Below are 55,441 nucleotides of genomic sequence, written 5' to 3'. Positions count from 1 at the left end.
CGTCTCCACCAGCACGGCTCCGGCCAGGAGCTGCGCCGTCTGAAGGCCGATCAGCGTGACGATGGGCAGCAAGGCGTTGCGCAGTGCGTGCTTCAGCACGACCACGCGCTCCGGCAATCTCTTAGCCCGCGCCGTGCGGATGTAGTCGGCGCCCAGCACGTCAAGCATGCTGGTCCGGCTCTGCCGGCTGTACTGGGCGATATAGACGAGCGCGAGGGTCGTGGCCGGCAGCACCAGGTGATGCGCGACATCGATCACGTAGTCCAAACCAGTCAGAGGCCGCGTGACGTCGGTCATGCCGGTGATGGGAAACAGCGGAATCACCGACGCAAAGAGCAGCAGGAGCAGCAGCCCACTCCAGAACACCGGCGCGGCGTATCCCATCAGCGAGAACATCGTGACCAGCATGCTGAACACCCCGCGCGGCTTCCGTGCCGAGAGGACGCCGAGCAGGGTGCCGATCACCGCCGCGACGGTGAGCGCGGTGACCATGAGGAGAATGGTCGCCGGTAGCCGGTCGAGAATCAGCTCCGCGACCGGCCGGTTGAAGTAGAAGGAGTAGCCAAGATCGCCCTGCACGGCCCGGCCGATGTAGCGGCCGAACTGAACCGGAAGCGGCTGATCCAACCCGTACTCCGCGCGGATCGTCGCGAGCACCTCCGGTGAGGCGCCGCCCATCTCGCCGGCGATCACCTGCGCCGGATCGCCCGGCGCAAGCTGGATCAGCATGAAGTTCATGGACACTACCGCGAGGAGCAGCAGCGCCGCATTGGCGAGTTTTCCACCCAGCCCGATCGCGAGGGCAGTCATGCCGGCGGCGTCTGCCAGTAGAGCTCGTCGAGCGGCGACATGGCGCCCCAGATGCTCCGCGGAAGATTCGCGAGGCCCTTGTTCGCCACTGTGTTGTAGGGGGCTTCATTGATGAAGAAGATCGGCACGTCGTTGACGACGCGACGCTGGAAGTCGTGATACAGGGCCGTCCGCCGCGCGGGGTCCTGCGTGCGTCCCGCTTCGTCGAGCAGCCGGTCGACCTCCGGGTTGCTGTAGCTCTGGGTGTTCGTCCAGATCACGCCGCGGCGGATGTTGCTCGACAGATAGGTGCGGTGCACGCCGATCACCGGATCACCCCAGTTGTAGACGTTGTCTATCGTCATGTCGAAATCTTGGTTGCTGATGCGCTGCGCCCAGGTCGGAAAATCCGGTGCGACGCGGACCTGTGCGGCGATGCCGACCCGGCGAAGCTGCGCGCGCAGGAACTCGGCGACATTGCGCGCCTGCTCGGGCGATCCGGACGGCGAGTCGATCGTGATCGAGAAGCGCGTGCCATCGGCGCCACGCCGATGACCGGCTTCGTCCAGCAGCGCATTGGCCCGGTCCGGATTGTAGGCATAGCGTTCGACATCGGGCGCGGCGAAGGGGGAGGAGCCGACGATGGGCCCGTAGGAGGGTTTCGCCTTTCCGCCCATGACACGGCGAATGATGGCATCGCGGTCGGCGGCGTAGGCAATGGCTTGGCGCACCCTGGCATCGTTGAGCGGCGCGCGCTGCGTGTTGAAGGCCAGCCAGGTCAGAGCGCCCGCGCCGTCATAGCCCTGGTCGGTGACGGTCAGGTTCGCCGCCCGTTCGGCCCGGATCACGTCGCGCGAACCGGCCACGAACGCCACCATGTGGATCTCGTTGCGCTCCAGGCCGAGCATATAGACACTCGGATCCGAGATGACGCGAGCAACGATGCGATCGAGATAGGGGCGTTCGGAGATGAAGAAGCGGTCGAAGCGTTCAAGCGCCCAATAGTCACCCGGCTTGTATTCCTGGAAGCGGAAGGGGCCGGAGCCGATCGGGTTCAGATTGGCCGGATGCGTCTGGATGTTCTGCCCGTCGCCATACACATGCTTCGGCAGGATCGGCATCAGGCCCGGCGACATCGCGAGCAACAGCGCGGGGTGCGGGTGGCGCAGCCGGATGATGGCGGTGTGGGCGTCGGGCGTCTCCACCCGCTCGACCGGTTCCAGCATGGTCTTGAAGGGATGATTCTTCTGGATCACGTCGATCGAGAAGGCCACATCCTCCGACGTCACCGGCTTGCCGTCATGGAAGACGGCATTGCGCACCAGGTTCAGGGTGACGGCGAGCCCGTCATCGGACACCGACCAGGATTGCGCGAGGTAGGGCTGCGGCTTCCATTCCGCGTCGAAGCGCAGCGGGCTCGCGAAGATCTGGCTGGACGGAATGTTGGTCGCGATGCCCGATTGGATCGCACCGTTGAAGTGCCGCAGGCTGAGCGAGCCCGCCATGACCAGCGTACCACCGCGCCGCGGCGTACCAGTCGCGCCAGCCATCCCGGGAAGCAACCCGGACGCCAGCATGGCCGATCCCATGGCGATGGTCGCACGGCGACTCAACGGAATCTTCGTTCCTGTCATGACACTGCTCCACTGTTGACGTTCTGCTCTCCAGCCGGCGCGAGCAGCGCGCGAAGCGCCCGCTCGTCAGGCAATTCCGGCGTGCCGATGAGAATGAGAGTCTCGGCCGGCGCCTCACCGGACCACGGCTCGATGGTCGCCCGGCGGCCGGCACGCTGCACCAGGTGCCAACCGCCATTCGGTGCCAGCCGGCAGAAGCCCTTCACGCGCAGCACGCTGTCGGGCAGCGCGTCCAGCGCGGCCAGCAGTTGATCGTGATTCCATGCAGCGGGCGGCGTCCATGACATCCGCCGGAAGCCGTGATCGACCGGCATGTCGGCAAGGAAGCGTGACGGGGGCTCCGGATGCGCGGCCAGCATCAGGACCGGCAGCCCATCCTCGGGCATCAGCGCGACAGGAAGGTCCGGCCGAAGGTCGCGCAACGCAGCCCGCGTCGCATCGATCTCGGCCAGGCTTGCAACATCGCCATGGGTCAGAAGGACCAGGTCGGCGCGCGCGACCTGGCGCGCCAGCGTATCCGTCAGCCAGCGATCGGCGAGCAATGCGGGAAACCGTGCCGCATCGGCGAGGACCATCACGGCATCGAGCGTGACGCCATCCTCGAGCCGCGCCAGTTGCGCGATCCGCCAAGGGTCGGAAACGCCGCTCGCCTCGACGATGATGTGTTCCGGCCGCGGCTCAAGCGCGACCAGGCGGGCGATTGCCTCGCCGAGATCCGGTCCGAGCGCGCAGCAGACACAGCCGTTGGCCAGCGAGACGAAGCCACCCTGCCGCGCCGAGATCAATGCGGCGTCGATGTTCACCGCACCGAAGTCGTTCACCAGCACGGCGATCCGACGCGTTGCACGCCGCAGCAGGCCGTTCAGCGCGGTGGTCTTCCCCGCACCGAGGAAGCCTCCGAGGATGGTGAGCGGGATGCTCATGGTCCGGAGGACGAAGCAAAGACCGTGCCCCCGAGCACGGTTGCATGCACCGCGATGTCCTTGAGCTTCACAGGATCGACGGCAAGCGGATCCTCGTCCAGCACGGCAAAGTCGGCGAACTTTCCGACCTCGATGCTGCCGACCAGGTGGTCCAGCTTCAGCGTGAAGGCAGCACCCAGCGTGATGGCATGCAGCGCGGCTGCGACAGGGATGCGCTCACCTTCCCCGAGGCAGCGCCCCTTGGCCGTCTCGCGCATCACCGCGCACCAGGCGGTGAAGAGCGGCCCCAGCGGCGTGACCGGCGCGTCGGAATGGATCGAGAAGGGAATGCCGAGCCGCAACGCCGTGCCGCAGGCGTCGATCCGCTCGGCGCGCGAGAGGCCCATGGTCTGCGCGATGTGCTGCTCGCCCCAGTAGAAGATGTGATTGGCGAAGATGTTGCAGCACAGGCCAAGCGCCTTGATGCGGCGGTACAGCGCCGGGTCCGGCATCTGGCAATGCTGCAGCGTATGGCGATGGTCGGGGCGCGGATGCGCGGTCAGCGCGCGTTCCAGCATCTCGACGGCGACCTCGCTCGCCTCGTCGCCGTTGGTGTGGATGTGCAGCAGGGCGCCCGCCCGGTGCCAGGCCTCGACGATGGTGCCGAGTTCCGACGGCGCGATGTACCACAGGCCGTTCGGCGCGCCATTGTGGTATCCAGGCCAACGCAGGCGCGCGGTAAAGCCTTGGATCGAGCCATCCACGATCAGCTTCACCAGCTTGAAGTGCAGCTTGTCGTTCGAGGCACTCTGCAGCGACCGGAACAGCGCGATGCCGTCGTCCTGAGCATGGTAGCGCGCGCCGAGCGCGGGAACGAGGCGCAAGGGGTAGTCGGGCTGCGCGACGGCCGCGCGATAGGCGGCGATGACGGATGGCGTCATTTCGCTGTGGAGATCCGTCGCCGTAGTCACGCCGGCGCGGCGGGCAAGCTGGCCGAAGCGCTCCAGCGCACCTTCATCGAGCGTGCGGGAGTTGCTGTCCGCCAGGACGATGCGCCGCACGCGGCCCATCAGCTCCGGCCCCTGGATCTCCCCCGTGGGGCGGCCCTGCGGGTCGCGCACCAGGCCGTCAAGGTCGTTGGCGCGGTCGAACCCGGACATCGCCATGGCGACGCTGTTGATGTTCATGATGTGGCCGGAGGCGTGCGTCACCACGACCGGGCGATCGGCGGCGACGCGATCCAGTTCCGCCGTGGTCATGCGCGGGCCATCGAAGTAGAGCGGATCGAGGCCCCAGGCGGTGAGCGGACCTTCAGGGCGCTCGACTGCCGCTTCGATCAGGCGGCGGACCACCGCTTCCATGTCCTTGAGCCCGGGCCAGACCTTTCCCGCCGGATCGCGCCGGTCGAAATAGCCCAGGTATGGGTCGCGCCACTGCGCGCCTTCCATCAGGTGGCTGTGGCCCTCGACGAAGCCCGGAAGGATGGTCTTCCCCGCAAAACGCTCATCGACGGTGGCCGGACCGATGTCCGCCATCTCGGCCGCCCCGCCCACGGCAAGGATCCGGCCATCGCGCACGGCAACATGGGTCGCCGCGGGCAGGGAGGGGTTCATCGTCAGGATGCGACGTGCGGTGAAGACGGTGACAAGCGAGCTCATCGGACAAGTCCTTCAGAGGAGGTCATCGAAGCCCGTCGAGCACGGCGCGCGCTGCGATCAGCACAGCGCTCAGACCGAGCAGGAGCAGGGCGGCACGTCGGTATTGCGCGTCGGCGGCCCGACGGAAGAGCGCCTCGCCATGGCGCGAACCCAGCCACACGGCCGGAAGACCCAGGGCGGCGGCCATCACCACCGGCCAGCCCAGGAGCCCGCCGATGGTGAGCGGCAGCAGGGCGGCAAGCGAGGTGAGCAAGAACAGCACGATCATGGAGGCACGAGCCCGCACCGTGCTGATTGGCGAAGCCAGGTAGAATGCGATGGCCGGTGGGCCGGGAATGCCAGCGAGCCCGTTGAACAGGCCCGACATGCAGCCGAGCGCAAAAGCCGTCAGGCTGCCTGGCCGCGCGGCCAGGCGATGGCCCGTCGCCAGCACCGCCACGGCGCTGATGACCACCGCCGCGATGATGATCCGCACCGGTCCGGGCGGCAGCGCCATGAGGCCCGCGAGACCCAGCGGTGTCGCGATGACCGCGCCGAGGCCCAGCCTCCAGAGGGAACCATGATCCGCTTCCCGCCAGGCGGGGCTGAGGCCGCTGAAGCTGATCAGGAGTTGCAGCAGCAACACCACGGGTACGATTTCCGCCGGCGGACGGATCATGCTCAGCAGAGGCACGGCCGCGATGCTGAAGCCGAAGCCGCTGAAGCCGCGGATCAGCCCGGCGAGATAGACCATGGCCCAGGCCAGCAGGCCGAGCGTCACGGCTTCCGATGTCATGGGCATGGCCCGCCATCACGTCCCCGCGCTGACGGCGGCGGGTGCATCGGGTGCCTCGTCGCGGCGATGATAGAGGTGATAGAGCATGCGCTGGCCAAGCCGCCGGAAGGGCGCGAAGACGTGGCCAGGCAAGGCATCGCGAAACAGAGGCACCTCCTGCGGCAGCGGCCGGCCGGCCGCCAGCGCCGCCAGCCTCCTTCCCGCCTGTGCCGAATAGCTGACGCCATTGCCGCCATAGCCGAGCGCATAGAACAGCGGCGCACCTGCTTCCGGCTGCACGATGCGCGGCATCATGTCATGGCTGACATCCACCCAACCCCACCAGGAGTAGTCGAGCGCGATGCCGGCCAGCGCCGGGAACTTCCGCGCGATGCCGTCGGTCAGCACGGACAAATGGTTGGGGTTCGCGGCGTCGGCACCCGTGATGGCCGCGCGGCTGCCGATCTGCAGTCGGTTGCCGGGCAGCAGGCGATAGTAATATCGCAACGTGCGCGTGTCGGTGATGAACTGATGCGTGCGGAAACCCGTCGCGTCGAGTTCGGCTTCCGTCAGGGGCCGTGTCACTGCCGAGTTCGACAGGATCGGCATGATCTTCGAGCGCAGGGAGGGATGCAGCGTCTGGCTCGTGTAGCCGCCGGTCGCGATCGCCACGGCGCGCGCGCGTACCGTGCCCCCGGGCGTCCGGATGCTGAAGCCCTTTCCCGTCCGGCTGATCGCGAGCGCGGGGCTCCCTGTATGAACCACGGCCCCCGCGGCGCGCGCCGCGCGCAAATACCCGAATGCCAGCTTCGCAGGATGCACACCGATGCCGAGCGGTTCGTGCACAGCGCCGACGGTCTCGGCTTCCTTGACCCAGTCGCGGTGAACCTCCTCCCGCGACATGACGCGCGTGCCGTATCCGAATACGCGATTCGCGACCTCGGATTCCGCGCGAAGGATAGCCAGGTTGCGATGCCGGTGCGCGAGATAGAGGTGCCCGCCAAGCGTCGCATCGCAGTCGATCTCGCTGGTCAGCGAGGCGAACAGCTCATAGCCCTCCAGGATCTCCGCATGCAGCGCGCGGGCGGTCTCCTCGCCCCAGCGCGAGATCCACTGACGGCGGCTGAGCCGGCCGGCAGCGTTCTGCCCCTGGCCGCCATTGCGCGTGCTGCAGCCGAACGCCACGGCATTCGCTTCCAGCACGGTGGCGCGGATGCCGTGATCGCGAGCGAGGAACAAGGCGCAGCTCAGGCCCGTGTAGCCGGACCCGATGATCGCCACATCGGTCTCCAGATCGGCGGAGACCGGCCCGTCATCCTCCGGTGGCGGCCCGGCTGTCGCGATCCAGTAGGTGGGCGCGTAGTCGCGCCCCTGGCCAGGATGCGGCGCTACGAGCGGGTCATAGAGGGGATCGTAGGGCGCCCTCTGGCGCGCATCGATCGTGGCGGGCAGCGGCGCGTCCATCACGCGGCGGCCAGAACGGGCCTGTCCTTGCGAAACGCGCTCTTCGTCGCGATGCGGTCGCCGCGGAAGGTAAAGAGGTCGAGGCCCTCGGCTTCCACCCGGCCGCCCTGCGCATTGGTGCCGGCGAACAGCCATTCGCTCACCGCGCGATCGCCGAACACGGCATGGCGACGCACGGTCCAGGAGACGTCGGGCATCGCGGTCCACACGGCGACGAACGCAGCGCGCACGGCTTCCTGGCCATGGATGCGCCGGCCGACCGCCTCCGGGCCGGCGGCCGCATCGAAAACGATGTCATCGGTGAAGCAGGCCATCACGGCATCGGCGTCGTGACGGTTGAACGCCGCGAAGAGGGTTTCGAGCAGGCTGTGGCGGGCGTCAGTGGACATGCGTCGGTTCCGGGGCTGCGTGATCGCGATGCGATGCACGAAGCCTACGGAACCAAGACGACGGCGTGACAGAACCAGTTGCCTACAGAATGGTGTACCAGTTGCGCCGGCACGCGTTCTGCACGAATTCGGTCCTGGAGCGCCTAGATTTTAGCCACGGCCTGCCCGAGCCGCGACAGCCCTTCCTCGATGCGTTCCGTCCGGATGGCCGTGAAGCCGAGGCGGAAGCTGGAGCCGCCGCTCATGGGATCGTCGAAGAACACGTGACCCGGTTCAATCAGCACGCCTTGCGCGCGAACAGCCTCTGACAAGGCCCGGGCGTCGAGGCGGTCGGGCCCAGTAACCCAGACGCTGCTGGCACCGACCCCGCGTTGCCAGCGACAGCCGGGAAGATGGCGCGACAGCAGCGTGTCGATCAGCTTGGCTCGCTCCGCCAGGATCTCCGCCACGCGCCGCAGATGGCCGCGGTAATGGCCCTGGGCGATGAAGGTCGCCATCGCTCGCTGATTGTTGGCCGGCGGGTGTCGCAGGACCAGCCGGCGTAGCGCGCGAAGTTCGTTGATCACCGGCGGCGGCGCGACGATGAAGCCGAGCCGCAGGCCCGGCGCGAATGCCTTGGAGAGCGAGCCCACATAGATGACGCGCCCGTCCGAATCGAGGCTCTTGAGCGGCGGCGCCGCCTCACCCTCGGCGAAGAGGTCGGAGTCGTAGTCGTCCTCGACGACAAGGATGTCCTTCTCGCGCGCGAGGCGCAGGATCTCCCGTCGCCGGTGCGGTGGCATCGCCGCGGATGTCGGGCATTGATGCCCCGGCGTGAGCACTACGACACGGCACCCGGCCATGTTGTCATCCGGGACCGCACCTTCGTCATCCACGCGGAGCGGGCGAACCTCAGCTCCGTGCAGCCGGGCCATGTGGCGCAGGTCGGGATAGCCGGGTTCCTCAACCCCGATGGCGTCCTGCGGTTTCAGCAGCAGCCGCGTGACCAGGTAGAGCGCCTGCTGCGCGCCGAGCGTTATGATCACCTCCGCCGGCGTTGCCCAGACGGCGCGGCGTGGCAGCACTTGGCGGCAGAGCTGTTCGATCAGCGCAGGGTCATCGCCGTCGATCATGTCAGCCATCCAGCTCTGGATGGCCGAGATGCTGGCGCTGCCCTTGGTCGCTTCGCGCCATTGCGCCACCGGGAATAGGGCGGGATCAAGCTGGCCGAAGAGGAACGGGTATGGATAGCGCTGCCAGTCCTGCGGCTTCGAGATATGCACGAAGCGTGCGGGACGAAGTGCGAAGTGCCGGTCCCAGTAATCGCTTGGAGGCGTCGAGCCCGCCGCCGCGTCGCGGCCCGGCATATGGGAAGCGACGAAGACCCCGCTGCGGTCGCGGGAGGCGAGGTAGCCAGCTTCGATAAGCTGCTCGAAGACACCGATGATCGTCGTGCGCGCAACGCCGAGCAGATTTGCGAGGCGGCGGCTCGATGGAAGCCGCGTTCCTGGCTGCAACTGGTGTGCCTCGATCGCCTGGACGAGGCGGCGGCGCATCTCGACCCCAATGCCCGCGTCACCCTGGTCGAGCGAATCGAACAGCAGGACCCAGCCGGCGTCCTCGGGCGTCGTCCGATCCTCCATTTCGGTGCCCCGACTCATCTCGGCAGGTGTCTCCAATCCACGGAAGGCCAGCGCATGCTCTTCGTCACGCAGCAAGTCTGGCAAAGGATCTGTGGCGGCGAAAGTTCGGCCGGCCTGTGCCGGGATCGGAGCGAAGCTGCCGAGGAGCGCTTTCGCCTCTCGGACTTCACGATTGCCGGACGCCACGTCGCCGCGAGTGCCGCTGGCCTTCAGGCCTCTGGATCACTGTGGGTAGGCATGGAAGAAGAATCCGCGGAGGGACGGCCGGTAGCGACACCGGGACCACTATTGAGACCTCTGCGAAGCGCCTCGCTGAGGTGGCCGACTGATGATGCGCCGGGGCCTCCAATGCGCGATCGATTGCGCGTTTGGCTCCAACTCCTGAGCAAGCTCCTGCGGCGCTCCTCCCGATCGGGCCAATTCCACCGCCTGTCGCCGAAGGTCAGGCGGATGGGCGTCCTCGATCTCGGCAGCTCGGACACCCCACCTCAAGCTCCGGGGGCCTACAGAACCGGGGAAACTCCAATATGATTGGAACCCGCACGGGGTGGGTTGCAATCCCGGAGGACCATGGTAAAAGCCCGCCGCCGCACGGAGCGCGGGCGTAGCTCAGGGGTAGAGCACGACCTTGCCAAGGTCGGGGTCGAGGGTTCGAATCCCTTCGCCCGCTCCATTCTTTTCTCTCAAAACCTGCCTCTCCCTTACGTTGGACCGTGCCGAGGCGCAGGTTTGTGCGCGGACCTTGATGGTCCGAAGGCACGACCGCCACCGAAGTCCGGTCGTGTAGCGCAGCGAGTCTCCGAACCTTGTGGGGAGGCCGATTGTCTCCCTGCGCTTAGCCTATTGATTATAGGCCTAATTTTTCCACACCCGCTGCCGAAATGCCGTAATCCGATTGCCCGAGCAGTGTTTCGTTGCCGCGTATCGTTGATCGACCACTCAAGGTTCCTTGCTGCGCCAAAGTTCCGCCTCCGCCCGTCGATCCGCTGGGCGTCCCACGCGTTGCAGGCATTGGCATGCTCGTCGCTGACGAGGCCCTGCTTGACCAGCGACTTCGCCACCGCCTGCCGCGCTGCGGCCGGCAGGTGCTCAGGCGGCACCGGCGGGTGGTCTTCCGGCTGGCTGGCCTGGCTGAGGACGATGGGCTTGGTGTCGGAAAGCTTCGTTATCATCGGCCTGCGATTCCGCGCCCGATCATCCAGGTGCTGCCAGCCAGGGCCCCGCGGATTGTGCCTCCGCGGAGCGGCGCGGCGGTCTCCGCGCCTCTGACCATTCGCCCTGAATCACCGCGCAGCCGACCGAAAGGGACGCTCATCCTGCTACCTTCTTCACCAAAATAGCCGCGCTTCCCGACGCGCGAGCGACGTCGCCGTGGATTTCTGCGGTCGCGCCGGCGCCTCACCTCGCGCCAAACGACGCCAGCGATGGAACAGGCTCGAGCAGACCACATGCCGCTGCGGTCCCGGCCTTTTGCTCACGCGGGATCGAGAGGATCTGCTCCTCTTGGCCCTCGAATCCGTGATCCGCGCGTCACTCCGTTGGGCCCGGCTCTGGCCATTTCCGGACGAGTTCCTGGAGCGCGGGTCAGGCGCGCCAAGGGCGCAACCGCCTTGACCGCGACGGGACCGGGTCTAGCGTGCCGGGCCATGACCACGCACCGCTTCCGCCCAACCCGCTACTTCAATGCCATCGGCACCGCCGAACCTGTCCTGCGCGTTGCCGATGGCGACACTGTGGTGACCGACACGATCGACGCCTCCGGCCTCGATGCACGGGAAGTCGCAGTGGCTCCGCGCCCCAACCCGATGACCGGCCCCTTCTTCATCGAGGGCGCCGAACCGGGCGACACGCTCGCCGTGCGCATCGACCGGCTGACGCCGTCCCGCGCCACGGGTTGGACCTATTCGCCGCTGGCGCTGACGGTGCTCGACCCGGCGGCGATCCTCGACCGGCCGCCGCCGCAGCGTTCGGTCTGGACGATCGACCGCGACGCCGGGACGGTGCGGTTGCAGGATCCGATGAAGGGCCTTGAAGGCTTCGCCCCGCCGATCCAACCCATGATCGGCTGCTTCGGCGTGGCACCCGCCGGCGGGCAGGCGCTGTCGACGGCGACCAGCGCGCAGAATGGCGGCAACATGGATTATCGCCTGTTCGCTCCTGGCACGACGGCTTGGTTTCCGGTCTCGGTTGCCGGCGCACTGTTCTATCTGGGCGACGGCCATGCCTGCCAGGGCGATGGGGAGATCGTGGGCACCGGCATCGAGACCTCTTTCGAGATGGAGATCACCTTCCGCGTGCTGAAGCGGACCATCACCTGGCCACGGGGCGAGACGGCGGAAGACATCTTCACCATCGGTAACGCGCGCCCGCTCGATCAGGCCTTGCAACATGCGACGACCGAGATGATGCGCTGGCTTGGGGAGGACCACGGCCTCGACACCCGCGCGGCGAGCCACCTGATGGGCCAGGTGGTGCGCTACGACGTCGGCAACGTGTTCAACCCGGCCTATACGGTCGCCTGCCGCATCGCAAAGTCCTGGCTGACGCGGCAGTGAAACGGCGGCTGCTGCTCGGCGGCGGCGCGGCACTCGCCGGCTGCGCGGCGGCCGCGCCGGCGCGGCCCGGCGGCGAGGGGCGGCTCGCGCGACTGGTTGCAGCCTATCCGGATCAGCTGGCTTCACTGCAAGGCGATACGCTGGTCTGGCGCGACGGCACACGAATGCCGGTCGGTGCGAACCAGCCGGCACGGGACTTCGAGACGATGCTGCGTTCCGCCACAATCGCAGACCAGTTGCGGCAGGACTACGTGACCGGCCCGATGCGGGGCCCGCCGCCCCGCGACCACAGCCCCGGCCGCCTGCGCAACGCCGCCTTCTTCGAACGGATGTATGGCGATTGCCGCCGCGGCGGGACGACGCCGCATCTACGTCCCGTCACGTGGATGTCGCGCACGCGCCCGCAGGCGCTGCCGATGACGATGGTGAACGATATCGCGACGCGGCTTGAGCGCGTGATCGCCGTGCTGGAGGCGCTGCCCGACCGCTTCAAGGCCTACCTGGTGCCCGCGGCAGGGACCTTCGCCTGCCGCGCGGTGGCGGATACGGGCATGCCAAGCGTCCACGCCTATGGCGCGGCGATCGACATCGCCGTGCGGCAGTCCGACTACTGGGTGTGGTCACGCGCGCGCGGCGACATTCCCTACCGCAACCGCATCCCCTTCGAGATCGTCGAGCCCTTTGAGGCCGAACGCTTCATCTGGGGCGGCAAGTGGTACCACTACGACACGATGCATTTCGAATACCGGCCCGAGCTGTTCGCCTAGCCCGGAGGCGGGCGCCTCGCCGCGAGCAGCAGGATGAAGCCCGGGCGATCATAGGGTGCGGGCAGCACCCGGCCGGTCCGGTCGGCCGGGAAGCGGCGCAGCGCCACCGTATCCTGCACGTTGCCGCCGATCGCCTCGATCGTCCCCGGCATGGTGCGTACCACGACATCGCAATGCATTGGGCGCGGCCTGCCGCGCTCGGCGAGCCGCTCCGTCCAATGCGACAGCCGAACCCAGGCGCGGTCGGCGCACAGCAGGTCGCCCGGAACCGGCGGCTGGTCCTCCGGCGCACGGGGCGTGAAGGGCGCATGCTCCGGGTCGGCCATGGCGCGGTCGAGGATCGCATCGACGTAGCGCGAATGTCGCGAGGCCGAGGGCAGATCCTCCTCCGGTATCCCGGCCAGCCGCGCGACGGCCGAGATGAAGGCCGCCGACCAGGCGGGGTTCGCGTAGTAGGCCAAGTCGTCGATATTCGCCTGCGGCGTCGGCCGCGCCTCGTTCTCCTCACCGGCTTCGGCGGTGAGCCGCGCCTCAAGCGCCACGATACCCAGGCGCAGGTCTTGATGCTGCAGCGCGATACGCCAGCCACCTGGTATGGATGACCAGTATTCGGCGAGGCGCGCGAAGCGGCCGGGCGTCGCGGCCGTATCGCGCGGACGCTGATCCGGCCAGCCCTCGATGACGGTACGCCCCCAGATGCGCCATTCCTCGACGGCGGCGCGCGCCAGCGGGTTGGTCGGGTTCGGATCGGGCAGCCGCGCCGGGCGGCGCGTCGCGCAGGCAGCGAGGGCGAGTATCAGCAGGAACGGAAGCATAGGACGCATTGCTGCGCAGTATTGCCGAGCCGGATGCCGGATGCACCCCGCCTTCGGGGCTCCGCCTGGCGGACCCAGACCGCGATCGTCGCGGCGGAGGGCTCGAATTCGTGGGCGAGGTCGCGGACCAATCCGCCCGCGCGGTGCAACTCCACGACCTGCGCCGGAACGCCGGCGAACCGGAGCGACTTCACCTCCACTTGGTGGCCAGTGCTTTCTCCTCTCACGGCCGGGTCTGTGGATGGTTGGCATGGCCTCCGCGCCGACGGTAGCGGGGCTCCTATTCCTTGCTGCCGTGCTCGAAATCCAGTCGCGGTGCGCTATCGGATGAACCATGGCTGACGAACTGCGCACGCCGCCGGTGCCCGCAGAAGCGCGTCAAGTTCGCTGCCAGCGCCAGCGCCAGGACAACCCCGCCCGCGCATCCTGGCCAGCCCGCAATCTCGAAAGCCTGGCCGAGGAGGGCGCTGCCCGCGAGGCCGCCCAGGAAGTAGCAGCCGAGATACAGACCGCTTGCCCCGGCTCGGTCATGTCCTGCCGTCTGGCTGATGAAGGCCGTCGTCGTCGCCTGGGCGAGGAAGGTGCCGATGCCGACCAGCGCCAGGCCGCCCAGCACGGCCACAAGGTTCGCCGACAGCGTGAGGCCGACGCCGAGTATCGCGACGCCAAGCCCGCCGCGCATCGTGTGCTGCACGCCAAGGCGCTGCACCAGCCGACCCGTCAGCGGCGTCGAGGCGATCGACGGCAGGAACACCAGATAAACCAGGGCGAGCTGCATCGGCATCAGTTCGAACCTCGGCCCCACCAACAGGAAGTTCACGTAGGTGAAAGTGCCGATGAAGGCGAAGAGGATGCAGAAGCCGATGCCGAATGCCGCGCGCAGTGACGGTGAACGAAGATGCGCCACCCAGGACGGGCCCGCCGACGGGACCATATCCTGCATCATCGCCCGCATCTTCGGCACGTGGTCGATGGCGAGGAAGCCCAGCACGGCTCCAGACAGGTTCAGCACGGCAAAGCCATAGAAGTTGCCAGCCAGCCCGACATGATCCGCCAGCCAACCGGAGATGACGCGCCCGATCAGGTTGCTCGCGACATTCCCCGTCACATAGGCGGCGAAGGCCCCACTTGCGTCAGCAGCGCTGCACCGCTCGCCGAGATGCGCCAGGGTTAGCGTGAAGGCTGTCGCCATGAAGAGGCCCTGCACGACACGCAGCGCGGCAAAAGCGCCAAGGCTGGGTGCCGTTGCCAGCAAGGCGGTTGGCACGGCGAGCAGCAGCAGGCTCGCGACGATGCCGGCGCGCCGGTCGATCCGATGACCGAGAAAGGCTACGCCGAGGCTCGCGACCGCCATGCCGAAGGTGGTGGCGTTCACCGCAGCGCCCATAGCGGCGGGGCTAACCTGGTAGGCTGCGGCAAGCGTCGGCAGGATGGCCTGTGTCGCAAAGAGATCCACGACCGTCAGGAAGGCCATCAGCGCGATCAGGGCGCTGCGCAACGCCACACGCCGCGTGGCCGGATGCCGGCCCTCGGCCGCGCTCCGCAATGACATCCCGGACATGTCTCACCTTGCTCCGAGGAGGTGTCGACCGGCGGCTACGCCGCTTCCGCGACTGCAAGCCGGCGACGAAGGGTGCGCACGCCTCGAAACACCGCGATCTTGAGCGCCCCGACGGCCATGCCGCTGCGGGCGCTGGCCTCGAGAAGGGGCATCTCCTCGAGCTTCGTCAGCTCCAGCGCGGTGCGCTGTGCCCGCGGTAGTGCCGCGACCATCGCCTGCACCTCCCCGCGCAGCACCGTTCGTTCCGCGTTCACGTCGGTGCCCGGCGCGGCCACATCGTACTCAGGTCCGGTGAACGGCACTTCACCGCCCGCGTGCCGGCGATGCCAGCGCAGCCGATCAATGCAGCGCCGCTCGCACAGCGCAGCGATCCAGGGCCGCAGCGGGCGCGCCGGATCGTAGGTATGCCGCAGCGTGTGCAGGGTCAGCAGAGTGTCCTGCACCGCGTCCTCGACACCGAGGTGACCAGGCAAGCGGCGACGTGCGATGGCCCGCAGCAACGGCAGCGCGGCGCGGAGCAAACGATCATAGGCGGAAGCGTCGCCCCGTTGCGCCGCGGCCATCAGCTCCTCCCATTCGCCGTCCGCGGATACGGCGTGCCTGGGCCGGGATCTGTCGAACGTGGTGGGCATGACACCTGCCTCCTTCTGAAAGCGGATCGCCGTTCAGCCTGCAGGAGGAATGTCGCTCAGGCAGAAGGTGCTGCGCCAAGGCCGGTGACGCATCGGTTCGATGCCGCCGGCGTATCGCGGGGATCAGCCCCCGTGCGCTGCAGCCGCGCCTTCCTCGGCGCGGCCCGGGGCTTCCGCGGCGTCCTCGATCGTCGGCCATTCATAGCGCCGGATCGCCTTGACGAAGCTTGCCAGCGGCGCGGACCAGCGCCGCCCCGCGACAGTGACGACGCTGACCTCGCGAACCACCTCGGGATCCTCCACCCGCCGGACCACGAGGCCGGGATGGGTCGCCGAGAACTCCGGCACGAAACAAACCCCCATGCCGGCGGCGACCATGGTCTGGATCCAGTCTTCCCGCTCGCTGCGGTACGAGCGGAGGATCTGGGCGCCGGCAGACTCGCACCGTTCGCGAAGCTCGTCACGGAACTCGCAGTTGATGCGCTGAAGGTAGACCTGCCCATCCATATCGCGCATCGCGATGATGTTGCGCCGCGCGAAGGGGTGCCCCGCCGGACAGGCCAGCACGAAGCGCTCGCGATAGAGTGCCTCGGGCCGCAGCTTCTCGTCGTATGCATCCGGTTGCGCCATGACCGCGACGTCGATGTCGCCGCGCAGCAATGCTTCGACCAGCCGTGGTGGCACCGCTTCCGTCAGGGTCAGCTCGATGCCTGGATGATCCGCCCTGAACCGATTGAGGAAGCCGACGAATCGCATCGGGCTGATGGTGCACATCACTCCGACACGGACATGCGCGCTCTCGAGCCGGAGGAAGCGCGACGCGGTCTCGCGAGCGGCTTGCGTGCGTGTCATCACCTCCTCGAGGTGCGGCTGCATCAGCCGGCCGAGCTCGGTCAAATGCGTGTTGCTGCGCTCGCGCGAGAAAAGCAGGCCGCCGAGCTCGCCCTCGATCTTCTGGATGGCGCGGGTCAATGCGGGCTGGCTGACGTTGCACTGCTCTGCCGCCTTGGTGAAGTTCAGCGTGCGGCAGACGGCCAGGAAGTAGCGGATCTCATGGATCTCCATGCCTGTACTCCCCCGCCCCATCCACGAAGACGGGCGCATGCGCTCCTGGTTTCGATGGCGGACCATAGCATTCCGCCCGGCCGAAGCCTCATAACCAAACACCATCAAAACCCTGCCGAGCCGGCATTGGCAGCCGGCACCCACGCCGTTCCAGCCTTGGCCAACGGCACGACCGCGTATCCCCCGTGGCCGCGCCGGCGAATTCACCAAGCGAGCGAACGGAGCGTCCCATGAACACGATCATGACCGCCGGCGGCCTGGCGGAGACCAGCGCCATGCCGCGCGAGCTGGAGGGTAGGGTCGCGCTTGTCACCGGATCGACGAGCGGCATCGGCCTTGCGATCGCTGAGGCGCTCGCGGCCCGCGGTGCGGCCGTGCAGCTCAATGGCTTCGGTCCGACGGCTGAGATCGAGGCCGCCTGCCGGCGAATCAGCGACAGGCACGCGGTGCCGGCTGGCCATGATCCGGCGGACGTGTCGAAGCCCACCCAGGTGGTGGAAATGATCGAGCGGACCTGCCGCGCCTTCGGGTCCGTCGACATCCTGATCAACAACGCTGGCATCCAACACGTCGCGCCGCTCGAGGACTTTCCGCCCGAGAAGTGGGACGCGATCGTCTCGGTCAACCTTTCCGCCGTGTTCCACGCGACGCGGGCCGCGCTGGGCGCGATGAAGCAGAGCGGTTGGGGTCGCATCGTGAATGTCGCCTCCGCACACGGCCTGATCGCCTCCCCCTTCAAGAGCGCCTATGTGGCGGCCAAGCACGGCGTGATCGGCCTGACCAAGGTCACGGCGCTCGAGGCGGCGGAAAGCGGCGTCACCTGCAATGCCGTGTGCCCGGGCTATGTCTGGACGCCGTTGGTCGCCGGCCAAGTGGCCGCCCAGGCCGCGGCGCACGGGCTCTCCGAACGGGAGGTGATCCGCCAGGTCTTTCTGGCCGAGCAGCCGACCCGGCGCTTTGCGACCGTGGAGGAGATTGGGGCGACCGTCGCCTTCCTCTGCGGCGGTGGCGCCAGTTCCATCACGGGCGTGGCGCTGCCGGTGGACGGCGGCTGGACGGCGCACTGATGGACCGCCTTCATGAGGACATGCACGGCATGCCCGGCGCCGCCGCCGATGCGCTGATGCTCGCTGGCGATGCCCCCCGTTCCCGCGCACGGCCCGGTGCGCGGCGCATCCGGACCGTGAACCTTGCCTTGCAGGGCGGCGGCGCGCATGGCGCCTTCACCTGGGGCGTGCTCGATCGCCTGCTGGAAGACGAGCACATCGACCTCGAGGGTATCAGTGCCACTTCGGCCGGTGCGATGAACGCGGCCTGCCTGGCCTATGGCCTCGCGATCGGCGGCCGCGACGGCGCGCGCAGGACGCTCGAGACCTTCTGGACGCGCGTGAGCGAGGCCGCCGCGCTCGGGCCACTGCAGCCGAGCTGGGTTGACCGCATCCAGGCCAATTGGGGGCTTGAATGGTCACCCTCGTTCACCGCCTTCGACCTGGTGACGCGTCTCTACAGCCCCTACGAGTTCAACCCGCTCAACATGAACCCGCTGCGGACGGTGCTTGAGCGCACCATCGACTTCGCGGTGCTGCGCGGGGATGCGACGCCGGTAAAGCTCTTCATCTCGGCGACCAATGTCCGCACGGGGCGGGTGAAGGTCTTCGAGCGGCACGAGCTCTGCGCGGATGCCGTACTCGCTTCCGCCTGCCTGCCCTTCCTGTTCCACGCCGTCGAAATCGAGGGCGAGGCGTACTGGGACGGCGGCTACATGGGCAACCCGGCGCTCTTCCCGCTCATCTATGGCTGCACGAGCCCGGACGTCGTGATCGTGCACATCAACCCGGTCATCCGGCCCGAGGTGCCGCGCGCCGCACGCGACATCCTGAATCGCGTCAACGAGATCAGCTTCAACTCCTCCCTGATGAGGGAGATGCGGGCGATCGAGTTCGTCACCAACCTGATCGATCGGGGGCAGATGGAGGCGAGCAGCCTCAAACGCATGTTCATCCACGCCATCGCGGCGGAGGAGGTGATGGGCCGGCTCGGCGTCAACTCGAAGATGAACGCCGATCAGACCTTCCTCAAATACCTGCGCGACGCCGGCCGCCGTACGGCGGATCTGTGGCTGGAGGGCAACCATGATGCGATCGGCGAGCGATCGACGGTGGATATCCGGGCTGAGTATCTCTAGGGCGCGCGACGTGGCCGCGCGACTGCGCGGCCTCCTCGGCTTCTCCGCCATGGACGCGGCCCTCCCGCGGCGCGTCCAGGCGCTGGTGGCACGCCAGCAGGAGACGGCCGAGATCATCATCGGCCTGGCGCAGGTGGCGGCCATCGTCACCTTCGCCCTGCTCTACGCCATCGCACGGACCGCCAATCCGCCGCCGATGGCCATCGAGCCGGTGCCGATCGCCCTCGCGCTCTATGCGGTCTTCACCGGCTTCCGGCTGGTGCTGGCAGTGCGGCGCCGCCTGACGCCGCGGCTGCTGACCTTCTCCGTGGTGCTGGACATCGCGGTGCTGTTCAGCCTGATCTGGGCCTTCCACCTGCAGTACATGGCGCCGCTCGCGGTCGTGCTGAAGGCGCCGACCATGATGTACGCCTTCATCCTCATCGCGCTCCGCGCGCTCCGCTTCGAGGCCCGCTATGTGTTGATTGCCGGGGCAACCGCGATGGTCGGCTGGGTCGCCATCGTCGGCACGGCCCTTCTTGGCGGCGCAACCGTGACCCGCAGCTTCCTTGACTACGTCACGACACCTTCGGTGCTGATCGGCGCCGAGTTCGACAAGCTGGTCGCCCTCGGCATGGTCACGCTGCTGTTGGTGCTGGTGGTTTCCCGTGGTCGCGCCCTGCTCGTGGAAGCAGCGCGGGAGCGCATTGCGTCCGACGGACTGTCCCGCTTCTTCGTGCCTGAGGTCGCGCACCAGATCCGCGGCGCGGAGGAGGAGATCATGGCCGGCATGGCCGAACGCCGCCAGGCGACCATCCTGATGACCGACCTGCGAGGCTTTACGCGCCTCTCGCAGGAGATGGCACCGGAAGCCCTGCTCGCCCTGCTGGCCGCCTATCAGGAAATCGTGGTCCGCGCGGTGCGGCGGAACGGTGGCAGCATCGACAAGTATCTCGGCGACGGAATCCTCGTGAGCTTCGGGGCCGTGAAGGCAAGCGACACGCACGCCGCGGCGGCCCTGCGCACCGTGCACGACATCCAGGCTGCGCTATCCGCATGGACACCGCCCGACCAGGCCATGCCCTCCATCTCCGTCGGCATGGCGGTAGCGACGGGCGAGGTGCTGTTCGGCACGGTCGGCGCGGAAGGGCGCCTCGAATACACCGTCATCGGGGACCCGGTGAATCTCGCCGCCAAGCTGGAGAAGCACAACAAGGCCGAGGGCAGCGAGGCACTGACGCATCGCGAGGCCTATGAACTGGCGCTGCGCCAGGGCTACGTCCCGACGGGGCGCGAGGAGACACGCTTCGACCGCGTGGTCGCCGGTGCGCCGCGGCCATTCGATCTGGTGTTGCTGCGCGGCCCGTAAGCCGTGCGGCCGCCTTGGTCACATCCCTTCGCCGGGGACGCCGGTGATCAGGCGCGCGCCACGCTTGAAGCTCACATACGCCCAGAGCCAGTCGAGCAACACGACGGCGCGGTTGCGGAATCCGATCAGGAAGGCGATGTGCACCACGCCCCAGAGCAGCCAGGCCAGGCGCCCCGACAGCCGGATGCGGCCGAAATCGGCAACGGCGTGACCACGCCCGATGGTGGCGAGATTGCCGATATGCCTGTAGCGGAAGGCTCCGCCGGATCTGCCCTTCAGGCGTGCGGCGACCGTGCGCGCGACGAATGCGCCCTGCTGCTTCGCGACCGGGGCAAGGCCCGGCAGCGACCTGCCGTCCGGGCCCTCGACGGCGGCCGTGTCGCCGACGACGAAGATCTCGGGGTGGCCCGCCAGGGTAAGGTCGGGAAGGACCGGCACGCGACCCACTCGATCCGGCGGCACGCCCAACCAGGCCGCTGCGGGCGATGCGGCGACGCCGGCGGCCCAGATGACTGTGCCAGCGGCGATGGTTGTTCCGTCGAAGCGCACGCCTTGCGTGCTGCATTCCATGACGGGGGCGCCGAGTGCGACCTCGACCCCGAGGGATTCGAGCGCGGCGCGCGCCCGCTCCGACAATCCGGCCGGGAAGGCGGGCAGCAGCCGCGGCCCTGCCTCGATGAGGAGGATGCGGGCGTCCCGCGGGTCGATGTGGTGGAAGTCCTTCGCAAGGGCGACCTTCGCGAGTTCGGCGATGGCACCGGCCATTTCCACCCCGGTCGGTCCACCGCCGATGACGATGAAGTTCAGCAGACGCCGCCGTTCGGTCTCATCCATCGCGCTTTCGGCGCGCTCGAAGGCAAGCAGGATGCGGCGGCGGATGATGGTGGCATCCTCGATACCCTTCAGTCCCGGCGCCGAGGCCTCCCATTCGTCATGACCGAAATAGGCATGCCGCGCGCCTGTCGCGAGCACGAGCGTGTCATAGGGAACGCGACGCTCCCCGATCATCACCTCGCACGCGGCCTTGTTCACGCCAGTGACGGTGCCGAGGATCACCTCGGTGTTCATGCGGCCACCGAGGATGCTGCGGATCGGTGTCGCGATATCCGCGGGGGAGAGCGCCGCCGTTGCCACCTGGTAGAGCAGCGGCTGAAAGAGATGATGGTTGCGACGATCGATGACGACGAGGTCGATCGGTTCTCGCGCCAGCATCTTCGCCGCGGTCAAACCTGCGAAGCCTCCGCCGACAATGACGACGCGATGCCTGCTGGCCGTGGGCTGTGCAGATGGCAGGAGTTGCGTGGCGAGGGGCATCGGCGTGATCTCCATTCCGTGCTGCGGACGCAGGCGGGCACCAAAGTATTCGCACGACGTGCGGCGGCGACCACGACCTTCGCCGCATGGTCCCGATGCCTGCGCGCTATCGCGCAGACGGCACATGCGTCCCCGGCATCGGCTTCGCAGCGCAACGGCATTGGATGGGGCGTGGTGGCGCATCGATCCTCCGCACGGCCCCGCGCATAGGCGGGCCGCATGCAACCGAAGGAAGGAATCTCTGCCATGAGCGGTTCGATTCAGCAGCGCCCGGCGCGTCGCGGAGGCGTCGCGTTAGCCGCCATTCTCGCGGCCGGACTCATGAGTGTCTCTGGCGCGCAGGCGGGTGAATGTCCTGCCGATCAGCGGCGTGCGGACGCGCGGCCGGCGGCGACTGACGCGGCGAACGGCGTGACCGACACCGTCATCGCATCCATCGAGCTGTCGCGCGAGCCGGCGGCGATCCAGGACCGGAAGTTCCGCATGCGCCGGCTGGTCATCCGACCGGGCGGCACGGTGCCGTGGCACAGCCATGGCGATCGTCCGGCCCTGATCTATGTCGTCGAGGGCACGATCGTGGAGTACGCCTCGAACTGCGCGGTGCCGATCACGCACCGCGCCGGCGACGTCGCGAGCGAGACGCATGCGACCTCCCATTGGTGGCGCAACCATACCAACCGACGCGTCGTGTTGATCTCCGCAGACCTGCTCCGCGATCCCAACGACCGGAACATGTGAGGCGGGCCCGGCGGGGAGTGCGATCGCCTCCCCGCCTTCCCGGTCATGCGCGCGGGATGCCGGGGATGCGGCACGCCGGCAGCAGCCCATCAGGAGCCGGACTGGCCCACGTGGTGGCGGCGCGCCACCGGCAAGAAGGCCAATCGCCGCCAGGCCTGCGGTGCTTGGCCGAAGGCCACACGGAACTGCGCGTTGAAGGTCGAGAGATCGCCGAAGCCGGTGTCGAAGGCGACGGTCGCGACACTCTCCCGAGTGAGGCGCAGACGGAGCGCGGCACGGCGCAGCCGAAGGTCGAGCAGGTAGCGATAGGGCGTGCGTCCGGTCACGCGGCGGAAGCGGCGGAGGAAGTGGTAACGGCTCATGCCCGCCTCGGCCGCGAGCGTGTCGAGGCCAAGAGTCTCCTCCGCCCGCGCTTCGATCAGACGCAGGGCGCGCGTGACGCGCCGCTCATCCGTCGCGGGGCAGGGTTCGCAGCGCAGCGTCACGCCGGCGCTGGCGGCGACGACCCGCTCGGCCGCGGCCAGCACGAGTTCCTCCATCGATGTCGCTGTGCCAGCGGATGCGGCCTCCAGCGCGACCAGGATGCGGGCGAGGGCCGGGCCGGACGGCAACATGGGCGCGGTGAAGCGGAAGCGCGCCGTGCCGGTGGTGAAGGCCGCGATCTCCTCGAACAGCGCGGGCGCAAGCTGGACGGCGATGCAGCGGTCGCCCCGGCCGTGCTCATGGCCGCACTCGTAGCAGGTGCCTGCATTGCCGAGCAGCACGGCACCCGGGTGTAGCAGCGCGCGCCCTGATGCGGCGCGATAGCCAAAGGTTCCGCTGACCACCACGCCGATGCCGTAGTCGTCGTGCCGTTCCTCGAACCGCCGGTCGGACGGGCCCGCACGGCAGACGACGTCGCTCACGCGCCAGCCTTCACCCTGGCCGAGCCGGCGCGTGGTCAGCGGAGGGACAACCCCGTTCTCCATGGGAAGCATCATAGCAATATTCCCCAAGCATGGTGGCGCCGCGTCGCGCAGAGTCGCCGTCCCACCCGCAAGGAGATCCAGAGCGGTGATCAACCACCTTTCCCTTGGCGTGCGCGACATCGCGCGCACGAAGCGCTTTTATGACGCGGCGCTGGGGCCGCTCGGCTACCGGTGCCTGAGCGAGGGCGAGGGTTCGTTGGGCTACGGGGCGAAGGACGTCGTGTTGTGGATCGGGCAGACGGATCATCCGGTGCCGGCCGATCCGCGGTCCGGGCTTCACGTCTGCTTCGACGCACCGAGCCGCGAAGCGGTCGGCGCATTCCATCGCGCCGCCCTGGCCGAGGGCGGTAAGGACAACGGCGCACCCGGGCCGCGGCCGGACTACGGCCCGACCTACTATGCCGCTTTCGCGATCGACCCGGATGGCTACCGCCTCGAGGCCTATTGCGGGGAGGCGTGATTGGGGTGCTTTGGGGGAGGTGACCCCCGTGCCAAATACGCCGAAGGCGGCGAGATCGGACGGAGGTCATGCTGCGGCGGCTTGCTCAGCAGGCACCCGGAGAGTTTCGTTCCCGGGTTCCTACCGCCGCATCATTCTTCTCTCGCGCAGCCCGTCTCTCCTGCATGTTGGGCTGCGAAGACAAAGAGGCGCCGCGCTCTTGAGGAGCGACCGATTTTGCCCTTCCAGCTCAGACCCTATTGCATGAGCCGGCAGATGAGGCCGGCGAGCAGAAGGTGTGTGCACAGTAGACATCGCGCATGGCCATCCGGCGCCTGGCCATCACCGCCGAACGGCGGTCACCTCAATCTCCACCAGCCAGCCCGGATTCACCAACCCGGCGACCTGCATGACCGAGCGCGCCGGCAGGTTCGGCTGAGCCGTCGTGCCGAAATGCTGCGTATAGGCGGCCATGAATCCCTCGAAATCCATGCGTCCACCTTTGTCGGGATCGCCGACGAGGAACACCTGCATTCGCACCACATCGGCCAGTGACAGGCCGATCGAACGCAGGCTCGCCTCGATCCGCGTCAGGACATTGTCGGTCTGCGCACGCGTATCACCGAACGCCGCGACGCTGTTGCGCGCCGCGGCGGCATTGATGGCCGTGGGCACCATGCCGCTGACCAGCACCAGGGTGGCGGTCGCCGGCACCTCCACCGCCATCGCGATGGGAAAGTTCGAGCCAGGCGTGCGATGGCGCACGACCTCCTGCGCCATGGCGCTGCCGGTGGCGGCCAGCAGCGCGCCGGCGACGATGAAGGATCGGATCATGACCAGTTGTGTCCTCATGGCCGGGCCGAACGCACATCTTCGGGACGCGCGGGGTCGGCGCGATACGCATTGCCGAGATTGCCCCGCACCCAATTCACGACCGCGGCGATCTGCTCGTCGTCAAGCTGGGTCGCGAAGCCTGGCATGCCGCGCAGCCCATTGACGACGACATGCACGGGATAGGCGGCATTCTCCAGCTTGGCATTGCCGGCGAGCGCTGGATACCGGCCCGCGCCCACCGCACCCTGTCCGCTGGGCATGTGGCACCCGGCGCAAATCGCCGCGTAGAGCGCGGCACCGTCGCGCTGCCCGAAGCGCGTGGCGCTGACGAAGCCATGGCTGCTTTCGCTGCCCGGTGCCGTCTGCGCGCCGGGTGCGACCGGGCCGGCCAGGACCGCCATCGCGGCCAGGACCGGCAGGCGAAGAAGCGCGCGCATCACGCGCCCACCACGCGGCGATGCAGGCGACCTATGGCGTCGAGCGAGGACAGGATCGCGCCCTCCTGCCAGGCGGGGATGTAGGATGCGTGCTCTCCGGCCAGCATGATGCGGCCATCCAGCGCGCAGAGATCGTCGTAATGCTCCGCGCGCTTCGCATCGGTCCACATGCCGTGGCAGCCGAGATTGCCGGGCACGCGGTGCCAGCCCACCGCGACGCCGTTGTCGAATTCGTCGCGATACTGGGGATGCAATGCGGCACCCCATTCCACCGCGCGGCGCACGCGTTCGGCGGCGGGCAGCGCGGTGAATTCGTAGGCATAGGGCCCGAAGGCATAGGCACCGAGCAGCACGCCCTTGCCCGCCGCGCCATAGCCGGTCGAGGGATAGGAGATCATGCGGATCGGCAGGTCGGTATAGGAAACCCCGCCGAAGATGTGCTCGTCCTGTTCCCAGAAGCGACGCTTGAACTGCAGCCCGACCTTGACCGAGGCCGAATAGGGCACCGCGTCGATCGCCGCGGCCATCTTCGGGCCGACATTCATCTCGATCTGGCTGAGGACCGACAGCGGAATGGTGCACAGGCACCAATCGGCACGGAACGGTTCCGGCGCGGGCCCGCCGCGCGTGTCCTCCGCAGTCACGCTCACGCCATTCGCATCCTGGCGGATCGCCGTGACCTTGGTGTTGTAGCGGATCATCTCGCCGACCTCGCGCGCGAAGGCGCGGGCGATCATGTCCATGCCACCAACCGGCTGGAACATCGTGGTCTGGAATTCATAGACGGAGCCGGTGGCGAGATAGGCCCAGAGCCGCGACGACAGCACATCCTTCAGGGCGACGGGTTCCGAGAAGACCGGCCGTGCCGACAGCCCGCCGCCTGGATCGCGGTCAAAGCCGCGGCGGTCGGAGGTCTGCAGCGATTTGGCATAGGTCAGGTCCCGGTTCAGCGCGCCCCAGCTGCGCAGGCTTTCCAGCAGGATCTCCCGATCCTCCCGCGTGACCATGCCGTCGAGCCGGTTCTGGCTGGTCGCCTTGGCGAGCAGTTCGGCGATGCCGCCGTGATAATCGGACAGCACAGTGCGGTAGCGTTGCGGCGTGCCGCCGAAGGCCGTGCGGCCATGCAGCAGCGCGTTGTGGTTGACCTGGACGAAGGGCTCCAGCGCGACGCCAAGGCGCTTGCAGTAATCCAGCACGGCATGGTGGTGGTACGGGATCCGCCAGGGGCCGGGATTGATGTAGTGGCCGTCATCGAAGCGGCATTCCTGCACCTCGCCGCCGAGTTCGGTGATGCGGTCCCCGCCACGGATGGTCCAGCAACGCCCGCCGGCGCGGTCGTTGTATTCCAGAATCTGCACGCGGTAGCCGGCGCGCTTCAGCTCCAAGGCCGCGACCATGCCGGCGAGGCCGGCGCCGAGGATCAGCACCGATGCGCCGCGCGGGTCGCCTTCCAGCCGGATGGGGCCGCGATAGGGGGATTCCGCGGCATGGCCGAGTGCCGCCATCGCCTGGTACATCGCCGCGCCGCCGGCCAGCACGCCTATCCGCGCGAGAAGTGCACGGCGGCTCTGCGAACCGATACTCTCGGTTTCGTGTGACATGACGGTTCTCCTCCTGCGCGCAGCCTAGCGCGAATGGACAACCTGCCAAGCGTCAGTGCGATGGATCCGGGCAAGTGCCTCGGCCTCGGTATCGGCGCGTCCGTCGGCAGGTGATGCATGACGGCCCCAACTGCCGGCAAAGTTGACCCGCACCGAGGGCCCCGGGGCGAACATGGACGACAGGAAGCGCGTCGCCGGCCTCATCCGCGACTACATCGCGCGGGAAAGGATGTCGCGCGAGCAATTCGCCTTCAGGACGAGGCTGGGCAAGTCCACGGTGGACAAGCTGCTCATCGGCCTGTTCTCCGACCGCACCCTCGCGATCGTCGAGGGCCAGACGGGCCTACCCCTGCGATCGCGGGCGGACCCGGTCGCTCCAATGCCGGACGGCAAGGCCACTGCGCCGCCCGATCTTCCCGCGGCTCCTTCGATCGCCGTGCTGCCCTTCACGAACATGAGCAGCGATGCCGCGAAGGACTACCTCGCCGACGGCATCTCCGAGGACATCACCACGGCTCTTTCCCGCCTGCGCTGGTTGTTCGTCATCGCGCGCAACTCGACCTTCACCTACAAGGGAAGGGCCGTCGACGTCCGGCAGATCGCTCGCGAACTCGGCGTGCGCTACATCCTCGAAGGCAGCGTGAGGACCGTGGGCGACCGCATCCGCGTCACCGGCCAATTGGTCGAGGCGGAGACAGGCAAGCATATCTGGGCCGAGCGGTACGATCGCCAGCTCAGCGACATATTCGCCGTGCAGGACGAGATCACCGCGAGCGTCGTCGCCGCCATCGAGCCGCACCTCACCGTCGAGGAGGGTATCCGCGCAGCGGGCAAGCCGCCCGGAAGCATCGACGCCTGGGGCCTGGTCGCACGCGCCATGAGCCTGATCAACCGCATCGGCCGGGCGCAGAGCGAGGAGGCGCGGGCCTTGCTCGCGCGCGCCATCGAGATCGAGCCCGGTTACGCCCGGGCGCATGCGGTGCTGGGCTGGGCCGTCTGGTGGGCGGCACGCTGCTACTATCTTGAAAACCTGGAGGAGGCCTACCGCCTCGCGACGCGACACGCGGAGGCGGCCGCCGCCCTCGACCCCGCCGAGCCCTGGGCCCGGATGATGCTCGGGATGGGTTTCAGTGAGGCACGGCAGCATGAGCGGGCGCTTGCTGAGCTTCAGGTCACGCTTGGACTGAACCCGAGTTTCGCGCTGGGGCGGACGACCCTTGGCTGGGCACTGGCCCGCATGGGACGGTTCGAGGAAGGGATCGCCGAAACCGGCCTGGCGCTGCGCATGAGCCCGGTGGACAGTTTCTCCGGGATCTATACCTCGTTCCACGGCCTCGCCCTGATCGGAGCACGGCGCTTCGCGGAGGCGCTGCCATTCCTGCGTGCCTCAGTGGCAGCCCTCGCTGGGTATCCGGGGCACTACCACTCCCTGATCAGCTGCTGCGGCCATCTCGGACTGGTGGAGGAGGCGCGCAACTTCATCGCGGCACGAAACCAGATCAGCCCGCCCATCGACCTCGACGTGATCCGCCGCCGGCTGGAGGGCTTCGCCTACTGCGACGTATTCGTCGAAGGGCTCGTGAAGGCAGGCGTTTCGGCGTAGCTGGAGGCGGTTGCCACCGGACCGCGTTGCGTGCCCGCCTCCTCGAGGCACGACGCCGCGGCGCAATTCGGCAGAATTGTCCGGTCGAATTGGCACCTCGCCGGCCGGCCCATCACGGACGCACCGCTGGTGTCTCCATCGGCATGCCTCGAGCGCGTGCAGCAAGGAAGGCTTCGATCGCCACGAACTCCCGCGACCCGTAGCCAAAGGGTTCGGCACGCACGCCGGTCATGCAGCCGCGCAGCCGGCGCTGCAGGGACCCCAGCGCCTGCCATTCGAGGCGGTAGAGCGGATAGCCAGTCGGATGGGCCTGCGGGATGACGTTGCCCGCCAGGCGACGGCCGGCATTGTCGTCGTGGCACTGCGCGCAGGACAGGTCGAGCTGCCCGCGCCTTTCGCGCCAAAGACGCTCTCCCTCGGAGCGAACGGGCACAAGCCGCTGATCCTCGGGCGGCGCGATGGGCTGGCCACGCGACTGCAGCGCGACATAGGCGGTAAGCGCCAGGCTAGCCTCGCTCTCGCGTTCGGCCGGTGCCACGCCTTGGTGGCGCGATTGGCAGAGGCCGATGCGGCCGGCAAGATCCACCGCGCGTCCCTCGGTTTCGTCGAAGGCCGGATAGCGCAGCGCGACGCCGCGCATCGAGACGACCGCATCGCCATGGCATCCGGCGCAGGCACGTTGCGCCGGACCGGCGGGGCGCGACCACAGTGCCTCACCCTCCAGCACCCAGAGCATGCCGGGATTGGTCGTGTCGTCGCGCTGCATGGCCTGGGTGGCCGGCGCCATATCCGCGAAGCCGGAGCGCCGTTCCTGCGCCGGCGCCACGCCGGCCACGAGGAACAGCACCGTCGCAACGGCCGCGCGTCTCATTCCGTGACGATGATGGCGCGCGTTTCGGTCTGCGCGAAGCCGTTGTCGCCGAGCCAGGTGAAGGTGAGCGTGCCGCTCTCGGCCGCCCGCGCCGTGAAGGACAGGAAGGGGTTGGCAGCGATGGCCGGGTGCAGCTCGGCGCGGAACACTTCCGCGTCGTTCCAGCGACAGACAAAGCTGCGGATGATGTCGCGCGGCAGTATCTCGCCGCTGGCGCCTGGGCGGAAGCCGGTCTCCATCTCATGCTGGATGAGGGTGCGGATCTCGATCACCTCGCCGCGGCGAGCGGTGGTGGGAACATGGAGCAGGACGCGCGCCATGGCTCAGCCCTCCACGCAGGCGGCGAGGGTGACGATGACCTCGGCGCTGTCGGACCAGACGCTGCCGTCGCTCATCACCGCAAGGGCGAGGATGCGCTGGGACGTTGCGAGGCGGATACGCGTCGCGATGCGCGCTGCTCCTGCACGTGGGCCTAGCTCGACAGTGATGACGTTGGGCAGCGGGTTGCGCTCGTTGAAGACGGCAATGCGCCGGACGTGATCCGCCTCGGTCATCGGGCTGTCCACGGCGATGGCAAGTGGGACCGTGTTGCCGTTCTCGACCAGCGGCGGGATGTCGATGTGGACGCGGCCGACCTGTACCGGCCCGACCTCGCCGAGGAAATCACGGATCGCGGCCTGCATGCGCTCGGGCGTGGCCTCCGCGCGCCGCACCAGTGTCACGGCCAGCAGTGCCGGGCCGCCAGCGAGAAGGTCACGTCGCGAAGCCATGCGTGTCCTCCTACTCCCGCAAGGTGGCGAGGAACGCCACCACATCCTCGATCTCGGCCGCCGTCAGCACGGTCCGGCCCTGCCAGGCGGCGCCGACCCCATGAAGGCCGTCGAGCCGGTAATAGGACGGCATGATCGTGCCCGGATTCAACCGCCGGCTGTCCACAATCCGCAGCCGAAGCTGGCCTTCCGACCAGCGTGCCCCGGCGCCAGCGAGACTCGGCGCGAGGTCGCCCTGGAAGCGCTCTTCCGGGATCGGCCCGGAATGGCACAGCAGGCACAGGCCGCGCTGGCGGCTGGCGACGATGGCGCGACCGCGCGCGGGGTCGCCGGGCGTGCCCGTCAAGGGTGCCAGGATGGCGTCACCGACGACGTCGTAGGCTGGTTCCTGCGCCATGCCGCCACCGGCGAGCAGCAGTATGACGGTGATCGTGCCAGGGCGGTTCAGGCGAAGGCCTCGGCGGTGATGGTGGTGAACCAATCCTCGGCAAGACGGGCCTCCCGTTCGCGGAAGGCGGCCGGCGCCGATGGCGGGCTGGTGCCGCCAGCACCTTCGATGTCGGCCAGCAACCCGTTGACGGGCCGGTACACGCCCGCGACCGAGATGCCGTAATCCGGTGCCACCAGGCTGTAGCAGGTGTTGATCAGGCGAGGTTCCTGCGGTGCCTCGCCGCGCAGCAGCGCCGCGACCGCGGCGGCGCAGGCCTTGGCCTGGGCGTTGGCGGCAAAGGCGGATTTCGGCATCGCACCGGCGATCGCCGCATCCCCGATGACATGGATGCCGGGGCGCAGGCGGGATTCGAAGGTGATCGGGTCGATCGGACACCAGCCCGAGCGGTCGGCCACGCCGGCCAGCGCCGCGATGCGGGCCGCGCGCTGCGGCGGGATCACATTCGCGACCGCCGCGCGGTGCGTGCCGAAATCCGTCGTCAGCGTCAGCGCGGCGGCATCCACGCCGGTGACGCGGCCACCGCCGGCGAGCGGCACACGCTCGATCAGGCCGGGGTAGAGCGCAGCCCAAGCCGTTTCGAACAGCCGCTGCTTCGAGAAGGCATCCTTGGCGTCGAGCAGCAGCAGCTTCGATCGCGGCTTCCGGGTCCTGAGGTAATGGGCAATCAGACTGGCCCGCTCATAGGGGCCTGGCGGGCAGCGATAGGGATTGGCCGGGACCGCCATGACCACCGTCCCGCCATCGTCCATCGCCTCGAGCTGCCGGCGCAGCAGCAGCGTCTGCGCGCCGGCCCGCCAGGCGTGCGGCATTCGCTCCGCCGCTGCCTCGTCATAGCCGGGCAGCGCGTCGAAGCGCAGTTCGATGCCCGGTGCCAGTACCAGCCGGTCCCAGGTGAGCGTCGTGCCGTCAGCAAGGCTGACGCGCCGCGCTTCGGCATCGACGGCCACTGCCGCCTGCGGCACCACGGTGATGCCGGCGCGGCGCAGCCCGTCCAGGCTGAAGCGCTGTTGCGTGATGTCGCGTAGCCCGCCGATGACGGCATTGCTCAGGGGACAGGCGGTGTAGGTGGCGTCCGGTTCGACCAGCGTCACCGACAGCCTCTCGGCGCGCAGCGCGCGGGCACAGGACGCGCCGCCGAAGCCGCCGCCGATGACGACGACCGCAGCGCTGGCCTGCGCCAGCGCGGGACGGGCGATGGCCGCGGCCAGCACGGCCCGGCGTGTCGCCGCGATCCTCATTGCCCGGCGACCCATTCGGCGATGGCGCGGATCTCGGGCTCGGTGAAGCCGCGGGCGATGCGGTCCATCACCGTTGGCGCCCCCTCCCCGCGCCGGAAGGCGAGCATGGCATCCACGATCTGCGCCGCCGGCCGCCCCGCAAGCGGCGGGATGGCGGCGTCGGGGCGTGGTGGCATCGCATGGCAGCCGCTGCACGACGCGGCGCCGGGCGGCGCGCCGGCAGCCGCCGCTGGGGCGGCTGCAAGCATCAGCATGAACAGGGCGCGCCACATGGCGCGCTCAGCTTTTCCGCAGGTCCGTGTGCTTGACCGGTAGGGTCCGGACACGCTTTCCCGTGGCCGCGAAGATGGCGTTCAGCACCGCCGGCGCCGCGACGGCGATGGTCGGCTCGCCCACGCCGCCCCAGAAGCCGCCGGATGGGATGATGATGGATTCCACCGCCGGCATCTCGTCCATGCGCATCATCGTGTAGGTGTCGAAATTCTCCTGTTCCATGCGGCCGCCCTTGACCGTGCATTCCTGATACAGCGCGGCTCCGAGGCCATAGACGAAAGAGCCTTCGATCTGCGCCTCGATCTGTTGCGGGTTGACGGCATGGCCCGGATCCGTCGCTGCGACGATGCGGTGGACGGTCAGCTTGCCGTCATCCGCCACCGAGACCTCGGCGCAGGCTGCGACGTAGCTGCCATAGCCATGGGTCTGCGCGAGGCCGCGGAAACGCCCGGCCGGCGGCGGCGTACCCCAGCCCACGCGCTCCGCAACGGCGTTCAGCACCGCGAGATGCCGCGGATGATTGGCCATCAGCGCGCGGCGGAAGGCGAGCGGGTCCTTGCCTGCCGCATGCGCCAGCTCATCCATGAAGCATTCGAGGTAGATGGCGTTCTGGTTCAGGTTCACACCGCGCCAGAAGCCCGGCGGCACATGCGGATTGCGCATGGCGTGGTCGATCAGCAGGTTCGGGATGGTGTAGCCGATATCAGCCTCGCCCCCGCTGGCATTGAGGCCCTGGAACACGACCGGATCGCGCCCGTCGCGGATATTCTGCGGGAAGATGCTGGCAACGATGGACTGGCCGGAGATGCGCATGGTCAGCCCGACCAGGTTGCCCTGCGCATCCAGCCCGCCCACCAGCTTGCACTGCGTGATCGGGTGGAAGCGGCCATGCAGCATGTCCTCCTCCCGCGACCAGATCAGCTTGATCGGCGTGCCGGGGATCTGCTTCGCGATCTCGACCACCTGCGTCACCCAGTCATGGACGGCGCCGCGACGGCCGAAGCCGCCGCCGAGATGGATCTTGTGCACGTCGCAGCGCGTCGCCGGCAGGCCCGAGGCGGCGGCCGTGGCGGCAAGCGCGGCCTCGCCATTCTGGGTCGGCGTCCAGACCTCGCAGCGCTCCGGCGTCCACAACGCCGTCGCGTTCATCACCTCCATGCAGGCATGGTTCTGGTGGGGGTAGGCATAGACGGCCTCGACGCGCCGCGCGGCGCCGGCAATGGCGGCACGCGCATCGCCCGCGCGGTTGCCCACCGCGGCCTCGGGCGCATCCAGGCCTTGCTTCAGCCATTCGGCCATGGAAGCGGAGGAGACATTGGCGTTCGGCCCCTCGTCCCAGACGATGGGCAGGGCGTCGAGCGCGGTCTTCGCGCGCCACCAGGTGTCAGCCACCACGGCGACGGCTGATTCACCCACCGGCACCACGCGCCGCACGCCGGGCATGTTCGCGACGGCGGCGGCATCGAAGCTGCGGACCTTGCCGCCGAAGACCGGACAGTCGCGGATCGCCGCGTTCAGCATCCCCGGAAGGCGCAGGTCCATGCCATAGACCTGCTTGCCATTGGTCTTGTCCACCGTGTCGAGCCGCGGCACGCGATGGCCCGCGATCTTCCAGTCCCGTGGGTCCTTGAGCGGCACCTCCTGCGGCGGCGTCAGGCGGCCGGCGGCTTCGGCGACGCGACCAAAGGTGGTCGTGCGGCCGGACGGAAGATGCGTGATGACGCTCTTCTCGGCGCGGCACTCGGCCGCCGGCGCGCTCCATTCATTCGCCGCCGCTTGCACGAGCATCATGCGCGCGGCGGCGCCACCCTTGCGCACATACTCATGGCTGTCGCGGATGCCGCGGCTGCCGCCGGTCGAGAAATTCCCCCAGACGCGGCTGCGCGCAAGGTTCTGGCCTGGCGTCGGATATTCCGTCGTCACCTTGGCCCAGTCGCATTCGAGTTCCTCGGCGACGAGCTGCGCGAGGCCGGTCAGCGTGCCCTGCCCCATCTCCGACCGGGCGATGCGGATCACCACCGTGTCGTCGGGCTTCACCACCACCCAGGCATTCACCTCGGGCGGGATGGCGCCCTGCGCCGCAGCGTCGGGAATGCGGAAGCCGAAGGTGAAGGCCCCGAGCGCCGTGGCGGCACCGGCGATCACGCCGCGGCGGGAGAGTTCGGTCTGATTGGTCATGACACGTCCTCCCTCAACCGCTCGTCGACGGGCCAGCCGCGATCGCCCGCTGGATGCCGGCGATGACCCGGTTGTAGGTGCCGCAGCGGCAGATGTTGGTGATCTCCGTGCGGATCTCGGCTTCGCTCGGGCGCGGGTTCTGCGCCAGCAAGGCGGCGGCGGCCATCAGCATGCCGGATTGGCAGAAGCCGCATTGCGGCACGTCGAGATCCACCCAGGCCTTCTGCAGCGCATGCTGCGTGCCGGGCGGGGCAAGGCCTTCGATGGTGACGATCTTCTGTGCCTCGGTGAAGGCGGAGACCGGCATGGAACAGGCGCGTGTCGCCACGCCGTCCACATGAACGGTGCAGGCGCCGCATTGGGCCACGCCGCAACCATACTTGGTGCCGGTCAGCCCGACCTGTTCGCGAAGCACCCAGAGCAGCGGGGTGTCGTCCTCGACTGTCACCTCGACGACGCGTCCGTTGACATTGAGCTTGGCCATGTCCCCTCCAGCACCGTTCGCGGCACAACCGGCGCTGGTCGGGAGAAGGGGCGCAGACCAATAACGCGCTTCGTGGCTTCCGCCCAACAACGCTGCCGGCGGGGTCTTGTAGCCGTAACGACCGCGAGACTCACGATGAATCTGGCGGTGGGGAGCCTGCGATGCCCTGCCCGACGACTATATCGCGTTGCACAAGTCGCGCATGGCGCGCGTCATTTGTCGCGCCGCCGGGGCGGGCTCGTTCGTTGGCCTAATGGGTGTTGATGATTCTCACGACGACCGAGAGAGGACCGAAGGCTGCCCAGCGCCGTTTGGCGGGGCACCTCGTGGCGATGCTCCGGTCCGGGGTACTCAGCCGAACGGCGGCAATGCCATCGCCAAGACGATCACGACGCTGGTGGCAAAAGCGGGGAAGGGAAGCTCCCCTTCCCCGACCTTCGGCTACATCGCGGCGACCTTCTTCGCCTGCGGTGCGAGCAGGCGCATATAGGTCGGCGTCACCAGCATCTCGGTGACGTTGGCGCGCGGCGGCAGCGTCGCCACGAACAGCGCCATGGCGGCGATATCCTCGGGCTGCAGCAGACGCTCGACATCCTCGGTCGGCACCGGTTCGGGGCGGCTCTTCAGGATGTCAGTCGCAACCTCACCGGGGCAGATGCAGCAGGACCGGATATTGTGGATCCCATTCTCCTGGTTGATCGACTGCGACAGCGCCACGAAGCCGTGCTTCGCCGCCGTGTAGCCGGGCCCGGAGAGGAAGGAGATGCTCTTGCCCGCCATTGAGGCGATCTGGATCAGCTGCCCGCCGCCGCGCTTGCGCATGCCCGGCAGCACCGCGACCGAGGTCAGGAACGGCGCGGTCAGGTTGCCATCCACCAGCGTGCGGATCGCCTCCGGCGTCAGCTGGTGCAGGTAGCGCTTCGGCAGGTTCACCCCGGCATTGTTCACCAGGATGTCAGGACCGCCGATCGTCGCCTCCACCTTGGCGAGCGCGGCGGCGACCTGCTTGTCATCCGTCAGGTCGGCGGGCGCGATGACGGCACCGCCGCCGATCATCGCAGCCGTTTCCTCGAGCGGCGCGGTGCGCCGGCCGGTCAGGGCGACCTTGGCGCCCTCCGCGGCAAAGGCGATGGCGATGGCGCGGCCGATTCCGCTGCCCGCCCCGGTTACCCAGGCGGACTTCCCAGCGAGACGCTGCATTGTTCAGAGCACCTTGTCGTTCGTCGGATCGATGATGTGCATCTGATCCATGTGCGCGATCAGGCGCAAGGGCTGGCCCACCGCCGCCGGCGTCGCGGGATCGAGCCGTGCCGAGATCTCCGCCCCGTCGAGCTTGAAATGCGCGAGCGTCTCCATGCCCATCGGCTCGATCACCTCCGGCGTCAGCGTCAGCGGCGCCGGGTTGGTCTTGTCGGTCGGCTTGTCGTCGGTCAGATGCTCCGGGCGGATGCCGAACAGCACCGACTTGCCGGCGTGGGGGCGATACCGCGCGGTGCGCGCCCCCGGCACGTCGAGCGTCGCGCCATTGGGCAGCGTCAGCCGCAGCGCGCCGGATGCTTCCTCAAGCTTCGCGGGGATGAAGTTCATCGCCGGGCTGCCGATGAAGCCGGCGACGAAGCGGGTCGCCGGGTTGTGGTACAGCTCCTGCGGGGGGCCGACCTGCTCGATCACGCCATGGTTCATCACCACCACGCGGTCGGCCAGCGTCATCGCCTCCACCTGGTCGTGGGTCACATAGATGGTGGTGGTATTGACCGTCTGGTGGACCTTCTTGATCTCGGTGCGCATCTGCACGCGCAGCTTGGCGTCCAGGTTCGACAGCGGCTCGTCGAACAGGAACACCTTGGGGTCGCGCACGATGGCGCGGCCCATCGCGACACGCTGCCGCTGGCCGCCCGACAGCGCCTTCGGCTTGCGTTCGAGCAGCGGCGTGATGTCGAGGATGCGCGCCGCTTCCTTCACCCGCTTGTCGATCTCGGCCTTGGGGAATTTCCGCAGCGTCAGGCCGAAGGCCATGTTGTCGTACACCGACATGTGCGGATAGAGCGCGTAGTTCTGGAACACCATCGCGATGTCGCGGTCGCGTGGCGGGATGTCGTTGACGACCGTGCCGCCGATGGCGATGTCGCCGCCGGTGATCTCCTCAAGGCCAGCGATCATGCGCAGCGTCGTCGACTTGCCGCAGCCGGACGGGCCGACGAGGACCACGAATTCATGGTCCGCGATCTCAAGGTCGATCCCCTTGACCGCCTGCACGCCGCCTTCATAGGCCTTGATGATCTTGCGGAGTGAAACCTGCGCCATGCGTGTTCAGCCCTTTGTCGCGCCGGCGGTCAGGCCAGCGATGTAATAATCCATGAGGAAGGCATAGATGATGACCGGCGGTAGCGCCGCCATCAGCGCGCCCGCCATGATCTGCCCCCAGGCGAAGGTATCGCCGCGCACAAGCTGCGACACCACGCCGATGGTCAGCGGCATCTCCTCGGCCGTGGTGACGAAGGCCGTCGGATAGACGAAGGCCGCCCAGGAGACGGTGAAGGCGAAGATCGTCGCCGCGATGATGCCGGGCATCGCCACGGGAACGAAGATCTTCATCAGCATCTGCATCCAGTTGGCGCCGTCGATCAGCGCCGCCTCGTCCAGTTCCTTCGGAATGGAAGCGAAGTAGCCGATCATGATCCAGGTGCAGAAGGGCACGGTCAGCGTCGGATAGACCAGCACCAGCCCCCAGACCGAATTCAGCAGCCCGAGCCCGCCGACGATCTGGTACAGCGGGATGAACAGCAGCGTGTCTGGCACCAGGTAGGTAAGGAACACGCCGGTCGCCAGCACCTGGCTGCCCCAGAAGCGCATCCGCGCCAGCGCAAAGGCGGCGAGCACCGAGATCACCATCGTCAGCACCACCACGCAGCCGGTGACGATGACGCTGTTGATGAAGAAGCGGATGAAGATCGGGTTGCCGAGGATGGCGGCATAATGCTCGAAGGTCGGCGAGCGGATCAGCCAGGGATTCAGCGAATGGTCCGCGATCTCGGCATTCGTCTTGAAGCTGGTCAGCAGCATGTAGAAGGGCGGCGCGAGGAAAATGATCGCCGCGAAGATCAGGGAGGCATAGGCCGTCCACATCGCCCAGCGCCGCTCCGCGCGCAGGCTGCCCGCCTTGTGGTAGATGCCGGGCACGTCCCGGCTGGCTGCGGTCGCCGACATCACATCTGCTCCTTGTTGCGGCGCGTGACGCCGCGCAGGACGAAGAAGGCGCAAACCGCCAGGATCGGGAACATGAACAGCGACACCGCCGCGCCGCGCGGAATGTTGCTCGACAGGATGCCGACCTGGAACGCGTAAGACGCGAAGACGTGCGTCAGGTCGCGCGGTCCGCCATTGGTCAGCACGCGGACGATGTCGTAGTTGGCGAAGGTGACGATCAGGCTGAACAGCACGGTGATCGAGATGATGTTCGCCATCATCGGCAGCGTCACATAGCGCAGGCGCTGCCAGGACGTCGCGCCGTCGATCGCGGCGGCTTCATACAGCTGCTCGGGCACCGACTTCAGCGCCGCGAGATACATGATCATGAAGAAGGGCGCGCCGTACCAGACATTGACGATGATGACGGATGCGCGCGCCCACCAGGGCTCGCCCAGCCACGGCACCGACGGCACCGCGAAGATGTTCAGGATCCAGTTGATCGAGGAATAGGACGGATCGAACATCCACCACCAGCCGAGCGTGGACAGCGCCGGCGGGATGACCCAGGGCACCAGCAGCATGCCGCGCCACTTGCGCTGCCCCTTGGTCGGTATGTGGTGCAGCATGTGCGCCAGCCAGAAGCCGATCAGCGCCTTCAGGAGCACCGCGGTGACGGCGAAGATGCAGGATTGCCAGACCACCATCCAGAAGGTGTCGGATCCGAACAGGATCTCGAAATTGCCGAGGCCGGTGGGCAGCCAGTCGCCTTCCATGAAGGCCGTCATCCGGCGGTTCAGCGTCGACAGGTAGATGCCATAGGCAGCGGGGTAGCCGACCAGCCCGACCACGACGACCAGCAACGGCAAGGTCATCAGGAAAGCGATGGTCGATCGCCGCCGCGCGAAGCGTTGCAGCGAATTGGCCCGGCCAGACCCTGCCCCGGCTGCAGTGGTCACGGCCAACGTTCCGTCGGCTGCCATTGGAACCTCCCAGTATCATCGTGGCCGGGCGGGCAGCCATTGGCCGCCCGCCCGCACCGGGTCGTCCGTATTCCGCTCAGCCGCCGCGGCGGATCGTGGTCAGCTCGCGCTCGACCCAGCCCATCGCTTGGTCGATGCTCTCGCCACCCTGGACGATGCGCGCGATCAGCTTGGTATTCAGGCCGTTGTTGTAGGCCTGCACGGCGAACTCGGCCGGCGCCGGCGCGAAGGCGACGGCGGTGCGCTGGTTCTGGTGCGGCTTCACCGGATAGTTGTAGGCGAAGCCCACCGGCGGGCCCTCCGTCTCCCAGATTTTGAAGTCGGACATGGAGAGGAAGGGCGGGATGTCGTAGCCGCTGCTCGTGTTGGTCTGGCGTTCCGCCTGCGGGCGTTCCGACAGGAACTCGATCAGGCCCTTGGCCGCAGGCTTCATCCGGCTGAAGGACCAGACGCCCCAGAAATACGGCAGGTAGCCGACGAAGCGGCCCTCGGGGCCCGAGGGGCTCGGCGCATACCAGCAGTTCTCGGCCACGTTCGGCTGGTCGCGCTTCGCCACCGCCCAGGCCGACGGCGGGTTGAAGATCAGCGCCGAACGGCCCGAGATCAGCGCGCGGTTGTTCGACGCATCGTCCCAGGCCCAGACATCGTCCGGCAGCGCGCGCGAGATGCGCACCAGGATCTCGACTGCCTGGCGCAGCTTGGCGTTGTTGCGGATCGTCGGGTTGCCGCGCTCATCCATCATGAACGCGCCGTAGGAGGTCATCAGCGCGCCGACCCAGTCCACCGCGTCGGTGAACTGGCCCATCGGCAGGCCGAAGGGCACGCCGGCCGCCTTGCACTTCTCGGCCGCCGCCGCGAAGGTCTCCCAGGTCCAGTTGTCGGCGCCGGGGCCGCGCTCGGGGCGGTTCGGCCACATGGCCTTCATGTCGAGCCCCGCATGCTGCTGCATCAGGTCGAAGCGCGTGCAGGCCGGCTTGAGCTGCGTGCCCGACACCGCCGGCACCGCCGCCCACTTGCCGCGCACCTTGCCGAGGTATTCAGCGGCCGGCGTGACGGCGCCATATTTCTGGGCCAACCGGCCCATGACGTCGTCCATCGGCTCAAGCAGTTCGTGCTTCGCCGCCGGTTCCCATGTCGGGAAGGACAGGACGTCGTGGCCGCTGCGCGATTGCGCCTGCGCATTGATCGTCAGCAGGTTCTGGTTGCCGACCGACGTGATGAATTCGACGTTCACCTCGACCCGGTTCGCGCGGCCCCATTCGGCACAGAGTTCCCGCATGATGCCATTGCCGGCGGGCACCCAATGGTCCCAGAAGCCGCATTTCAGGGTACCGCCGGTGCCCTGTGCGTGAACCATCGGCGCCGAGAGCGCGCCCGCGGCGACGACGCCGGCCCCGTTGCGCAGGACATTGCGCCGGGTGATCCCGTTGTTGGACATGCTTTCCCTTCCGTTCTCTCCCCGGGGCGAGCCTCAGTCATCGGGCCCGCTTGTCGGTGCAAGGCAAGGTTAGGCGCGACAAAACCCGCATGGCAACCACTTACGACCCGTAAGTGCAGCGGCTTGCCCGCTCCGCGCGCCCGGCGCAGGCTCCGCCGCCATGGACAGCCACGCCTTCGATGTCATCGTGATCGGCGCCGGGATCGCCGGCGCGACCGCCGCCGCGCATCTCGCCCCGACCCATCGCGTCGCCCTGCTGGAAGCGGAGGAAAGCGCCGGCTACCACGCCACCGGCCGCTCCGCGGCGATCTGGATCCGCAACTACGGCAGCCCGGATGCGCGCATCCTCACCGCCGCCTCCCGCCCCTTCTTCGAGACGCCGCCACCGGGCTTCGCGGAGGCGCCGCTCGCGCGCCCTCGTCCCGTGGTGCACCTCGCGCCGCCAGACCAGGTGGAACAACTGCGTGAGATGATCGCCGAGGGCGACGACCTGCGCGAAATCCCGCTCGATGCGGTGCACGCCATGGCGCCCGTGCTGCGTCCGGGTTACGCGGCCATGGCGGCCATTGAATCCGACTGTTTCGACATCGACGTCGCTGCGATGCATCAGGGCTTCCTGCGCCAGGCGCGCGCCGCGGGCGGCGTGCTGGCCCTGCGCCACCGCGCCGGGCGGCTGTGGCGCCAGGATGGCCGATGGCATGCGGAAACATCGACCGACGCCGTCTTCACCGCGCCGGTCATCGTCAATGCGGCCGGGGCCTGGGGCGACGAGGTCGCGCGCCTCGCGGGCCTCGACCCCATCGGGCTGCAGCCGAAGCGGCGGACCGCCTGCATTGTCGATCCGGGGCCGCATGATTGCGCGGACTGGCCGTTGCTCGGCGACGCCGGCCACGGCTGGTACGTGCGGCCGGAGGCACGGCGCAAGCTGATGGTCAGCCCGGCGGACGAGACCGACAGCGAACCCTGCGACGCCCAGCCCGACGAATACGACGTGGCGGTCGCGATCGACCGCATGCAGCAGGCGCTCGACATCCCGGTCTCGCGCATCGAACACCGCTGGGCCGGGCTGCGCACCTTCACCCCGGATCGCGGCCTCGCCATCGGCCAGGGGGCGGAAGCGGGCTTCTTCTGGATGGTCGGCCAGGGCGGCTATGGCATGCAGACAGCGCCCGCTGCGGGGCGGCTGCTCGCCGCGCTGGTGGCCGGGACCGACCCCGGGGCGCTGGCGGCTGCCGTGCCGATGTGCGATCCGCTCCGCTTTGCCCCGAGGACCACGATATGAGCGACACCCTGCCGAATTTCGACGATGTGCGCGCTGCCGCCGCGCGGCTCGCAGGGCGCATCGTGCGCACGCCACTGCTGCGCCACCCGCTGCTCGACGAGCTGACCGGCGCGACGGTGCTGGTGAAGCCCGAGCCGCTGCAACGCACCGGATCCTTCAAGCTGCGCGGCGCCACCAACGCGGCGCTGCTGATGTCGCCGGACGCGCGGCGCGGCGGCATCGTCACCCATTCCTCGGGCAATCATGGCCAGGCCTGTGCGGCGGCGGCGCATATGCTCGGCATGAAGGCGACCATCGCCATGCCGTCGGACGCGCCGACGATCAAGGTGCAGGCCACGCGGCGCTGGGGCGCGGAGATCGTCCCCTTCGACCGCCACGGCGTCGATCGCGACGCGCTGGCCGCGACGCTCGCCGCCGAACGCGGCGCCACCATCATCCCGCCCTTCGACCACCCGCATGTCATCGCCGGGCAAGGCACCGCAGCGCTCGAACTGCTGGAGGACGCGTCCGCGCTCGGCCTGACACCCGACAGCTTCGCCGTCTGCACCGGCGGCGGCGGGCTGACCGCCGGCTGCGTGCTGGCCTTCGAGGCACTGGCCCCGCAGGCCGAGCTTTTCGCGGTGGAACCGGAAGGCTGGGACGATACCAGGCTGTCGCTTGAAGCCGGGCATCCGGTCCCCAACGCCGCACCGGGCAGCGGGCTGTGCGACGCGCTGCTGTCCAAGCAGCCCGGCGCACTGACCTTCGCGATCAACCACCGGCACCTCGCCGGCGGCGTGGTGGTCACCGAGGCCGAGATCTTCCGCGCCATGCGCTTCGCCTTCGAGCACCTGAAGATCGTCGCCGAACCCGGCGGGTCGGTGGCGCTCGCCGCCGTGCTGGCCGGCAAGGTCGCGGCGAAGGGCGGGGTGATCGGCGTGCTGATCAGCGGCGGTAACGTCGACCCGGCGGTCTTCGCGCGCGCCCTCGCCGCCTGATGCGGCTGCGCCTGCGCCTGAGCGAACGGCCGAGCCTGCTCGTCGCGCTCGCCGTCTTCGTCGGCGCAAGCGGCCTTGCCTCGCTGATCCCGGGCTTCACGGTCCGGGCGGCGCTTCTGGCCGGATGGTGCGCCGGCGCGGCGACACATACGGTCCTGCTGCTGCGGCACCTGGCCGTCACCCCGCGCAATCGCCTGCGCCAGCATGCCGAGCTGCTCGAGGACAGCCGCTGGACATTGCTCGGCGCGACCATGACGGCGGCGCTCGCCGCCCTGTTCGGCGTCATCTTCGAGATCGGCGGCCCGGCGCGCGCACCGCATTCGCTCGCCCTCGGCATGGCGACGCTGACGCTGTCGTGGCTGTACCTGCATGCGCTGTTCGCCGCGCAATACGCGCATCTCTACTGGCTGTCGGAAGGGGGCCTTGAGTTCCCCGGCGGCAAGGATCCCGACTGGCTGGAGTTCGTGTATTTCAGCTTCACCATCGGCATGACGGCGCAGGTTTCCGATGTCACGACGCGCTCCCCCGCGATGCGGCGGATGGTGCTGGCGCATGCGCTCGTCGCCTTCGCCTTCAACGCCGCGCTCATCGGCGTCGCGGTGAACCTGCTGGCCGGCAGCGCGGGCGGCTGACCGGCGGCTTGTCTCGGCTGCCATTCGGCGCTTCCCTGCGGGCATAGCCAACACTTCCGGGGAAAACGCCAGAATGAACCGCCGCAGCCTGATAGCCCTCCCCATCCTGGCGCTGCCGGCCATCGCACGCGCCCAGACCTTCCCCGACCGCGCCATCACGTTGGTCAGCGGCTTCGCCCCCGGCGGGTCCACCGACATCACGGCGCGGCTGCTGGCGGACCGGATGCAGGGCTATCTCGGCCCCAATGCGCGGGTGGTGGTGGAGAACCGGCCTGGTGCGTCGGGGACCGTCGCTTCGGAATGGCTGCGCCGCCAGCCGGCCGACGGCCACATCCTGATGCTGAACGAGGCTTCGTCCCACGCGCTGATCCCGCATGCGATGCAGGGTGGCACACGCTACGACCCGATGGCGGACTTCACCCATGTCGCGGTCGTGGCGAACGGGCCGCTGATCATGATCGCCAAGCCGGACTTCCCGGCGGCGAATGCGGCCGGCGCGGTGCAGAAGCTGCGCGCCGGTCCGCAGGACGATCTGCCTTATGCCTCCTCGGGCGTCGGCTCCATCCCGCATTTCGCGGCGGAGGCGATCGCCGTCTCGCTCGGCCTCGGCGGTAAGTTCGCGCACGTGCCCTATCGCTCCGGCGGACTGATGGTGGAAAGCATCGCGCGCGGGGAAACCGCCTGGGGCGTGGCGGTGCTGGCTTCCGCCGCGGCGCAAGTGCGCGACAACCGCGTGCGCGGCATCGCCATCACGGGGCTCGAACGCTTCCCCGCCTTCCCGGACATTCCGACGCTCGCGGAATCCGGCATGCCGGGCTTCGACATCGGCAACTGGTTCGCGGTGGTCGGCCCGCCGCGCCTGCCCGCGCCGGTGACCGAGGCGCTGAACCGCGCCATCAACAGCGCGCTGCGCGACCAGCAGCTCAAGGACCGCTTCCTGGTCGCCGGCATCACGCCTTACACGCGGCCGAACACGCCGGCCGATGCACGCGCCTTCTTCCAGGCCGAGTTCGACAAGTTCAAGGGCGTGGTGGATCGCACTGGCGTGCGGATGGAATCGTGAGCCCTTCACACGACGCGGATGTCATCGTCGTCGGCGGCGGGTCCGCCGGCTGCATCGTGGCGGCGCGACTGTCCGAGGATCCCGACTGCCGCGTGCTGCTGCTGGAAGCCGGCCCGCCCGACCGCGACATCTGGATCAGCCTGCCGGCCGGCTACGCCAAGCTCTACGGCAGCGGCAAGTATGACTGGCGGTACGAGACGGAAGCCGAGCCGAACCTGAAGGACCGCCGCATCCACTGGCCGCGCGGCAAGGTGCTCGGCGGGTCGGGCAGCGTGAACGGCCTGGTCTTCCTGCGCGGATCCCCGCACGACTACGACCGCTGGGCACAATCCGGTGCGGCCGGGTGGTCGTATCAGGACGTCGAGCCGGTGTTCCGCCGCATCGAACACTGGGACGGCACGCCCGATCCCGCGCGCGGTGCTGATGGTGCGATCCATGTCCGCGAGCCGCGGAAGATGGCCCCCGCGGCCGCCGCCTTCGTTGAGGCCTGCGTCGCCGCCGGCCTGCCGCGCAACGCCGATTGGAACAACGGCCAGCCGATCGACGGCGCGGGGCCGGTGCAGCTCAACGTCAATGGCGGCAAGCGGTCCTCGACGGCGAAGGAATATCTCCGCCCTGCCATGGCGCGCGGCAATCTTCGCGTCGAGACCGGCGTGCTGGCGACTCGCATCGTGGTCGAGAACGGCCGCGCCGTTGCTGTCGAGGCACGGCAGAACGGTCAGCCCGTCACCTTCCGCGCGGCGCGCGAGATCGTCTGCTCGGCCGGCGCGATCGAGACGCCGAAGCTGCTGATGCTGTCGGGCATCGGCGACGGCGCCGCGTTGCAGGCGCTCGGCATCCCGGTGGTCCATCACAGCCCTGGCGTGGGGCGGAACCTGCAGGATCATCTGATCGCGAAGTTCATCTACCGCTCGAAGCCCTGCGGCACGCTCAACGAGATCCTGCAATCGCCCTTTCGCAAGGCGAAGATGGGGCTCGACTACCTGCTGTCGCGCAGCGGGCCGCTGTCGATCGGCGCAGGGGAGGCGAACGCCTTCGCCCGCGTCACGCCAGGCGCGGAGGAGGCGGAGATTCAGTTCCTCTTCGTCAACTTCTCGACCTTCAACTATGAGGCCGGGCTGCACGACTTCCCCGGCTTCATGTTCAACTACGGCGTCTGCCGTCCCGACAGCCGCGGCGAGGTCTTCCTGAAATCGCCCGACATCGCGGAGAAGCCAGGCATCCGCGCCAACTACCTCGACCACCCCAACGACATCCGCGTCATGCTCGGCGCCGCGCGTCTCGGCCGGAAGGTCGCCGCGCAGGCGCCACTCGCCGCGCTGATCGAGGAGGAGCTGCGCCCCGGTCCGGAGGCGACGAGCGACGAGGCGATCCTCGAGAACATCCGCGCCACGGCGGGGACCGTCTTCCATCCCTGTGGCACGGCGAAGATGGGCAGCGATCCGATGGCGGTGCTCGACGCGCAATTGCGGCTGCGCGGCATCGCCGGGCTGCGGGTGGCCGATGCCTCGGCCTTTCCGCTGATCCCATCACCCAACATCCAGCCGGCGGTGATGCTGGTGGCCGAGCGCTGCGCCGCCTTCATCCGCCAGGACGCCATGGCCTGAAACCCCGAAGCAACAGCCCGCGCCAGGACGGGCCATAACGAGGGAGCACCCATGTTCATCCAGCGCCGCAGCCTGCTTGCCACCGTCGCCGTCCCAGGCATGTCGCATGCCCAGACGCCGTGGCCGGCCAATCCGGTTCGCTTCATCACGCCCTTCGCACCCGGCGGCGGCGTGGACACGTTGGTGCGCCTGTATTGTAGCAAGCTCGCCGAGATCACCGGCCAGTCCTTCGTGGTGGAGAACCGCGCCGGTGCGGGCGGGACGATCGGCACGCTGGCCATCGCGCGCTCGCCGGCGGATGGGACGGTGATCGGGCTCGGCTCGGTCTCCTCCATGGCGATCTCGCCCGTGCTGCGGTCCGACCTGCCCTTCGACGTGGAACGCGACTTCACCTTCATCTCGGGCCTGTGGCAGTTGCCGAACCTGCTGATCGTGAACAACGAGGTGCCGGCGCGCACGGTGCCGGAGCTGATCGAGCTGATCCGCCGCGAGCCCGGCAAATACAGCTTCGCGAGCCCCGGCTCGGGCACGACGGTCCATCTGTCGGGTGAGATGTTCAAGCAGATGGCCGGGCTCGACATGCTGCATGTTCCCTATCGTGGGGGTGCTGCGGCTCAGCTCGACGTGCAGGCGGGGCGGGTGCACATGATCTTCGACAACATCCCGCAGAGCCTCGCGAGCGCACGCACCGGCAAGGTCCGCGCGCTTGCGGTCACGAGCCGCGAGCGCAGCCCATATGCGCCTGAGATCCCGGCCATGTCGGAATTCCTGCCCGGCTTCGACATCACCTCCTGGGGCAGCGTGGTGGGCCCTGCGGGCCTGGCGGCGCCGATCGTCGAGCGGCTCTCGACGCTGACGCGCACCGTGCTGACGAGCCCCGACTTCATCGCGCGCCTTGCGGACAACGGCGCCACCGCCTGGCCCATGTCACCCGACGAACTGGTAACCTTCCGCCGCGCCAGCGAAGCGAAGCTCACCCCCGTGATCCGTGCCTCCGGCGCCCGCATCGAATGAAGCGTTCGTGTTGCCCAACCTTGGACCCTGATCATTGCCCCTGACTGACGCGCCCATCCCCAAGTATCCGGCATTCCAAAGGCCCCCTGGCCTTTGGTGGGGAGGTCCGGAGGGGCAAGGCCCCTCCGGTTCGCGACCATGACCGGCGTCGCCGCGCTCGGCGCTGCCGTCTTCGTCATCGGCGCATCGACCACCGTGCCAATGCCGCTGTTCACCACCTATGCCGCGCGCGATGGTGGCGGTGCCGGCGGGCTGGCGCTTGCCTTCATCGTCTATGCGACGACGCTGATCATCACTGCGCCGCTGCTGGGTGGATTGTCCGACCGGCTCGGCCGGCGGCCCTGCGTGCTGGCGGCGCTGGTTCTCGCGGGGCTGGCCACGGCGTCGCTGGTGATCGCGCCGGGGCTTGTGGCGCTCGCCTTCGCGCGGCTGTTCCAGGGCCTGGCGATCGGGCTGATCGCCGGTGGCGCCACGGCCTGGGCGGCGGAACTCGCCGGCGGGCCGGAGGCCGGGCGGAACGCCGCGCGCGTCATGGCCTTCGCCACGGCAGGGTCCTTCGCCGCGGGCGGGCTTGCGACGCTGTTCGTGCTATGGCTGCTGGGCGATGCGGAACCGCCCGTCACGTTCTGGCTGCACATCGCCGCGGTGGCCCTGCTGGTGCCGATCATCGCGAGCCTGCCAGATCGGCGCCCGGCGGCGAATGTGGCCTGGTGGCGCGTGCCGGCCTTCCCGCGCGGCACCATCGCGTCCTCCTTCGGCATGTTCGCGGCCTGGGGCGTGACGGGGGTGACGATCACCTCGGTGCCCTCCGCGCTGGCGGCGGCGGGGTATCAGCGGCTGGGGCCGCTTGCCATCTGCGTGATGATCATGGCGGGCACGGCGGCACAGCAGGCGATCGCGCGGCTGCCGGCGCGGCGCATGTCGCTGATCGGCCTGCCGGTGCTCGTGCTGGGCTCGGCGCTGGTGGTGGCCGGCACGCTGTCGGCCTCGGTCTGGGTGCTGCTGGCCGGCGGGGTGCTGGTGGGTGTGGCGGCCTATGGCTTCCTGTTCGTCGGCGCGCTGGCGGCGGCGTCGGAGGCGGCGTCGGGGGAAGACCGGGCACGCGCGTCGGCCGGCGTCTTCCTCGTGGCGCATGCGGGCTTCTGCGTGCCACCGCTGCTGACCGGCCTGGCCATGGATGCCTTCGGCGCATCGGCAGCACTTGGCGGCTTCTGGGTGGGGATCGCGGCGCTATGCGCGCTGCTCGCGGCGCTGCTGTTGCGCCGGGCGCGATAGGGCGCGCAGCATGGACGGCATGCAGCGCGTCGTCGTCTTCGACATCGAAACCGTGCCCGACCTCGCCGCCGGGCGGGCCATGCTGGGGGAGGAGGCGGCGGGGCTCGACGACGCCGCGCTGCGCACGCGGCTCGGAGCGCGTTATGCGCGGGATGGGCAGGACCCTGCCACGGCCTTCCTGAAGCCGCCGCTGCATGCGGTCGCCTGCCTGGCGCTGCTGGTGGCCGATCGCGAGGATATGGAGGGCCCCTGGCGCACCCGCCGCCTGGCTGCGCGCCATGTGGGCGAGACCAGTGAGGCCGAGATCCTCGCGTTGTTCGAACGCACCCTGTCACACCGCCCGGCACCGATGCTGGCGGGCTTCAACACATCCGGCTTCGACATCCCGGTGCTGCGGTATCGCGCCATCGCAACCGGAGTGGCGATGCCGTCACTGAATGGCGGGAATGGGCGCGACTACGGCTATCGCTACGGCAAGGACCATGTGGACCTCGCGGACCGGCTGTCGGGCTTCCGCGCCTCGCCGATGCCCTCTCTCGCCGAGGCCTGCGCGCTGATCGGCCTGACCGCCAAGGCGGGGATGCACGGTGCGGAGGTGGAACCCGCCATGGCAGCTGGGCGCGGGGCCGAGGTGGCGGAGTATTGCGAGACGGATGTCGCCGCGACCTGGCTGCTGCTGCTGCGCTTCTGGTAGGCGACGGGCGCATTGCCTGGGGATGCCGCACGGCAATCCTTCAGCGACTTCGCGACCTACCTCGAGGACCATCGCGCCGAGGCGCATCTCGCCGACCATGCCGAGGCGGCGCAGCGGCTGGCGCAGGGGTAGCGGCTCCCGCGCCTTCGCCTCGGCCCGATGCCGCGCATCGGGCCCGGAGCGCACAGCGCGACCGCGCCCAAACCGTCAGCCGCCCCAAGCGCACCAGCGCAGGGCGCGAAGGCAAGCCGCACGGATGTGCGGCGCCCGCCGTCTGAGGGACACTCAAAAAACCACGCTGAGACCCGCCACGCGGGTCTCAGCGCTCAGCGCTCGCAGCGGATGAACACCGTGGACGGATGCACCTGCTCGCCGATCTCGGCGGCGCTGCGTTCGCCGCTCGGGCTCTCGCGCATCACCGGCGTCACGCCGTTGCGGCGCAGGAAGTCCAGCGCCTCGGTGCCCTTCACCGCGAAGTTCACGTTCTGCGGGATGTCGCCGGTGCGCTGGGCGACGCGCGCCGCATTCAGCTTGGACACCACGACGCCGATCACATGGCCCTGCCGGTCGAGCAACGGCCCGCCCGAATTGCCCTGCTGCACCGGCGCGCTGATCTGGAACTGCGTCTGGTTGTCGCCAAGCCCGGACAGCGCGCTGACCTCCCCCGTCGTCAGCGTCGGGCCGGAGGAGAGCAACCCGGCGAGCGGAAAGCCGTAGGTCACCACGGCTTCCCCGCGCCGTACCGGGTTGGCGCGGAAGGCCAGCGCCGCTCCCGGGTTGCCGGTCACGCGCAGCAGCGCGAGATCGCGCCGCGCATCGCTCACCGGGCGTTCCGTCACCGGCAGGGTGCGGTTGTCCGCGGTGCGGACGAAGATGCGCGAACACGCCTCGACGACGTGGTGGTTCGTCATCACCCGGTCCCCGGCGACGACGAAACCGGTGCCGGAGGACGCACGCGCCTGCGGGTTCGGCCGCGCGCCCGGCGGGGTGGCGGGGCCGGCCGGCGTGGGCGCGCCTTCGGGCGGCGGCTTGCTCTCCGGCACGGTGCCCGGCACGGCACGCGGTGCGAGCCCCAGCGGCAGCGTCATGACCACGGTGCGCTCAGTGCAGATATCGGTGTCGCGGCGCACCACCTCCTGCCCGTCCTGCAGGACCATGCGCAGGTCGAAGCGGCAGCCGGCGCCCTCGGACGGGCGCAGCGAGAATTGACCGCCGGGCGGCATCGGCCCGCGGTTCAGCAGGTTGCCGCCCCAATCCTGGCGCCCGCTGCGCACGGCATGCAGCGCCATGGCAACGGCAGGCGTACGGTTGACGATACGGAAGGGCTCGTTCTGGGCCTGCGCGGCGGGCGCGGCCAGGCCGAGCATCGCGGCGGCGAGGAGGAGCAGAGGCTTCATCGTCATCTACAAGACGTTGCCGCAGCCATCCGCGTCAATCACGTCCGCCGATCGACGGCAGAAGCCGGTCGCCACCACCCACCTGCGGTAGCGACGGCGCGGCCGGCGCGGTTGTACCGGCACCCCCGCCCACGACCACCTGGCGATCCTGGCAGACATTGGCGTCGCGGCGGATCGCCTCCTGCCCATCCTGCAGAACGAGGCGAAGGTCGAACCGGCAACCGGCGCCCTCAGGCGGGCGCATGGACAGCATGCCCCCGGGCGGCAGCGGCCCCCGCAGCAGGTTCGCGCTCCAGCCTTCCTGCCCACTGCGCACGATGTGCAGCGCGGTGGCCGGCACCCGCGCGCCATTGATCACGCGGAATGGATCGTTCTGGGCCAGGGCCGGTGCGGCAGTGACGCCGAGCGCAATGGCAAGGAGACCGTGACGGATCATGTTCCCTGCCATGTCGTGCAAATCCGCCAAGGATTCAATCAGCTGCCCTTGACCTTCCCATTATGGTAACGCCCACCTTCGCTGGCGTGAGGAGAAATCATGCCTGAAGCCCCCCTACCCCAGTCACGCGCCTTCCTGCCCGTGGAAGGAATGACCTGCGCCGCCTGCGCCGGGCGCGTCCGCCGCGCCCTGCTGTCGGTGCCCGGCGTCACCGATGCCGAGGTGAACCCGGCCTCCGGCCAGGCGGAGATCCAGGGCACGGCGGCACCCGCCGCTCTGGCCGCGGCCGTCGCCAAGGCGGGATACCGCGTGCCGGAGACGGTGTTCGACCTGTCGATCGGCGGCATGACCTGCGCGTCCTGCGCCGGCAGGGTGGAACGTGCCCTCGCGCAGGTGCCCGGCGTGCTGGAAGTCTCCGTCAACCTCGCGACCGAGCGCGCCCATCTGCGCGTGGTGGCCGGCACCGAAGAAGCGGCGCTCGGCGCCGCCGTGGCGCGCGCCGGATACCGGCTGCTGGGGTCCGAGGAAGCGGCGGCGGTCGAACCCGGCGCGACGCGGGAGGCACGCGACCTGCTGCTCGCAGGCCTGCTGACCGCGCCCTTCCTGGTCGGCATGCTCGGCCTTCCCTTCGGCCAGGACTGGATGCCGGGCGCCTGGTGGCAGTTCGCCCTGGCGACGCCGGTCACCTTCATCCTCGGCGCGCGCTTCTGGCGGGCCGGCTGGTCCGCGCTGCGCGCGGGCAGCGGCAACATGGACCAGCTGGTGGCACTCGGCACCGGCGCGGCCTGGGCGCTGTCCTTCTACCTGCTGCTGCGCCACGGCGCCGAGCATGCCGCGCACGCCCTGTATTTCGAGGCAGCGGCCGTGGTCATCTTCTTCATCCTGCTCGGCAAGTGGCTTGAGGCGAGGGCGCGCCGGGCAACCGGTGCCGCGATCCGCGCGCTGCTGAACCTCGCCCCGCGTACGGCGCGGCGGATCGAGGACGGGCAGGAGGTCGAGGTGCCGGCCGCCGCACTGGCCGTCGGCGACCGTGTCGTGGTCCGCCCGGGCGAGCGCATTCCCGCCGACGGTCTGGTGCGCGAAGGCCGCGCCGGCGTCGATGAAAGCGCGCTGACCGGCGAAAGCCGTCCGGTCGAGAAGGACCTTGGTGCGACGGTCGCGACCGGCACCGTGGCGCTGGACGGGCGCCTGGTCATCGAGGTCCGCGCGGTGGGCGGCGAGACGGTGCTCGCCCGCGTCGCGGCACTGGTCGCCGCCGCCCAGGCCTCCCGCGCGCCCGTGCAGAAGCTGGTGGACCGGGTCAGCGCGATCTTCGTGCCTGTGGTCCTGGTGATCGCGGCGCTGACGCTGGCCGGCTGGCTGCTGGCGGGCGCCAGCCTCGAAACTGCGGTGATCACCGCCGTGTCGGTGCTGGTGATCGCCTGCCCCTGCGCGCTCGGCCTGGCCACGCCAGCCGCGATCATGGCCGGCACCGGGGCGGCGGCGCGCGCCGGCATCCTGGTGCGCGACGTCACGGCCATCGAGCATGCGCGCGAGACCACGCTGGTCGCCTTCGACAAGACCGGCACGCTGACCGAGGGCAAGCCGCGGCTGGCCGCGTTGCATGCCGCGCCGGGCGTGACGGAGGATGCGGCACTGCGCCTCGCCGCCTCGCTGCAGGCAGGCAGCGAGCATCCGCTGGCGCGGGCGGTGTTGGCCGCAAGCGGCCCCGCCGCGCCGGCCGCCGATTTCCGCGCCCTGCCGGGCCGTGGCGTGGAAGGGGTGGTGGATGGGCGGCAGGTCGCGCTCGGCAGCCCGCGCCTGCTGGCCGAACGCGGCGCGGCGGCTGGCTCGCTCGCCGAAGCCGCGACGGCGGAGGCCACGCAGGGCCGCAGCCTCGCCTGGCTGATCGAGGGCGATCGTGCCTTGGCGCTGCTGGCCTTCGAGGATGCCGAGAAGCCCGGCGCGGCGGCGGCGATCGCCGGGCTGCGCGCGATGGGCGTGCGCGCGGCCATGCTGTCAGGCGACATCCCCGAGGCGGCCGAGGCCGCGGCGCGGCGGCTCGGCCTCGATGAAGTCGCGGCCGGTGTGCTGCCCGACGGCAAGGCGGCGCAGGTCGCGGCGTGGCAGAAGCAGGGCCATCGCGTCGCGATGGTGGGCGATGGCGTGAACGACGCGCCGGCGCTCGCCCAGGCCGATCTCGGCATCGCCATGGGCACCGGCACCGATGTCGCGATCGCGGCTGCCGGCATCACCCTGTTGCGTGGCGATCCGGCGCTCGTGCCGGCCGCACTCGACATCGCGCGGCGCACACGGGCGCGGATCCGGCACAACCTCGCCTGGGCCTTCGGCTACAACCTGCTTGGGCTGCCGCTTGCGGCATTCGGGATGCTCTCGCCGGTGGTGGCGGGGGCGGCGATGGCGGCGTCCTCCGTCAGCGTCCTGGCCGCCGCGCTGCTGCTGGCGCGGTGGCGGCCGGCGGGAGGTGCCAGATGAATATCGGCCAGGCGGCCGCCGGTTCCGGCGTCTCGGCGAAGATGATCCGCCACTACGAGGCGATCGGTCTGATCGAGGCCGCGCGCAGCGACAATGGCTATCGGGTCTATGACACGCGCGACGTCGCGGTGCTGCGCTTCATCCGCCATGCCCGCGACCTCGGCTTCCCGCTCGAGGATGTGCGGCGGCTGCTGGCGCTGTGGCGGGATCGAGGGCGCGCCAGCGCCGAGGTGAAGCGCCTTGCGCTGGCGCATGTCGCGGCGCTGGAGACCAAGGCAGACTCGCTGCGCAGCATGGCGAGCAGCCTGCGGCACCTCGCCGACCACTGCCACGGCGATGACCGCCCCGACTGCCCGATCCTCGAAGACCTCGCACGGAAGGAATAGGACGATGACGACCAAGGAAGGTCCGACGATCACGCTGAAGGTGGAGGGCATGACCTGCGGCCATTGCGTAAAGGCGGTGACCGCTGCGATCCAGGCGAAGGATCCCGATGCGAAAGTGGTGGTGGACCTCGCCGGCGGCACCGTGAAGACCGAGACTGTCCTGCCGCGCCAGGTCGTGTCGATGGCCGTGGAGGAGGAAGGCTACACGGTGAAGGCGTAGCCGCCGCCAACCGCCGCACCTGCCCCGGGGCGCATGCCCCGGGTCGCGAGCGCAAAGCGCGACCGCGCCCAGACCAACGGCGACCCCCAGCGCACCAGTGCAGGGCGCGAAGGCAAGCGGCCCGGATAGGCCGCGCCCGCCAATTGAGGGCGACCGAAGTGGGCACAAACACCAACTCTTCCACCCCGTTGATCTGAATCAATCCCGGCGCGCCCGGCCGCTGCGATCATCCGCGTCATGCGGAACGCTCCAGGAATCCGGCGATGCGCGCGACCCCCGGCGTGAGGGTGACAGGCCCGCTGCTGAGCGCGGCGAGCCCCGAGGCCCGCACAGCCCTGCTCGCCCGCGCCTCGGTGCTCGCCCTGGCTCGCGGCGCCACCATCCTGGCGCAGGAGACACCGGCGGATCGCCTGCTGGTCCTGCTCCAGGGGTCCGTCGGGCTGAGCACCGCCGAGGATGGCGGGGTGGCCACGATGGTCGAGATCGTCGCCGCCGGCGATGCCCTGTCGATCGCCGCGGTGATGCTCCAGGTGCCGCATCCGGTCTCCGCCACGGCGCTCGCGCCCTGCCGCCTGCTCGCCATCCCGGCCGAGGACTTCCTGGCCGCGGCCGCGACCGATGCGGGGCTGATGCGCGCGGCGATGGAACAGATGGCGCGGCAATGGCGGCTGCTGGTGGACCAGGTCGTGGACCTCAAGACCCGCGACGCGACGCAGCGCGCTGCGCGCTTCCTGCTGCACCGCCTGCCCGCGCAGCGCGGCGCGGTCGAGATCCCCGAACCGCGCGGGGCCATCGCCGCGAAGCTCGGCATGACGCCCGAAAGCCTGTCCCGCGCGTTGCATGGGCTGGAGGCGGCGGGGTTGCTGCGCCTCAACGGCCGACGCGTGGACGTGCCGGACCGCGCCGCGCTGCAGCGCGTCAGCCTGCAGCGGGCGGGGGCTTCGCAGAGCGCGCGGCGCGTGTAGCCTGCCCCGGCAACGTCCCGGGGAAACGCCATGGCCCGTGTGCCAGACATGACGGCCGCCGATCTGAAGGAGGAGGACCGCGACCTCCTGAAACGCAACATCGCGCTGCATCGCGCCCTGGCCAACAGCCCGAACGCGGCGCGCGCCTTCTCGGGCCTGGGCCAGTTCATCCGCTTCAAGTCGGTGCTGGATCCGCGGCTGCGCGAATTGGCGATCCTGCAGGTGGGGTGGCTGGCGCGCTCGGCCTATGAATGGTCGCACCATGTGAAGATCGGCTACGATTTCGGCGTCAGCGACGACGACATCCGCGCCCTGATCGCCGAGAGCGCGGGGCAGGACGGTGGCCTCGACCCGCTGGCGAAGCTGGTGCTGCGCGCAGCGCGCGAGGCCTATGCCGGGCCGGGCGTGTCCGGCCCGACCTATCAGGCCCTGTCGGCGCATTTCGACCATGAGCACATGGTCGATCTGGTGCTGGTGATCGGCTTCTACTGTGCCGTGGTGCGGGTGCTGTCGTCGCTCGATATCCGGGTGGAGCCGGAATACCAGCCCTATCTGGACAAGTACCCGCTGCCGGCGTGAGCGACCGTTCGGGAATGCGCCGCACGGTGCATTCCCAAGGATCCGGCACCGGCCCTGATCAGTCCTTGTCGCCGGCGACGGCGTTCCGTCCCGCGGTCAGGATGGTGTCCGACAGCGCCCGATCGTCCACCGCGCGCGCCAGAACCAACGCGCCGACCAGCGTCGCGACATGGGCGAGCGCCCGCTCCTCCCGATCAGCATCGGCCGGGCCGGGAAGTAGTGTCGCGACCCGTCCCGCCATGCGTCGGACGCCGTCGGTGAAGCTGTCGCGAACGGCGCCGTCATGGCGCGGCACCTCGCCCCCGAGCGCGGCGAGCGCACAGCCGCCGCCGGGCGCGTCGCGGTGGCGCGCCGAGAGGTAGCTCGCCGCATAATCCGCCAGACTGTCGAAGGCGGCCGCACGTTCCGCGCTGCCGGCGAGCGCCCGCCTGACCGCCTCAGCCGCCAGCCGCTCCTTCGATCCGAACTGGCTGTAGACGCTGCCATGCGTCAT

At 69.1% G+C, this 55,441-nt stretch carries 54 protein-coding genes and 1 tRNA gene (2 of these 55 cut by a window edge); 22 read left to right on the top strand and 33 right to left on the bottom strand.

Annotation, left to right across the window (positions count from 1 at the left end; all coding sequences use genetic code 11):
* The 8 genes from AC2YHJ_RS18200 to pdxR form a co-directional block, all read right to left on the bottom strand.
* Positions 1-810, bottom strand: the 5' portion of a protein-coding gene (locus tag AC2YHJ_RS18200) for an ABC transporter permease (RefSeq protein WP_487397509.1). The gene continues 168 nt to the left of window position 1, outside the view; 810 of the gene's 978 nt are visible here — the first part of the coding sequence; it begins with the start codon at positions 808-810; its stop codon lies off the left edge, out of view.
* Entirely contained in the window at positions 807-2,423 is a 1,617-nt protein-coding gene (locus AC2YHJ_RS18195) for an ABC transporter substrate-binding protein (protein WP_487397508.1), read from the bottom strand. Before AC2YHJ_RS18195 ends, AC2YHJ_RS18200 begins: the two co-directional genes overlap by 4 nt.
* The gene (locus tag AC2YHJ_RS18190; RefSeq protein WP_487397507.1) at positions 2,420-3,346 is read right to left on the bottom strand and encodes a CobW family GTP-binding protein; all 927 of its coding nucleotides are present in this window, start codon (positions 3,344-3,346) and stop codon (positions 2,420-2,422) included. The genes AC2YHJ_RS18195 and AC2YHJ_RS18190 overlap by 4 nt, the downstream gene beginning before the upstream one ends.
* Complete coding sequence (locus tag AC2YHJ_RS18185; protein WP_487397506.1) at positions 3,343-4,983, bottom strand: amidohydrolase; 1,641 nt, start codon at positions 4,981-4,983, stop codon at positions 3,343-3,345. Before AC2YHJ_RS18185 ends, AC2YHJ_RS18190 begins: the two co-directional genes overlap by 4 nt.
* A 22-nt stretch (positions 4,984-5,005) precedes the next feature.
* The gene (locus tag AC2YHJ_RS18180; RefSeq protein ID WP_487397505.1) at positions 5,006-5,743 is read right to left on the bottom strand and encodes a sulfite exporter TauE/SafE family protein; all 738 of its coding nucleotides are present in this window, start codon (positions 5,741-5,743) and stop codon (positions 5,006-5,008) included.
* A 30-nt stretch (positions 5,744-5,773) separates the two neighbouring features.
* Positions 5,774-7,201: an NAD(P)/FAD-dependent oxidoreductase gene (locus AC2YHJ_RS18175; RefSeq protein ID WP_487397504.1), complete on the bottom strand. Its 1,428-nt coding sequence runs from the start codon at positions 7,199-7,201 to the stop codon at positions 5,774-5,776.
* On the bottom strand, positions 7,201-7,590 hold the full coding sequence (locus AC2YHJ_RS18170; protein ID WP_487397503.1) for a nuclear transport factor 2 family protein: 390 nt from the start codon (positions 7,588-7,590) through the stop codon (positions 7,201-7,203). The genes AC2YHJ_RS18175 and AC2YHJ_RS18170 overlap by 1 nt, the downstream gene beginning before the upstream one ends.
* A gap of 143 nt (positions 7,591-7,733) precedes the next feature.
* The gene (gene pdxR / locus AC2YHJ_RS18165; protein ID WP_487397502.1) at positions 7,734-9,287 is read right to left on the bottom strand and encodes a MocR-like pyridoxine biosynthesis transcription factor PdxR; all 1,554 of its coding nucleotides are present in this window, start codon (positions 9,285-9,287) and stop codon (positions 7,734-7,736) included.
* Between the two features lie 523 nt (positions 9,288-9,810).
* Between pdxR and AC2YHJ_RS18160 the strand changes: the two genes are divergently transcribed.
* From AC2YHJ_RS18160 to AC2YHJ_RS18150, 3 genes are all read left to right on the top strand, one after another.
* Positions 9,811-9,885 (top strand) — tRNA-Gly (locus AC2YHJ_RS18160).
* Positions 9,886-10,858: 973 nt separating this feature from the next.
* On the top strand, positions 10,859-11,767 hold the full coding sequence (locus tag AC2YHJ_RS18155) for an acetamidase/formamidase family protein (RefSeq protein WP_487397501.1): 909 nt from the start codon (positions 10,859-10,861) through the stop codon (positions 11,765-11,767).
* Positions 11,764-12,534 carry a M15 family metallopeptidase gene (locus AC2YHJ_RS18150; RefSeq protein ID WP_487397500.1) on the top strand — a complete coding sequence of 257 codons (771 nt, stop codon included), beginning with the start codon at positions 11,764-11,766 and terminating at the stop codon, positions 12,532-12,534. The genes AC2YHJ_RS18155 and AC2YHJ_RS18150 overlap by 4 nt, the downstream gene beginning before the upstream one ends.
* Here AC2YHJ_RS18150 and AC2YHJ_RS18145 read toward each other — a convergent pair.
* From AC2YHJ_RS18145 to AC2YHJ_RS18130, 4 genes are all read right to left on the bottom strand, one after another.
* Positions 12,531-13,349 carry a DUF2272 domain-containing protein gene (locus AC2YHJ_RS18145; RefSeq protein WP_487397499.1) on the bottom strand — a complete coding sequence of 273 codons (819 nt, stop codon included), beginning with the start codon at positions 13,347-13,349 and terminating at the stop codon, positions 12,531-12,533. The genes AC2YHJ_RS18150 and AC2YHJ_RS18145 overlap by 4 nt on opposite strands.
* A gap of 280 nt (positions 13,350-13,629) precedes the next feature.
* Positions 13,630-14,910 carry an MFS transporter gene (locus tag AC2YHJ_RS18140; protein WP_487397498.1) on the bottom strand — a complete coding sequence of 427 codons (1,281 nt, stop codon included), beginning with the start codon at positions 14,908-14,910 and terminating at the stop codon, positions 13,630-13,632.
* 35 nt (positions 14,911-14,945) lie between these two features.
* Positions 14,946-15,542, bottom strand: coding sequence for a sigma-70 family RNA polymerase sigma factor (locus AC2YHJ_RS18135; protein ID WP_487397497.1), 597 nt, complete (start codon positions 15,540-15,542; stop codon positions 14,946-14,948).
* A 123-nt stretch (positions 15,543-15,665) separates the two neighbouring features.
* A complete protein-coding gene (locus AC2YHJ_RS18130; protein ID WP_487397496.1) occupies positions 15,666-16,751 on the bottom strand; it encodes a LysR family transcriptional regulator in 1,086 nt (361 codons plus the stop codon).
* A 41-nt stretch (positions 16,752-16,792) separates the two neighbouring features.
* On the opposite strand from AC2YHJ_RS18130, the gene AC2YHJ_RS18125 reads away from it, so the two are divergent.
* The 3 genes from AC2YHJ_RS18125 to AC2YHJ_RS18115 are packed head-to-tail and all read left to right on the top strand — an operon-like array spanning position 16,793 to position 20,140.
* Positions 16,793-17,674: a 3-hydroxybutyrate dehydrogenase gene (locus tag AC2YHJ_RS18125; protein WP_487397495.1), complete on the top strand. Its 882-nt coding sequence runs from the start codon at positions 16,793-16,795 to the stop codon at positions 17,672-17,674.
* Positions 17,674-18,792, top strand: coding sequence for a patatin-like phospholipase family protein (locus AC2YHJ_RS18120; RefSeq protein WP_487397494.1), 1,119 nt, complete (start codon positions 17,674-17,676; stop codon positions 18,790-18,792). The genes AC2YHJ_RS18125 and AC2YHJ_RS18120 overlap by 1 nt, the downstream gene beginning before the upstream one ends.
* Before the next feature lie 10 nt (positions 18,793-18,802).
* Entirely contained in the window at positions 18,803-20,140 is a 1,338-nt protein-coding gene (locus tag AC2YHJ_RS18115; protein WP_487397493.1) for an adenylate/guanylate cyclase domain-containing protein, read from the top strand.
* 18 nt (positions 20,141-20,158) lie between these two features.
* Here AC2YHJ_RS18115 and AC2YHJ_RS18110 read toward each other — a convergent pair whose 3' ends face one another.
* Entirely contained in the window at positions 20,159-21,454 is a 1,296-nt protein-coding gene (locus tag AC2YHJ_RS18110) for an NAD(P)/FAD-dependent oxidoreductase (protein WP_487397492.1), read from the bottom strand.
* A gap of 246 nt (positions 21,455-21,700) precedes the next feature.
* Between AC2YHJ_RS18110 and AC2YHJ_RS18105 the strand changes: the two genes are divergently transcribed.
* A complete protein-coding gene (locus AC2YHJ_RS18105) occupies positions 21,701-22,192 on the top strand; it encodes a cupin domain-containing protein (RefSeq protein ID WP_487397491.1) in 492 nt (163 codons plus the stop codon).
* A gap of 89 nt (positions 22,193-22,281) precedes the next feature.
* Here AC2YHJ_RS18105 and AC2YHJ_RS18100 read toward each other — a convergent pair whose 3' ends face one another.
* Complete coding sequence (locus tag AC2YHJ_RS18100; RefSeq protein WP_487397490.1) at positions 22,282-23,172, bottom strand: helix-turn-helix domain-containing protein; 891 nt, start codon at positions 23,170-23,172, stop codon at positions 22,282-22,284.
* Between the two features lie 73 nt (positions 23,173-23,245).
* On the opposite strand from AC2YHJ_RS18100, the gene AC2YHJ_RS18095 reads away from it, so the two are divergent.
* A complete protein-coding gene (locus AC2YHJ_RS18095; RefSeq protein WP_487397489.1) occupies positions 23,246-23,620 on the top strand; it encodes a VOC family protein in 375 nt (124 codons plus the stop codon).
* Positions 23,621-23,941: 321 nt separating this feature from the next.
* Here the strand turns inward: AC2YHJ_RS18095 and AC2YHJ_RS18090 are convergent, their stop codons facing one another.
* From AC2YHJ_RS18090 to AC2YHJ_RS18080, 3 genes are read right to left on the bottom strand one after another with little or no spacing between them, the layout of a single operon-like run.
* Positions 23,942-24,433: a RidA family protein gene (locus AC2YHJ_RS18090; RefSeq protein ID WP_487397488.1), complete on the bottom strand. Its 492-nt coding sequence runs from the start codon at positions 24,431-24,433 to the stop codon at positions 23,942-23,944.
* Positions 24,434-24,447: 14 nt separating this feature from the next.
* Positions 24,448-24,870, bottom strand: a complete 423-nt coding sequence (locus tag AC2YHJ_RS18085) for a c-type cytochrome (RefSeq protein ID WP_487397487.1) — start codon at positions 24,868-24,870, stop codon at positions 24,448-24,450.
* Complete coding sequence (locus tag AC2YHJ_RS18080) at positions 24,870-26,471, bottom strand: flavin monoamine oxidase family protein (RefSeq protein WP_487397486.1); 1,602 nt, start codon at positions 26,469-26,471, stop codon at positions 24,870-24,872. Before AC2YHJ_RS18080 ends, AC2YHJ_RS18085 begins: the two co-directional genes overlap by 1 nt.
* 172 nt (positions 26,472-26,643) lie before the next feature.
* Here AC2YHJ_RS18080 and AC2YHJ_RS18075 point away from each other — a divergent pair, with 172 nt between their 5' ends.
* Positions 26,644-28,074 carry a tetratricopeptide repeat protein gene (locus AC2YHJ_RS18075; RefSeq protein ID WP_487397485.1) on the top strand — a complete coding sequence of 477 codons (1,431 nt, stop codon included), beginning with the start codon at positions 26,644-26,646 and terminating at the stop codon, positions 28,072-28,074.
* A gap of 112 nt (positions 28,075-28,186) precedes the next feature.
* Here the strand turns inward: AC2YHJ_RS18075 and soxA are convergent, their stop codons facing one another.
* The 13 genes from soxA to AC2YHJ_RS18010 all read right to left on the bottom strand — a co-directional run bounded on the left by soxA (position 28,187) and on the right by AC2YHJ_RS18010 (position 39,946).
* Positions 28,187-28,945 (bottom strand): sulfur oxidation c-type cytochrome SoxA, encoded by a 759-nt coding sequence (gene soxA, locus AC2YHJ_RS18070; RefSeq protein ID WP_487397484.1) that lies wholly within the window; start codon positions 28,943-28,945, stop codon positions 28,187-28,189.
* Positions 28,942-29,265, bottom strand: coding sequence for a thiosulfate oxidation carrier complex protein SoxZ (gene soxZ, locus AC2YHJ_RS18065; protein ID WP_487397483.1), 324 nt, complete (start codon positions 29,263-29,265; stop codon positions 28,942-28,944). The genes soxA and soxZ overlap by 4 nt, the downstream gene beginning before the upstream one ends.
* Positions 29,266-29,268: 3 nt before the next feature.
* Complete coding sequence (locus AC2YHJ_RS18060) at positions 29,269-29,715, bottom strand: SoxY-related AACIE arm protein (RefSeq protein ID WP_487397482.1); 447 nt, start codon at positions 29,713-29,715, stop codon at positions 29,269-29,271.
* A gap of 10 nt (positions 29,716-29,725) precedes the next feature.
* Positions 29,726-30,112 carry a sulfur oxidation c-type cytochrome SoxX gene (soxX, locus tag AC2YHJ_RS18055; protein ID WP_487397481.1) on the bottom strand — a complete coding sequence of 129 codons (387 nt, stop codon included), beginning with the start codon at positions 30,110-30,112 and terminating at the stop codon, positions 29,726-29,728.
* Positions 30,113-30,159: 47 nt separating this feature from the next.
* Entirely contained in the window at positions 30,160-31,404 is a 1,245-nt protein-coding gene (locus AC2YHJ_RS18050; protein WP_487397480.1) for an NAD(P)/FAD-dependent oxidoreductase, read from the bottom strand.
* Entirely contained in the window at positions 31,401-31,676 is a 276-nt protein-coding gene (locus tag AC2YHJ_RS18045) for a c-type cytochrome (protein WP_487397479.1), read from the bottom strand. Before AC2YHJ_RS18045 ends, AC2YHJ_RS18050 begins: the two co-directional genes overlap by 4 nt.
* A 7-nt stretch (positions 31,677-31,683) precedes the next feature.
* A complete protein-coding gene (locus AC2YHJ_RS18040; protein ID WP_487397478.1) occupies positions 31,684-33,855 on the bottom strand; it encodes a xanthine dehydrogenase family protein molybdopterin-binding subunit in 2,172 nt (723 codons plus the stop codon).
* A gap of 13 nt (positions 33,856-33,868) precedes the next feature.
* Complete coding sequence (locus AC2YHJ_RS18035) at positions 33,869-34,339, bottom strand: (2Fe-2S)-binding protein (protein WP_487397477.1); 471 nt, start codon at positions 34,337-34,339, stop codon at positions 33,869-33,871.
* A 441-nt stretch (positions 34,340-34,780) separates the two neighbouring features.
* On the bottom strand, positions 34,781-35,539 hold the full coding sequence (locus AC2YHJ_RS18030) for an SDR family oxidoreductase (RefSeq protein ID WP_487397476.1): 759 nt from the start codon (positions 35,537-35,539) through the stop codon (positions 34,781-34,783).
* Positions 35,540-35,542: 3 nt separating this feature from the next.
* The gene (locus AC2YHJ_RS18025) at positions 35,543-36,643 is read right to left on the bottom strand and encodes an ABC transporter ATP-binding protein (RefSeq protein WP_487397475.1); all 1,101 of its coding nucleotides are present in this window, start codon (positions 36,641-36,643) and stop codon (positions 35,543-35,545) included.
* Between the two features lie 6 nt (positions 36,644-36,649).
* Positions 36,650-37,546: a carbohydrate ABC transporter permease gene (locus AC2YHJ_RS18020; RefSeq protein WP_487397474.1), complete on the bottom strand. Its 897-nt coding sequence runs from the start codon at positions 37,544-37,546 to the stop codon at positions 36,650-36,652.
* The gene (locus tag AC2YHJ_RS18015; protein ID WP_487397473.1) at positions 37,546-38,484 is read right to left on the bottom strand and encodes a carbohydrate ABC transporter permease; all 939 of its coding nucleotides are present in this window, start codon (positions 38,482-38,484) and stop codon (positions 37,546-37,548) included. Before AC2YHJ_RS18015 ends, AC2YHJ_RS18020 begins: the two co-directional genes overlap by 1 nt.
* Before the next feature lie 100 nt (positions 38,485-38,584).
* Positions 38,585-39,946, bottom strand: coding sequence for an ABC transporter substrate-binding protein (locus AC2YHJ_RS18010; protein ID WP_487397472.1), 1,362 nt, complete (start codon positions 39,944-39,946; stop codon positions 38,585-38,587).
* Between the two features lie 160 nt (positions 39,947-40,106).
* Here AC2YHJ_RS18010 and AC2YHJ_RS18005 point away from each other — a divergent pair, with 160 nt between their 5' ends.
* From AC2YHJ_RS18005 to AC2YHJ_RS17970, 8 genes are all read left to right on the top strand, one after another.
* Complete coding sequence (locus AC2YHJ_RS18005; protein ID WP_487397471.1) at positions 40,107-41,228, top strand: NAD(P)/FAD-dependent oxidoreductase; 1,122 nt, start codon at positions 40,107-40,109, stop codon at positions 41,226-41,228.
* A complete protein-coding gene (locus tag AC2YHJ_RS18000) occupies positions 41,225-42,205 on the top strand; it encodes a threonine ammonia-lyase (protein WP_487397470.1) in 981 nt (326 codons plus the stop codon). Before AC2YHJ_RS18005 ends, AC2YHJ_RS18000 begins: the two co-directional genes overlap by 4 nt.
* A complete protein-coding gene (locus AC2YHJ_RS17995) occupies positions 42,205-42,837 on the top strand; it encodes a DUF1345 domain-containing protein (protein WP_487397469.1) in 633 nt (210 codons plus the stop codon). Before AC2YHJ_RS18000 ends, AC2YHJ_RS17995 begins: the two co-directional genes overlap by 1 nt.
* Positions 42,838-42,910: 73 nt before the next feature.
* A complete protein-coding gene (locus AC2YHJ_RS17990; RefSeq protein ID WP_487397468.1) occupies positions 42,911-43,900 on the top strand; it encodes a Bug family tripartite tricarboxylate transporter substrate binding protein in 990 nt (329 codons plus the stop codon).
* Positions 43,897-45,507 (top strand): GMC family oxidoreductase, encoded by a 1,611-nt coding sequence (locus AC2YHJ_RS17985; RefSeq protein ID WP_487397467.1) that lies wholly within the window; start codon positions 43,897-43,899, stop codon positions 45,505-45,507. Before AC2YHJ_RS17990 ends, AC2YHJ_RS17985 begins: the two co-directional genes overlap by 4 nt.
* 51 nt (positions 45,508-45,558) lie before the next feature.
* The gene (locus AC2YHJ_RS17980) at positions 45,559-46,521 is read left to right on the top strand and encodes a Bug family tripartite tricarboxylate transporter substrate binding protein (protein WP_487397466.1); all 963 of its coding nucleotides are present in this window, start codon (positions 45,559-45,561) and stop codon (positions 46,519-46,521) included.
* A 138-nt stretch (positions 46,522-46,659) separates the two neighbouring features.
* Positions 46,660-47,796 carry an MFS transporter gene (locus tag AC2YHJ_RS17975; protein ID WP_487397465.1) on the top strand — a complete coding sequence of 379 codons (1,137 nt, stop codon included), beginning with the start codon at positions 46,660-46,662 and terminating at the stop codon, positions 47,794-47,796.
* Positions 47,797-47,806: 10 nt separating this feature from the next.
* Positions 47,807-48,490, top strand: a complete 684-nt coding sequence (locus tag AC2YHJ_RS17970; protein ID WP_487397464.1) for a 3'-5' exonuclease — start codon at positions 47,807-47,809, stop codon at positions 48,488-48,490.
* A gap of 326 nt (positions 48,491-48,816) precedes the next feature.
* Here the strand turns inward: AC2YHJ_RS17970 and AC2YHJ_RS17965 are convergent, their stop codons facing one another.
* On the bottom strand, positions 48,817-49,893 hold the full coding sequence (locus AC2YHJ_RS17965) for a S1C family serine protease (protein ID WP_487397463.1): 1,077 nt from the start codon (positions 49,891-49,893) through the stop codon (positions 48,817-48,819).
* Between the two features lie 28 nt (positions 49,894-49,921).
* Positions 49,922-50,335 (bottom strand): hypothetical protein, encoded by a 414-nt coding sequence (locus AC2YHJ_RS17960; RefSeq protein ID WP_487397462.1) that lies wholly within the window; start codon positions 50,333-50,335, stop codon positions 49,922-49,924.
* Positions 50,336-50,422: 87 nt separating this feature from the next.
* Between AC2YHJ_RS17960 and AC2YHJ_RS17955 the strand changes: the two genes are divergently transcribed.
* The 5 genes from AC2YHJ_RS17955 to AC2YHJ_RS17935 all read left to right on the top strand — a co-directional run bounded on the left by AC2YHJ_RS17955 (position 50,423) and on the right by AC2YHJ_RS17935 (position 54,948).
* Positions 50,423-52,798 (top strand): heavy metal translocating P-type ATPase, encoded by a 2,376-nt coding sequence (locus AC2YHJ_RS17955; protein WP_487397461.1) that lies wholly within the window; start codon positions 50,423-50,425, stop codon positions 52,796-52,798.
* Positions 52,795-53,184, top strand: coding sequence for a Cu(I)-responsive transcriptional regulator (cueR, locus tag AC2YHJ_RS17950; protein ID WP_487397460.1), 390 nt, complete (start codon positions 52,795-52,797; stop codon positions 53,182-53,184). Before AC2YHJ_RS17955 ends, cueR begins: the two co-directional genes overlap by 4 nt.
* 4 nt (positions 53,185-53,188) lie before the next feature.
* Positions 53,189-53,404 (top strand): heavy-metal-associated domain-containing protein, encoded by a 216-nt coding sequence (locus AC2YHJ_RS17945; RefSeq protein WP_487397459.1) that lies wholly within the window; start codon positions 53,189-53,191, stop codon positions 53,402-53,404.
* 263 nt (positions 53,405-53,667) lie between these two features.
* Positions 53,668-54,369 carry a Crp/Fnr family transcriptional regulator gene (locus AC2YHJ_RS17940; RefSeq protein ID WP_487397458.1) on the top strand — a complete coding sequence of 234 codons (702 nt, stop codon included), beginning with the start codon at positions 53,668-53,670 and terminating at the stop codon, positions 54,367-54,369.
* 30 nt (positions 54,370-54,399) lie between these two features.
* Positions 54,400-54,948: a carboxymuconolactone decarboxylase family protein gene (locus AC2YHJ_RS17935; protein WP_487397457.1), complete on the top strand. Its 549-nt coding sequence runs from the start codon at positions 54,400-54,402 to the stop codon at positions 54,946-54,948.
* A gap of 58 nt (positions 54,949-55,006) precedes the next feature.
* Here AC2YHJ_RS17935 and AC2YHJ_RS17930 read toward each other — a convergent pair whose 3' ends face one another.
* A protein-coding gene (locus AC2YHJ_RS17930) for a TetR/AcrR family transcriptional regulator (protein ID WP_487397456.1) crosses the window boundary here: on the bottom strand, positions 55,007-55,441 show its 3' portion. 123 nt of this gene lie beyond the right edge of the window; 435 of the gene's 558 nt are visible here — the last part of the coding sequence; its start codon lies off the right edge, out of view; it ends in the stop codon at positions 55,007-55,009.

Source organism: Roseomonas sp. SRI_022, from assembly GCF_057586215.1.
The sequence above is the reverse complement of the archived record's forward strand: the minus strand, read 5'-3'. Positions and strand labels throughout refer to the sequence as shown.

Bases quoted from the DNA above. Each gene is read 5' to 3' on its own strand.
- AC2YHJ_RS18085 (WP_487397487.1), bottom strand. From the start codon at position 24,870: ATGCGCGCGCTTCTTCGCCTGCCGGTCCTGGCCGCGATGGCGGTCCTG.
- AC2YHJ_RS18000 (WP_487397470.1), top strand. From the start codon at position 41,225: ATGAGCGACACCCTGCCGAATTTCGACGATGTGCGCGCTGCCGCCGCG.
- AC2YHJ_RS18110 (WP_487397492.1), bottom strand. From the start codon at position 21,454: ATGCCCCTCGCCACGCAACTCCTGCCATCTGCACAGCCCACGGCCAGC.
- AC2YHJ_RS18105 (WP_487397491.1), top strand. From the start codon at position 21,701: ATGAGCGGTTCGATTCAGCAGCGCCCGGCGCGTCGCGGAGGCGTCGCG.
- AC2YHJ_RS17970 (WP_487397464.1), top strand. From the start codon at position 47,807: ATGGACGGCATGCAGCGCGTCGTCGTCTTCGACATCGAAACCGTGCCC.
- AC2YHJ_RS18050 (WP_487397480.1), bottom strand. From the start codon at position 31,404: ATGAGGATCGCGGCGACACGCCGGGCCGTGCTGGCCGCGGCCATCGCC.
- AC2YHJ_RS18080 (WP_487397486.1), bottom strand. From the start codon at position 26,471: ATGTCACACGAAACCGAGAGTATCGGTTCGCAGAGCCGCCGTGCACTT.
- AC2YHJ_RS18120 (WP_487397494.1), top strand. From the start codon at position 17,674: ATGGACCGCCTTCATGAGGACATGCACGGCATGCCCGGCGCCGCCGCC.
- AC2YHJ_RS18195 (WP_487397508.1), bottom strand. From the start codon at position 2,423: ATGACAGGAACGAAGATTCCGTTGAGTCGCCGTGCGACCATCGCCATG.
- AC2YHJ_RS18090 (WP_487397488.1), bottom strand. From the start codon at position 24,433: ATGATCCGATCCTTCATCGTCGCCGGCGCGCTGCTGGCCGCCACCGGC.
- AC2YHJ_RS18030 (WP_487397476.1), bottom strand. From the start codon at position 35,539: ATGCAGCGTCTCGCTGGGAAGTCCGCCTGGGTAACCGGGGCGGGCAGC.
- AC2YHJ_RS17995 (WP_487397469.1), top strand. From the start codon at position 42,205: ATGCGGCTGCGCCTGCGCCTGAGCGAACGGCCGAGCCTGCTCGTCGCG.
- AC2YHJ_RS18025 (WP_487397475.1), bottom strand. From the start codon at position 36,643: ATGGCGCAGGTTTCACTCCGCAAGATCATCAAGGCCTATGAAGGCGGC.
- AC2YHJ_RS18135 (WP_487397497.1), bottom strand. From the start codon at position 15,542: ATGCCCACCACGTTCGACAGATCCCGGCCCAGGCACGCCGTATCCGCG.
- AC2YHJ_RS18035 (WP_487397477.1), bottom strand. From the start codon at position 34,339: ATGGCCAAGCTCAATGTCAACGGACGCGTCGTCGAGGTGACAGTCGAG.
- AC2YHJ_RS18100 (WP_487397490.1), bottom strand. From the start codon at position 23,172: ATGATGCTTCCCATGGAGAACGGGGTTGTCCCTCCGCTGACCACGCGC.
- AC2YHJ_RS18190 (WP_487397507.1), bottom strand. From the start codon at position 3,346: ATGAGCATCCCGCTCACCATCCTCGGAGGCTTCCTCGGTGCGGGGAAG.
- AC2YHJ_RS18010 (WP_487397472.1), bottom strand. From the start codon at position 39,946: ATGTCCAACAACGGGATCACCCGGCGCAATGTCCTGCGCAACGGGGCC.
- AC2YHJ_RS17945 (WP_487397459.1), top strand. From the start codon at position 53,189: ATGACGACCAAGGAAGGTCCGACGATCACGCTGAAGGTGGAGGGCATG.
- AC2YHJ_RS18045 (WP_487397479.1), bottom strand. From the start codon at position 31,676: ATGTGGCGCGCCCTGTTCATGCTGATGCTTGCAGCCGCCCCAGCGGCG.
- AC2YHJ_RS17935 (WP_487397457.1), top strand. From the start codon at position 54,400: ATGGCCCGTGTGCCAGACATGACGGCCGCCGATCTGAAGGAGGAGGAC.
- AC2YHJ_RS17990 (WP_487397468.1), top strand. From the start codon at position 42,911: ATGAACCGCCGCAGCCTGATAGCCCTCCCCATCCTGGCGCTGCCGGCC.
- soxA (WP_487397484.1), bottom strand. From the start codon at position 28,945: ATGAGACGCGCGGCCGTTGCGACGGTGCTGTTCCTCGTGGCCGGCGTG.
- AC2YHJ_RS18145 (WP_487397499.1), bottom strand. From the start codon at position 13,349: ATGCTTCCGTTCCTGCTGATACTCGCCCTCGCTGCCTGCGCGACGCGC.
- AC2YHJ_RS18005 (WP_487397471.1), top strand. From the start codon at position 40,107: ATGGACAGCCACGCCTTCGATGTCATCGTGATCGGCGCCGGGATCGCC.
- AC2YHJ_RS17940 (WP_487397458.1), top strand. From the start codon at position 53,668: ATGCGCGCGACCCCCGGCGTGAGGGTGACAGGCCCGCTGCTGAGCGCG.
- AC2YHJ_RS17955 (WP_487397461.1), top strand. From the start codon at position 50,423: ATGCCTGAAGCCCCCCTACCCCAGTCACGCGCCTTCCTGCCCGTGGAA.
- cueR (WP_487397460.1), top strand. From the start codon at position 52,795: ATGAATATCGGCCAGGCGGCCGCCGGTTCCGGCGTCTCGGCGAAGATG.
- AC2YHJ_RS18060 (WP_487397482.1), bottom strand. From the start codon at position 29,715: ATGGCTTCGCGACGTGACCTTCTCGCTGGCGGCCCGGCACTGCTGGCC.
- soxZ (WP_487397483.1), bottom strand. From the start codon at position 29,265: ATGGCGCGCGTCCTGCTCCATGTTCCCACCACCGCTCGCCGCGGCGAG.
- AC2YHJ_RS17975 (WP_487397465.1), top strand. From the start codon at position 46,660: ATGACCGGCGTCGCCGCGCTCGGCGCTGCCGTCTTCGTCATCGGCGCA.
- AC2YHJ_RS18020 (WP_487397474.1), bottom strand. From the start codon at position 37,546: ATGTCGGCGACCGCAGCCAGCCGGGACGTGCCCGGCATCTACCACAAG.
- AC2YHJ_RS18155 (WP_487397501.1), top strand. From the start codon at position 10,859: ATGACCACGCACCGCTTCCGCCCAACCCGCTACTTCAATGCCATCGGC.
- AC2YHJ_RS18170 (WP_487397503.1), bottom strand. From the start codon at position 7,590: ATGTCCACTGACGCCCGCCACAGCCTGCTCGAAACCCTCTTCGCGGCG.
- AC2YHJ_RS18175 (WP_487397504.1), bottom strand. From the start codon at position 7,201: ATGGACGCGCCGCTGCCCGCCACGATCGATGCGCGCCAGAGGGCGCCC.
- AC2YHJ_RS18185 (WP_487397506.1), bottom strand. From the start codon at position 4,983: ATGAGCTCGCTTGTCACCGTCTTCACCGCACGTCGCATCCTGACGATG.
- soxX (WP_487397481.1), bottom strand. From the start codon at position 30,112: ATGGCGCAGGAACCAGCCTACGACGTCGTCGGTGACGCCATCCTGGCA.
- AC2YHJ_RS17960 (WP_487397462.1), bottom strand. From the start codon at position 50,335: ATGGCAGGGAACATGATCCGTCACGGTCTCCTTGCCATTGCGCTCGGC.
- AC2YHJ_RS18040 (WP_487397478.1), bottom strand. From the start codon at position 33,855: ATGACCAATCAGACCGAACTCTCCCGCCGCGGCGTGATCGCCGGTGCC.
- AC2YHJ_RS18075 (WP_487397485.1), top strand. From the start codon at position 26,644: ATGGACGACAGGAAGCGCGTCGCCGGCCTCATCCGCGACTACATCGCG.
- AC2YHJ_RS17965 (WP_487397463.1), bottom strand. From the start codon at position 49,893: ATGACGATGAAGCCTCTGCTCCTCCTCGCCGCCGCGATGCTCGGCCTG.
- AC2YHJ_RS18140 (WP_487397498.1), bottom strand. From the start codon at position 14,910: ATGTCCGGGATGTCATTGCGGAGCGCGGCCGAGGGCCGGCATCCGGCC.
- AC2YHJ_RS17980 (WP_487397466.1), top strand. From the start codon at position 45,559: ATGTTCATCCAGCGCCGCAGCCTGCTTGCCACCGTCGCCGTCCCAGGC.